General features: G+C 66.9%; 61 protein-coding genes and 1 tRNA gene (1 of these 62 cut by a window edge). 33 read left to right on the top strand and 29 right to left on the bottom strand.

What is annotated here, in order from left to right; genetic code table 11:
* The 11 genes from folB to DEJ23_RS12470 all read left to right on the top strand — a co-directional run.
* Positions 1-119, top strand: partial view of a dihydroneopterin aldolase gene (gene folB, locus DEJ23_RS12510; protein ID WP_111240585.1) — the end only. It extends 271 nt beyond the left edge of the window; the window shows 119 of its 390 coding nt (coding positions 272-390); the start codon falls outside the window, past its left edge; it ends in the stop codon at positions 117-119.
* Complete coding sequence (folK, locus tag DEJ23_RS12505; protein ID WP_111240584.1) at positions 116-673, top strand: 2-amino-4-hydroxy-6-hydroxymethyldihydropteridine diphosphokinase; 558 nt, start codon at positions 116-118, stop codon at positions 671-673. The genes folB and folK overlap by 4 nt, the downstream gene beginning before the upstream one ends.
* On the top strand, positions 670-1,158 hold the full coding sequence (locus tag DEJ23_RS12500) for a DUF3180 domain-containing protein (protein ID WP_181429252.1): 489 nt from the start codon (positions 670-672) through the stop codon (positions 1,156-1,158). The genes folK and DEJ23_RS12500 overlap by 4 nt, the downstream gene beginning before the upstream one ends.
* Before the next feature lie 22 nt (positions 1,159-1,180).
* Positions 1,181-1,702 carry a PH domain-containing protein gene (locus DEJ23_RS12495; protein WP_111240582.1) on the top strand — a complete coding sequence of 174 codons (522 nt, stop codon included), beginning with the start codon at positions 1,181-1,183 and terminating at the stop codon, positions 1,700-1,702.
* Positions 1,703-1,710: 8 nt separating this feature from the next.
* A complete protein-coding gene (locus DEJ23_RS12490) occupies positions 1,711-3,474 on the top strand; it encodes a PH domain-containing protein (RefSeq protein WP_111240581.1) in 1,764 nt (587 codons plus the stop codon).
* The gene (locus DEJ23_RS12485) at positions 3,471-4,163 is read left to right on the top strand and encodes a Rossmann-like and DUF2520 domain-containing protein (protein WP_375342277.1); all 693 of its coding nucleotides are present in this window, start codon (positions 3,471-3,473) and stop codon (positions 4,161-4,163) included. The genes DEJ23_RS12490 and DEJ23_RS12485 overlap by 4 nt, the downstream gene beginning before the upstream one ends.
* Positions 4,164-4,242: 79 nt before the next feature.
* Positions 4,243-5,778, top strand: coding sequence for a lysine--tRNA ligase (gene lysS, locus DEJ23_RS12480; RefSeq protein ID WP_111240580.1), 1,536 nt, complete (start codon positions 4,243-4,245; stop codon positions 5,776-5,778).
* A 98-nt stretch (positions 5,779-5,876) separates the two neighbouring features.
* A complete protein-coding gene (locus DEJ23_RS12475) occupies positions 5,877-6,080 on the top strand; it encodes a hypothetical protein (protein WP_111240579.1) in 204 nt (67 codons plus the stop codon).
* A 55-nt stretch (positions 6,081-6,135) separates the two neighbouring features.
* Positions 6,136-6,279, top strand: coding sequence for a hypothetical protein (locus DEJ23_RS15785; protein ID WP_181429251.1), 144 nt, complete (start codon positions 6,136-6,138; stop codon positions 6,277-6,279).
* Positions 6,280-6,342: 63 nt separating this feature from the next.
* The gene (locus DEJ23_RS15975) at positions 6,343-6,474 is read left to right on the top strand and encodes a hypothetical protein (RefSeq protein WP_258375509.1); all 132 of its coding nucleotides are present in this window, start codon (positions 6,343-6,345) and stop codon (positions 6,472-6,474) included.
* A gap of 348 nt (positions 6,475-6,822) precedes the next feature.
* Entirely contained in the window at positions 6,823-7,893 is a 1,071-nt protein-coding gene (locus DEJ23_RS12470) for a sigma-70 family RNA polymerase sigma factor (protein WP_111240578.1), read from the top strand.
* Between the two features lie 143 nt (positions 7,894-8,036).
* Here DEJ23_RS12470 and DEJ23_RS12465 read toward each other — a convergent pair whose 3' ends face one another.
* Positions 8,037-8,969 carry an NAD(+)/NADH kinase gene (locus DEJ23_RS12465; RefSeq protein WP_111240577.1) on the bottom strand — a complete coding sequence of 311 codons (933 nt, stop codon included), beginning with the start codon at positions 8,967-8,969 and terminating at the stop codon, positions 8,037-8,039.
* 175 nt (positions 8,970-9,144) lie between these two features.
* Between DEJ23_RS12465 and DEJ23_RS12460 the strand changes: the two genes are divergently transcribed.
* Complete coding sequence (locus DEJ23_RS12460) at positions 9,145-11,661, top strand: ATP-dependent Clp protease ATP-binding subunit (protein ID WP_111240576.1); 2,517 nt, start codon at positions 9,145-9,147, stop codon at positions 11,659-11,661.
* A gap of 453 nt (positions 11,662-12,114) precedes the next feature.
* Here DEJ23_RS12460 and DEJ23_RS12455 read toward each other — a convergent pair whose 3' ends face one another.
* Both DEJ23_RS12455 and DEJ23_RS12450 read right to left on the bottom strand, forming a co-directional pair.
* Positions 12,115-12,921, bottom strand: coding sequence for a hypothetical protein (locus DEJ23_RS12455; protein WP_146240298.1), 807 nt, complete (start codon positions 12,919-12,921; stop codon positions 12,115-12,117).
* A gap of 118 nt (positions 12,922-13,039) precedes the next feature.
* The gene (locus tag DEJ23_RS12450) at positions 13,040-13,492 is read right to left on the bottom strand and encodes an SRPBCC family protein (RefSeq protein ID WP_111240574.1); all 453 of its coding nucleotides are present in this window, start codon (positions 13,490-13,492) and stop codon (positions 13,040-13,042) included.
* Positions 13,493-13,623: 131 nt separating this feature from the next.
* On the opposite strand from DEJ23_RS12450, the gene DEJ23_RS12445 reads away from it, so the two are divergent.
* Positions 13,624-14,166 (top strand): amino-acid N-acetyltransferase, encoded by a 543-nt coding sequence (locus DEJ23_RS12445; RefSeq protein WP_111240573.1) that lies wholly within the window; start codon positions 13,624-13,626, stop codon positions 14,164-14,166.
* Between the two features lie 90 nt (positions 14,167-14,256).
* Positions 14,257-14,961 carry a hypothetical protein gene (locus DEJ23_RS12440; RefSeq protein WP_111240572.1) on the top strand — a complete coding sequence of 235 codons (705 nt, stop codon included), beginning with the start codon at positions 14,257-14,259 and terminating at the stop codon, positions 14,959-14,961.
* 401 nt (positions 14,962-15,362) lie between these two features.
* On the opposite strand, the gene DEJ23_RS12435 is transcribed toward DEJ23_RS12440, so the two are convergent.
* Complete coding sequence (locus tag DEJ23_RS12435; RefSeq protein WP_058724123.1) at positions 15,363-15,569, bottom strand: cold-shock protein; 207 nt, start codon at positions 15,567-15,569, stop codon at positions 15,363-15,365.
* A 346-nt stretch (positions 15,570-15,915) separates the two neighbouring features.
* On the opposite strand from DEJ23_RS12435, the gene DEJ23_RS12430 reads away from it, so the two are divergent.
* On the top strand, positions 15,916-16,299 hold the full coding sequence (locus DEJ23_RS12430; RefSeq protein WP_111240571.1) for an SseB family protein: 384 nt from the start codon (positions 15,916-15,918) through the stop codon (positions 16,297-16,299).
* Positions 16,300-16,485: 186 nt separating this feature from the next.
* On the opposite strand, the gene radA is transcribed toward DEJ23_RS12430, so the two are convergent.
* Together radA and DEJ23_RS12420 are read right to left on the bottom strand one after the other, a co-directional pair.
* Positions 16,486-17,847: a DNA repair protein RadA gene (radA, locus tag DEJ23_RS12425; protein ID WP_111240570.1), complete on the bottom strand. Its 1,362-nt coding sequence runs from the start codon at positions 17,845-17,847 to the stop codon at positions 16,486-16,488.
* 9 nt (positions 17,848-17,856) lie between these two features.
* Positions 17,857-18,870: a GDSL-type esterase/lipase family protein gene (locus DEJ23_RS12420; protein WP_111240569.1), complete on the bottom strand. Its 1,014-nt coding sequence runs from the start codon at positions 18,868-18,870 to the stop codon at positions 17,857-17,859.
* Positions 18,871-19,011: 141 nt separating this feature from the next.
* Here DEJ23_RS12420 and DEJ23_RS12415 point away from each other — a divergent pair.
* Positions 19,012-19,101 (top strand) — tRNA-Ser (locus DEJ23_RS12415).
* Positions 19,102-19,607: 506 nt separating this feature from the next.
* The gene (gene rmuC / locus DEJ23_RS12410) at positions 19,608-21,287 is read left to right on the top strand and encodes a DNA recombination protein RmuC (protein WP_258375507.1); all 1,680 of its coding nucleotides are present in this window, start codon (positions 19,608-19,610) and stop codon (positions 21,285-21,287) included.
* A 154-nt stretch (positions 21,288-21,441) separates the two neighbouring features.
* Here rmuC and DEJ23_RS12405 read toward each other — a convergent pair whose 3' ends face one another.
* The 5 genes from DEJ23_RS12405 to DEJ23_RS12385 form a co-directional block, all read right to left on the bottom strand.
* A complete protein-coding gene (locus DEJ23_RS12405) occupies positions 21,442-24,567 on the bottom strand; it encodes a type I restriction endonuclease subunit R (RefSeq protein WP_111240568.1) in 3,126 nt (1,041 codons plus the stop codon).
* Positions 24,564-25,727: a restriction endonuclease subunit S gene (locus DEJ23_RS12400; protein ID WP_111240567.1), complete on the bottom strand. Its 1,164-nt coding sequence runs from the start codon at positions 25,725-25,727 to the stop codon at positions 24,564-24,566. Before DEJ23_RS12400 ends, DEJ23_RS12405 begins: the two co-directional genes overlap by 4 nt.
* A complete protein-coding gene (locus DEJ23_RS12395) occupies positions 25,724-27,289 on the bottom strand; it encodes a type I restriction-modification system subunit M (protein ID WP_111240566.1) in 1,566 nt (521 codons plus the stop codon). The genes DEJ23_RS12400 and DEJ23_RS12395 overlap by 4 nt, the downstream gene beginning before the upstream one ends.
* A 175-nt stretch (positions 27,290-27,464) precedes the next feature.
* Positions 27,465-29,591, bottom strand: a complete 2,127-nt coding sequence (locus DEJ23_RS12390; protein ID WP_111240565.1) for a DUF262 domain-containing protein — start codon at positions 29,589-29,591, stop codon at positions 27,465-27,467.
* Between the two features lie 40 nt (positions 29,592-29,631).
* Positions 29,632-30,447, bottom strand: a complete 816-nt coding sequence (locus DEJ23_RS12385) for a hypothetical protein (RefSeq protein WP_111240564.1) — start codon at positions 30,445-30,447, stop codon at positions 29,632-29,634.
* 136 nt (positions 30,448-30,583) lie between these two features.
* On the opposite strand from DEJ23_RS12385, the gene DEJ23_RS12380 reads away from it, so the two are divergent.
* Complete coding sequence (locus DEJ23_RS12380; protein WP_111240563.1) at positions 30,584-31,132, top strand: SHOCT domain-containing protein; 549 nt, start codon at positions 30,584-30,586, stop codon at positions 31,130-31,132.
* A gap of 361 nt (positions 31,133-31,493) precedes the next feature.
* On the opposite strand, the gene DEJ23_RS12375 is transcribed toward DEJ23_RS12380, so the two are convergent.
* From DEJ23_RS12375 to DEJ23_RS12365, 3 genes are all read right to left on the bottom strand, one after another.
* Entirely contained in the window at positions 31,494-31,703 is a 210-nt protein-coding gene (locus DEJ23_RS12375) for a hypothetical protein (protein WP_111240562.1), read from the bottom strand.
* 356 nt (positions 31,704-32,059) lie between these two features.
* Positions 32,060-32,803, bottom strand: coding sequence for a hypothetical protein (locus tag DEJ23_RS15505; RefSeq protein ID WP_146240297.1), 744 nt, complete (start codon positions 32,801-32,803; stop codon positions 32,060-32,062).
* Between the two features lie 339 nt (positions 32,804-33,142).
* Positions 33,143-33,760: a hypothetical protein gene (locus tag DEJ23_RS12365; protein WP_111240560.1), complete on the bottom strand. Its 618-nt coding sequence runs from the start codon at positions 33,758-33,760 to the stop codon at positions 33,143-33,145.
* A 296-nt stretch (positions 33,761-34,056) separates the two neighbouring features.
* Between DEJ23_RS12365 and DEJ23_RS15780 the strand changes: the two genes are divergently transcribed.
* Positions 34,057-34,233 (top strand): hypothetical protein, encoded by a 177-nt coding sequence (locus DEJ23_RS15780; protein ID WP_181429250.1) that lies wholly within the window; start codon positions 34,057-34,059, stop codon positions 34,231-34,233.
* Between the two features lie 6 nt (positions 34,234-34,239).
* On the opposite strand, the gene DEJ23_RS12360 is transcribed toward DEJ23_RS15780, so the two are convergent.
* From DEJ23_RS12360 to DEJ23_RS12350, 3 genes are all read right to left on the bottom strand, one after another.
* On the bottom strand, positions 34,240-35,439 hold the full coding sequence (locus DEJ23_RS12360) for a Fic family protein (protein WP_111240559.1): 1,200 nt from the start codon (positions 35,437-35,439) through the stop codon (positions 34,240-34,242).
* A gap of 104 nt (positions 35,440-35,543) precedes the next feature.
* Complete coding sequence (locus DEJ23_RS12355; RefSeq protein ID WP_258375504.1) at positions 35,544-36,197, bottom strand: nuclease-related domain-containing protein; 654 nt, start codon at positions 36,195-36,197, stop codon at positions 35,544-35,546.
* Between the two features lie 1,078 nt (positions 36,198-37,275).
* Positions 37,276-37,698 carry a hypothetical protein gene (locus tag DEJ23_RS12350; RefSeq protein ID WP_111240557.1) on the bottom strand — a complete coding sequence of 141 codons (423 nt, stop codon included), beginning with the start codon at positions 37,696-37,698 and terminating at the stop codon, positions 37,276-37,278.
* 1,673 nt (positions 37,699-39,371) lie between these two features.
* Between DEJ23_RS12350 and DEJ23_RS12345 the strand changes: the two genes are divergently transcribed.
* Positions 39,372-39,599 carry an AlpA family transcriptional regulator gene (locus DEJ23_RS12345; RefSeq protein WP_111240556.1) on the top strand — a complete coding sequence of 76 codons (228 nt, stop codon included), beginning with the start codon at positions 39,372-39,374 and terminating at the stop codon, positions 39,597-39,599.
* 3 nt (positions 39,600-39,602) lie between these two features.
* A complete protein-coding gene (locus tag DEJ23_RS12340) occupies positions 39,603-40,694 on the top strand; it encodes a site-specific integrase (RefSeq protein ID WP_111240555.1) in 1,092 nt (363 codons plus the stop codon).
* Between the two features lie 226 nt (positions 40,695-40,920).
* On the opposite strand, the gene DEJ23_RS12335 is transcribed toward DEJ23_RS12340, so the two are convergent.
* Positions 40,921-41,640, bottom strand: a complete 720-nt coding sequence (locus tag DEJ23_RS12335) for an HAD family hydrolase (RefSeq protein ID WP_111240554.1) — start codon at positions 41,638-41,640, stop codon at positions 40,921-40,923.
* A 337-nt stretch (positions 41,641-41,977) separates the two neighbouring features.
* On the opposite strand from DEJ23_RS12335, the gene DEJ23_RS12330 reads away from it, so the two are divergent.
* A complete protein-coding gene (locus DEJ23_RS12330) occupies positions 41,978-42,232 on the top strand; it encodes a hypothetical protein (protein ID WP_111240553.1) in 255 nt (84 codons plus the stop codon).
* Positions 42,233-42,312: 80 nt separating this feature from the next.
* Complete coding sequence (locus tag DEJ23_RS12325; protein ID WP_111240552.1) at positions 42,313-42,564, top strand: hypothetical protein; 252 nt, start codon at positions 42,313-42,315, stop codon at positions 42,562-42,564.
* A 73-nt stretch (positions 42,565-42,637) separates the two neighbouring features.
* Here the strand turns inward: DEJ23_RS12325 and DEJ23_RS12320 are convergent, their stop codons facing one another.
* Entirely contained in the window at positions 42,638-43,078 is a 441-nt protein-coding gene (locus DEJ23_RS12320; protein ID WP_111240551.1) for a GNAT family N-acetyltransferase, read from the bottom strand.
* A 146-nt stretch (positions 43,079-43,224) separates the two neighbouring features.
* On the opposite strand from DEJ23_RS12320, the gene DEJ23_RS12315 reads away from it, so the two are divergent.
* Together DEJ23_RS12315 and DEJ23_RS12310 are read left to right on the top strand one after the other, a co-directional pair.
* Entirely contained in the window at positions 43,225-43,767 is a 543-nt protein-coding gene (locus tag DEJ23_RS12315) for a TlpA disulfide reductase family protein (RefSeq protein ID WP_111240612.1), read from the top strand.
* 90 nt (positions 43,768-43,857) lie between these two features.
* Positions 43,858-44,283 carry a hypothetical protein gene (locus tag DEJ23_RS12310; RefSeq protein ID WP_146240296.1) on the top strand — a complete coding sequence of 142 codons (426 nt, stop codon included), beginning with the start codon at positions 43,858-43,860 and terminating at the stop codon, positions 44,281-44,283.
* Positions 44,284-44,359: 76 nt separating this feature from the next.
* On the opposite strand, the gene DEJ23_RS12305 is transcribed toward DEJ23_RS12310, so the two are convergent.
* Positions 44,360-44,677 carry a hypothetical protein gene (locus DEJ23_RS12305; RefSeq protein ID WP_111240549.1) on the bottom strand — a complete coding sequence of 106 codons (318 nt, stop codon included), beginning with the start codon at positions 44,675-44,677 and terminating at the stop codon, positions 44,360-44,362.
* 118 nt (positions 44,678-44,795) lie between these two features.
* Here DEJ23_RS12305 and DEJ23_RS15500 point away from each other — a divergent pair, with 118 nt between their 5' ends.
* A complete protein-coding gene (locus tag DEJ23_RS15500; RefSeq protein WP_146240295.1) occupies positions 44,796-45,011 on the top strand; it encodes a hypothetical protein in 216 nt (71 codons plus the stop codon).
* Positions 45,012-45,071: 60 nt separating this feature from the next.
* Positions 45,072-45,893 (top strand): ornithine carbamoyltransferase, encoded by an 822-nt coding sequence (locus tag DEJ23_RS12300; protein WP_111240548.1) that lies wholly within the window; start codon positions 45,072-45,074, stop codon positions 45,891-45,893.
* Between the two features lie 108 nt (positions 45,894-46,001).
* Here DEJ23_RS12300 and DEJ23_RS15495 read toward each other — a convergent pair whose 3' ends face one another.
* The 3 genes from DEJ23_RS15495 to DEJ23_RS15775 all read right to left on the bottom strand — a co-directional run bounded on the left by DEJ23_RS15495 (position 46,002) and on the right by DEJ23_RS15775 (position 47,887).
* A complete protein-coding gene (locus DEJ23_RS15495) occupies positions 46,002-46,247 on the bottom strand; it encodes a hypothetical protein (RefSeq protein WP_146240294.1) in 246 nt (81 codons plus the stop codon).
* A gap of 832 nt (positions 46,248-47,079) precedes the next feature.
* Positions 47,080-47,427: a MarR family winged helix-turn-helix transcriptional regulator gene (locus DEJ23_RS12290; protein WP_375342278.1), complete on the bottom strand. Its 348-nt coding sequence runs from the start codon at positions 47,425-47,427 to the stop codon at positions 47,080-47,082.
* Positions 47,428-47,713: 286 nt separating this feature from the next.
* Positions 47,714-47,887 (bottom strand): hypothetical protein, encoded by a 174-nt coding sequence (locus tag DEJ23_RS15775; protein WP_181429248.1) that lies wholly within the window; start codon positions 47,885-47,887, stop codon positions 47,714-47,716.
* Between the two features lie 514 nt (positions 47,888-48,401).
* Here DEJ23_RS15775 and DEJ23_RS12280 point away from each other — a divergent pair.
* Positions 48,402-48,716 (top strand): hypothetical protein, encoded by a 315-nt coding sequence (locus DEJ23_RS12280; RefSeq protein ID WP_146240293.1) that lies wholly within the window; start codon positions 48,402-48,404, stop codon positions 48,714-48,716.
* Positions 48,717-48,764: 48 nt separating this feature from the next.
* Here the strand turns inward: DEJ23_RS12280 and DEJ23_RS15770 are convergent, their stop codons facing one another.
* Together DEJ23_RS15770 and DEJ23_RS12275 are read right to left on the bottom strand one after the other, a co-directional pair.
* Positions 48,765-48,941, bottom strand: a complete 177-nt coding sequence (locus tag DEJ23_RS15770) for a hypothetical protein (RefSeq protein ID WP_181429247.1) — start codon at positions 48,939-48,941, stop codon at positions 48,765-48,767.
* 4 nt (positions 48,942-48,945) lie between these two features.
* Complete coding sequence (locus tag DEJ23_RS12275; protein WP_111240544.1) at positions 48,946-49,359, bottom strand: CBS domain-containing protein; 414 nt, start codon at positions 49,357-49,359, stop codon at positions 48,946-48,948.
* Between the two features lie 510 nt (positions 49,360-49,869).
* Here DEJ23_RS12275 and DEJ23_RS12270 point away from each other — a divergent pair.
* Genes DEJ23_RS12270 through DEJ23_RS12255 form a run of 4 tightly spaced genes read left to right on the top strand, consistent with a single transcriptional unit; the run spans position 49,870 to position 52,079 of the window.
* Entirely contained in the window at positions 49,870-50,112 is a 243-nt protein-coding gene (locus DEJ23_RS12270; RefSeq protein ID WP_146240292.1) for a hypothetical protein, read from the top strand.
* Complete coding sequence (locus DEJ23_RS12265; protein ID WP_111240542.1) at positions 50,109-51,347, top strand: NRAMP family divalent metal transporter; 1,239 nt, start codon at positions 50,109-50,111, stop codon at positions 51,345-51,347. Before DEJ23_RS12270 ends, DEJ23_RS12265 begins: the two co-directional genes overlap by 4 nt.
* Before the next feature lie 26 nt (positions 51,348-51,373).
* Positions 51,374-51,754: a hypothetical protein gene (locus tag DEJ23_RS12260; protein ID WP_258375503.1), complete on the top strand. Its 381-nt coding sequence runs from the start codon at positions 51,374-51,376 to the stop codon at positions 51,752-51,754.
* Entirely contained in the window at positions 51,741-52,079 is a 339-nt protein-coding gene (locus DEJ23_RS12255) for a PRC-barrel domain-containing protein (protein ID WP_111240540.1), read from the top strand. The genes DEJ23_RS12260 and DEJ23_RS12255 overlap by 14 nt, the downstream gene beginning before the upstream one ends.
* Positions 52,080-52,100: 21 nt before the next feature.
* Here the strand turns inward: DEJ23_RS12255 and DEJ23_RS15490 are convergent, their stop codons facing one another.
* The 4 genes from DEJ23_RS15490 to DEJ23_RS12235 all read right to left on the bottom strand — a co-directional run bounded on the left by DEJ23_RS15490 (position 52,101) and on the right by DEJ23_RS12235 (position 54,081).
* Complete coding sequence (locus tag DEJ23_RS15490; protein ID WP_146240291.1) at positions 52,101-52,355, bottom strand: hypothetical protein; 255 nt, start codon at positions 52,353-52,355, stop codon at positions 52,101-52,103.
* An 85-nt stretch (positions 52,356-52,440) separates the two neighbouring features.
* On the bottom strand, positions 52,441-52,662 hold the full coding sequence (locus DEJ23_RS12250) for a hypothetical protein (RefSeq protein WP_111240539.1): 222 nt from the start codon (positions 52,660-52,662) through the stop codon (positions 52,441-52,443).
* Between the two features lie 47 nt (positions 52,663-52,709).
* Positions 52,710-53,225 (bottom strand): CBS domain-containing protein, encoded by a 516-nt coding sequence (locus DEJ23_RS12245; RefSeq protein ID WP_309147085.1) that lies wholly within the window; start codon positions 53,223-53,225, stop codon positions 52,710-52,712.
* Between the two features lie 628 nt (positions 53,226-53,853).
* Positions 53,854-54,081 carry a hypothetical protein gene (locus DEJ23_RS12235; RefSeq protein ID WP_111240538.1) on the bottom strand — a complete coding sequence of 76 codons (228 nt, stop codon included), beginning with the start codon at positions 54,079-54,081 and terminating at the stop codon, positions 53,854-53,856.
* 172 nt (positions 54,082-54,253) lie between these two features.
* Between DEJ23_RS12235 and DEJ23_RS12230 the strand changes: the two genes are divergently transcribed.
* Positions 54,254-54,484: alcohol dehydrogenase catalytic domain-containing protein (locus DEJ23_RS12230; RefSeq protein ID WP_181429246.1), on the top strand; the 231-nt coding region annotated here is incomplete at its 3' end.

Below are 54,484 nucleotides of genomic sequence, written 5' to 3'. Positions count from 1 at the left end.
TGGCGACCGAGGTCACCGTGCACAAGCCGCAGGCGCCGATCACCGTGCCGTTCACCGACGTGTCGATCACGATCCGTCGTGCCCGCGGCGGCGCGCTGCTGCACGAGGAAGAAGAGTGAGCCGGGTGGTCATCGCCCTGGGCGCGAACCTCGGCGACCGCGGGAGCACCCTGCGCGCCGCGGCCCGGGCGATCACGGCCGTGCCCGGTGTCCGACCGGTGGCGTCGAGCCGTGAGGTCGAGTCCGTCGCCCTGACGCTGGACGGGCTGGACGACACGAAGCCGCGCTACCGGAACGGCGTGGTCGTGGTGGACACCGACCTGGCACCGCAGGAGCTCCTCGACGCCCTGCACCGCATCGAGGACGACCACGGCCGTACCCGTGAGGTCCGCTGGGGCGACCGGACGCTCGACCTGGACGTCGTGGCGATCGACGACCTCCGGCTCGACACCGCGACCCTGACGGTCCCGCACCCGCGCGCGGGGGAGCGGGCGTTCGTGCTCGCGCCGTGGCTCGACGCCGACCCGGACGCCGTGCTGCCGGGTGTCGGACGCGTCGCCGACCTGCTCGACGCGCTCGGCGACGACACGGAGCGGATCGACGAGCCGCGCCTGTTCGCGGCAGCGAGCGGCGCCTCCGGGACGGACAGCACCGGAACGGAGTCCGCCGCGTGAAGCCCACCCGTGCCTCCACCCTGATCAGCGTCGCGCTGGTCGCCGCCGTCGCCGGGTTCGCCCTCGACGCGGTCCTCGCCTCGCGCCAGGAACCCACCCTGCTGCTCTCGACGCCCCTCGGCGTGACGCTCGCCCTGATCGGCGTCGCGGTCGTCGCGATGGCCCGACCCGTCCGTCGGCACGCCCGCGACGGCGCCACCCGCCAGCACGCCGTCGACCCCCTGTACGCGACGCGGGTCGTCGTGCTCGCGAAGGCCTCGAGCATCGCGGGCGCGCTGTTCGGTGCGTTCGCCGCCGGGCTCGTCGTGTACCTCCTGACCAGGTCGGCCCTGCCCCCGCTAGGCTCGGTCCTGCCGAACGCCGTCGCGGTCGGGGGCGGTCTCGTGCTCGTGGTGTGCGCGCTCGTCGCCGAGCACATGTGCATGGCGCCGCCACCGGGCGACGACGATGACGATCTGCCGAGGGGCGGGACCGCGGCGAACTGACCGACGACCGCAGGAGGCCGTGATGCCGCTCGAACGACTGGACGAGCCGGGCCTCGGCCTGACCGGGACGACCTGGACACGGGTCTCGTCGAAGCTCGTGTGGACCGAACTCGTCAGCACGATCGTCGTCGGCGTGGTCGTGACCGCCGGGTGCGTGCTCTTCGCGGTGCTGTTCGGCGGCTTCGACGGCGCGGCCGGCACGATCTGGAGCTGCGTCGCGATCGTGGTCGCCCTCATCGCGCTGGTCACCGCCGTCCTGACGCCCCGTCGCGTCCGCGCCATCGGCTACGCCCTGCGCGACGACGACCTGGTGCTGCGCCGCGGGCTGATGTGGCAGCGGTTCACCGCCGTGCCGTACGGACGCATGCAGCTCGTCGACGTCAACCGCGGGCCGCTCGACCGGGTCCTCGGGCTCAGCGAGCTGAAGTTCGTCACCGCCGCGGCCGCGACGAACGTCCGGATCCCCGGCATCCCCGCCGCCGACGCCGACGAGCTGCGCGACCGGCTCGTCGAGCTCGCCGAGTCCCGTCGCGCCGGGCTCTAGGAGCGGTGATGACGTTCCGACCCGGGCCGCCGCCGCCCGCCCCGCCGCGGCAGGGCAACGCGGCCGCCGCGGCACCGCTCACCGACGGCGAGTGGCACCGCCTGCACCCGTTGACGCCGCTGCTCAAGGGCGGCATCTTCCTCATCGTGGTCCTCGGGTACGTCGTGAACAACCTGCGCGACCAGCTCGTCGAGTTCTTCGTGCCCGGCGGGGGACCGCGGGACGACGGCGACCCGGTCCGCTACGTGTGGGAGCACGGCGCCGTGGGTTGGGTGCTCCTCGGCATCGCGGTGCTGCTCGTCGTGCTCATCGGGTCCTTCTACGTCTCCTGGCGGATGCACGAGTTCCGCGTCACCGGTGACGTGGTCGAGGTCCGGTCCGGCGTCCTGTTCCGCAGCCACCGCAAGGCCCGGCTCGACCGGATCCAGGGCATCAACATCTCGCGGCCCGTGGTCCCGCGGATCTTCGGCACCGCGAAGCTCGAGATCGCGCAGGCGGGCAACGACGCGAACGTCCAGCTCGCCTACCTCGGGGCGAAGGCCGCGGACGACCTGCGGCAGCGCATCCTCGTCCTGGCCTCGGGCGCGCAGGACGACGAGCGGACGACGGAGCGGTCGTCGAACGGCGTGCTGCAGGACCGCGTCGGCGAGCTCTTCTCGCCGGAGCTCGACCCCGCGGCCGTGCACGCGACCCGCATCGTCAAGGTGCACCCGGGCCGGCTCATCGCGTCGATGCTGCTCTCCGGCACGACGGTGTTCTTCCTGGTGGTCATCGCGGCGATGATCGTCAGCATCGCGGTCACCGGTGAGTACGGCATCCTGATCGGACTGTTCCCGGTGGTGATCGGTGCCGGCGGGTACACCGTCCGGAAGTTCTCGCGGTCGCTGCAGTACACGATCGCCGAGACCCGCGACGGCATCCGCATCGGCTTCGGGCTCGTGTCCACCTCGAACGAGACGCTGCCGCCCGGCCGCATCCACGCCGTGAGCGTCGCGCAGCCGCTGCTGTGGCGCCCGTTCGGCTGGTGGGACGTCCGCATCAACCGCGCGACGAACGCCGGCAACGGGGCGTCGAACAACCAGCAGGTGTCCTCGATCGTGCTGCCCGTCGGCCGCGCCGAGGACGTCCGTCAGGTGCTCGACATCATCCTCCCCGGCCTCGTCGGCACCGCGGTCGCCGGTCCCAGGGCGTCGCGGGAGGAACTCCGCGAGGGCTCGTCCGAGGCGGTGAACGTCGTGGACGACAGCCTCACCACGACCGGGGACCGCGGTGGCTTCGTGCACTCGCCCGGCCGCGGCGCGTGGCTCCGGCCGTTCGCGTTCCGACGCAACGGCTACCGCTTCGTACCGGGCGCGGTGCTGCTCCGGCTCGGTGCGGTGTGGCGGTCGCTCGTGATCGTCCCGCTGCCGCGCGTGCAGAGCGTCAAGGTCGAGCAGGGGCCGCTCGAGCGCGTGCTCCGGCTCGCGTCGGTGCACGTGCACACCGTCGCCGGCCCGGTGTCCGCCCGGGTCGGGGCGCTCGACGCGCACGACGCGCAGCGGCTCTGGGCGGACACCGCGCACCGCGCCGTCGAGGCGGCCGCCGTCGACACCTCCCACCGGTGGCGCGAACGGGAGGCTCGACGCGCCCCCGCCACGCATGCGCCGGACGGTCCGTCGGACGCGCCCGCCGCTGCAACGGCTCCCACGGGCACGTGGCAGGCCGACGCGGGGACGCGCCCCGATCCTCCCGTCCGCTGGTCCGACGTGCCGCCCCCCGGAACCGCGCGGTGAGGGCGGGGCGACTCGGCGTCGGCATCGTCGGCGCGGGGAAGGTCGGGCCCGTCCTCGGGGCCGCGCTCGCGAACGCGGAGCACGCCGTCGTCGGCGTGACCGCGGTGTCCGACGCCGGGCGGGACCGCGCCGAGGCGATGCTGCCGGGCGCACCCGTCCTCGCGACCCCGGACCTGGTCGAGCGGAGCGAACTCGTGCTGCTCGCGGTGCCGGACGACCAGCTCGCACCGCTCGTGCAGGGCCTGGCGGACGCCGGCATCTGGCAGCCGGGACAACTCGTCGTGCACACGAGCCCGGACCACGGCGTCGAGGTGCTCCGGCCGGCGCTGTCGGCCGGGGCGATCCCACTTGCGATCCACCCCGCGATGGCGTTCACCGGGACGAGCGTCGACCTCGCCCGGCTCCGCGACGCGTACTGCGCCGTGACCGCGCCTGCACCGGTGCTCCCCATCGCCCAGGCGCTCGTCGTCGAGATGGGTGCCGAACCCTTCGTCGTCAGCGAGCAGGACCGCCCCGCGTACGCCGATGCGGTGCGGGCCGCGGTGTCCTTCTCGACCGCGATCGTCGACCAGTCCGCGGGCACGCTCTCCGGCATCGGGGTGGAGCACCCCGGCCGGGTGCTCGGCGCGCTCGTCCGCTCGGCGGTCGACAACGCCCTCGCCGCGGCCGACGGCCAGGCCGCCCTGTAGCGGTCCGTCCGGTTCCGGGCGGGAGCGGTGCGCCCGGTACCATCGACGCATCCCCACGACCCATCGGAGCCGCACCAGCATGACCGACGAGACCGCCCCCGCCACCGAGCCCTCGGGCGACGGCCCCTCCGCAGCGGAGCTCGCCGCCGCCGAGACCAGCGAACAGCGACAGGTGCGGCTCGACAAGCGGGCGAAGCTCCTGGATGCCGGCATCGAGGCGTACCCGGCCGAGCTGCCGGTCACGACCACCATCCCGGCGGTCCGCGAGCAGTACGCGCACCTGGAGACCGGCGAGGAGACGCAGGACGTCGTCGGTGTCGCCGGACGCATCGTGTTCTCGCGCAACACCGGCAAGCTCTGCTTCGCGACCCTGCAGTCCGGCGACGGCGCGCGCATCCAGGCGATGGTGTCCCTCGCCGAGGTCGGCGACGAGTCGCTCGCGCGCTGGAAGGAGTACGTCGACCTCGGCGACCACGTGTTCGTGCACGGTCGGGTGATCTCCTCGCGTCGTGGCGAGCTGAGCATCATGGTCGACGACTGGGCGATCGCGGCGAAGGCGATCCTGCCGCTGCCGAACCTGCACAACGAGCTGAACGAGGAGACCCGGGTCCGTCAGCGGTACCTCGACCTGATCGTCCGCGACCAGGCCCGCGAGACCGTCCGTGCCCGTGCCGCCGTGATGGCGTCCCTCCGCCAGACCTTCACCGGGCACGAGTACCTGGAGGTCGAGACCCCGATGCTGCAGACGCAGCACGGCGGTGCCTCGGCCCGGCCCTTCGTCACGCACTCGAACGCGTTCGACACCGACCTCTACCTGCGCATCGCGCCGGAGCTCTTCCTCAAGCGCGCCGTCGTCGGCGGCATCGACCGGGTGTTCGAGATCAACCGCAACTTCCGGAACGAGGGAGCCGACTCGTCGCACTCGCCCGAGTTCGCGATGGTCGAGGCGTACCAGGCGTACGGCAACTACGAGCAGATGGCCGACCTGACGCAGGAGCTCGTGCAGAACGCGGCGAAGGCGGTGACCGGCGGCTCCCTCGTCGTGACGCTCGCCGACGGCTCCGAGTACGACCTCGGTGGCGAGTGGGCCCGCATGGACATGTACGGCTCGCTGTCCGAGGCCGCAGGGCGCGGGATCACCCCGGAGACCCCGCTGTCCGAGCTGGTCGCGCTCGCCGAGGCCGAGGGTGTCGAGGTCGCGCACGCCACGCACGGCAAGTACGTCGAGGAGCTGTGGGAGCACTTCCACGGGGACGACCTGCACGCGCCGACGTTCGTGATGAACTTCCCGGTCGACACCTCGCCGCTCACCCGCGAGCACCGCACCCGACCCGGCGTCGTCGAGAAGTGGGACCTCTACGTCCGCGGGTTCGAGCTCGCGACCGCGTACTCCGAGCTCGTCGACCCCGTCGTGCAGCGCGAGCGCTTCGTCGAGCAGGCGAAGCTCGCGGCCGGCGGCGACCCCGAGGCGATGCGCGTCGACGAGGAGTTCCTGCGGGCGCTCGAGCACGCGATGCCGCCGTCGGGCGGCATGGGCATGGGCGTCGACCGCCTGCTCATGGCGATCACCGGTCTCGGGATCCGCGAGACGATCCTGTTCCCGCTCGTGAAGTAGGGTCGCGACCCGACGACGGACGGGAGGCGCGGTGTCGGCCGGCACCGCGCCTCCCGTCCGTCGTCGTCCGGCACAGCGGGGCGCGGTACGATGCTCCGGTGCCAGAGGGAGTCGTGACCGGGATCATCTTCGCCGTGACGCCGACCATCGTCGTCGGCCTCATCTTCTGGTTCGTGATGCGCGCGATCATGCGCGCGGACCGCACGGAGCGCGCGGCGTACGCGAAGGTCGAGGCCGAGGAGCGCGTCCGCTACGAGCGCGAGCACGGCCGACCGGCACCCGCGCCGACGTCGGCGGAGTGAGCCCCGCCGGCACCGCGTCACCGCCCGTTCACCGTCGGGTGGTGCACTCGTGTGCGTGGACGCACGACCGACGGACCCCGCGCACCTGACCGAACCCGCGGACCTCGACCCCGAGGACGCCTTCGGCCACTCCGTCCTGCCCGACCCGCTGCGCGACGCCGTGTGGTCGGACGAGGACGACGACGACATCGACGTCTGAGCGTCCGCACCCGGTCACCGCGCGTTCACCGCGGCGTCGCCCCGCGGGGTGACCATCGTCGGCATGTCCATCACGCACGCCTTCACCGGCCGCAGCCTCGTCGGCGACATCGAGAGCGAGTACGACGAGTTCGACCGCGACGCCGACCTCGAGACCTCCAAGCGACGGGACGGGTGGCTCGAACCCTCCTGGTGACACCGAGCACCCTTCGGTCTTCGGGGTACGGAGTCCGGATCACGACGATCCGGAACGCCGTACCCCTTTTCCGTGTCCACGAGGCGCAGCGGCGCGGGGTACATGGGTGACCGCGGTTGCGAAACACGGTCGAAACACCGGAAACACGGCGGCATCCCCTTGTGTTCGGGGATCGAGCGGGGGCAGGCTGTCCTCGGGGCTGTACCCCGCGGGGGACAGTTCCGATGGTGAAGCACGGTGTTCCCTGGGAATCGATCCGATCGGTTTGTGGGGTACACCTTGCGACCGCTTTACTCATCAGCACCCCCCCAACGAGGCCATCACCGTCGAACCGCAGGGAGAGTCACCATGACGATCGCGACCGCAGCACCGAAGACGACGACCACTGGCACCACCGCGCGCCGCAGCAAGAAGGCAGCCGCCGCGAAGACCGCGGACGCCGCGGTGGAGACCACCACGCTCGACACCGAGGTCGAGGCCGACGAGCAGCTCGCGGGTGTCCGCGGCGCCTCGGTCGACCAGGTCGGCGACTACCTGCGCCACATCGGTCGCCTCTCGCTCCTGACCGCCGAGGAGGAGGCGGACATCGCCCGCCGCATCGAGGTCGGTCTGTTCGCCGAGGAGAAGCTCAACACCGAGTCCGGCATCGACAAGAAGCTGCAGCGTGAGCTGCGCTGGCTCGTCCGCGACGGTGAGCGCGCCAAGGAGCGCATGATCACCTCGAACCTCCGCCTCGTCGTGAGCATCGCGAAGCGCTACTCGCAGCGCGGCCTGCCGTTCATGGACGTCATCCAGGAGGGCAACCTCGGCCTGGTCCGCGCCGTCGAGAAGTTCGACTTCACGCAGGGCTACAAGTTCTCGACCTACGCCACCTGGTGGATCCGCCAGGCGATCTCGCGTGGTCTCGCCGACAAGGCACGCACGATCCGCATCCCGGTGCACACCGTGGAGCTCATCAACAAGATCTCGCGCACCGAGCGCGACCTGACCGTGGACCTCGGCCGTGCGCCGATGCCCGACGAGGTCGCCGCGGAGCTCAGCATGAGCACCGAGGAGCTCCTCGACCTCAAGGGCCGCTCGCACGAGCCGGTGTCGATCCACACCGTGGTCGGCGACTCCGACGACAGCGAGCTCGGCGACTTCATCGAGGACGAGGACGCCGCGAGCCCGAACGAGCTCACCGAGACCACGCTCCTGCACCGCGACATCCGCTCGATCGTCGCCGAGCTGCCGAGCGACGAGGCCAACGTCATCCGCATGCGCTACGGCCTGGACGACGACAAGCCGATGACGCTCGACGAGATCTCGAAGATCGTCCACACGACCCGCCAGGCGGTCAGCCGGGTGGAGTCGCGTGCGAAGCTGCGCCTGTTCGCGAAGGCCGTGGGCCAGGACATGCAGCTGTACCTGACCGACTGAGGTCAGCAGGCTTCGGCCGGCGCGTGAGCGTCGGCACGGGGAACCGGGCCGTCCTGTGGGAAGGCGGTCCGGTGGGGTGATGGGACGGCCCGTCCAGGCACTGCCTGGACGGGCCACTCGTCTGTCCGGGCCGGCTGCGCCGGTCAGTCCTCGAGTTCGCGCCCGAGCTTCTGGCGCAGGTCCTGCGGGATGAGCTCGATGAGCTGGTCCGGTCGAACCGGCAGATCGAGCAGGCTGAGCTTCACCCGGCCCGTCCGCCCGTGCCGCTCGGCGTCCAGCCGCACGACGCTGCCGGCGTCCTTCCGGAGCCGGACGTCGATCTGCGCCCCGGTCGCGACCTCGCCCACGACGAGCCCGTCGACCTCGAGTGCCGCACTCCGCGTGCCCTCGGCGATGTCGAACCGGTAGCGCTCCCGGGCGGCGAGCACCACGGCGCGGTCGATGCCGGCCATCGGGGCGACCGGGGTCACGACCGAGCCGGAGAGGGCGGGGGAGAGCACGGGTCCGCCGGCGGCGTAGTTGTAGGCGGTGGAGCCGGCGGGCGTCGCGGCGACGATGGCGTCGGCGCGGTAGTAGCCGTAGCCGAGCCCGTTCACGCTGAGGTCGGCGGACACCTGCCCGGCACCGGGTCGACGCACGATCGTGAGGTCGTTGAACGCCAGGTAGTCGGTGCGTGCACCACCCCAGGACAGACGCGCCTCGAGGGCGTGGTGCGGTTCGAGCTGGTACTCGCCGGCGGACAGGCGGTCGAGGGCGGCCTCGAGCTCGGGCGGCTCGATCTCGACGAGGAACCCGACGTTGCCGTAGTTCACCCCGAGCACCGGCACCGGGCGCTTCGCGACGAGCCGCATCGCGCCGAGCATCGTACCGTCGCCGCCGAGCGAGACGACGAGGTCGACCCGCTCCGTGAAGTCGTCGTCGCCGATCACGTCGACACCGCCGCCGATGCGCTGGGCGTCGGCACGCCGGGCGACGAGCTGGCCACGGCCGGAGGCGTTCCACCGCTGCAGGGTCGCGATCGACTCCTGCACGTTCTTGGTGGGGTGGACGACGAGGCCGACGACGGGCTGCTCCATGAGCGCAGCGTACCCGGAGCCCCCGAAGCGCCCCTGGTGGAGCCGAGCACGCGCGCAGCGCACGGAGCGCACAGAGAGGTCACGCCCACGGCGAACAGGGGCAGCCCTGCGGGGGTCCGCTGGTTAGTCTCGATGTACGTCACCGAGCTCCCACGAGCTCGGCAAGGGAGAGCACATGTTCGAGAGATTCACCGACCGAGCCCGTCGTGTTGTCGTCCTCGCTCAAGAAGAAGCGAAGATGCTCAACCACAACTACATCGGCACCGAGCACATCCTCCTCGGCCTCATCCACGAGGGCGAGGGCGTCGCCGCCAAGGCGCTGGAGTCGCTCGGCATCTCGCTCGATGCCGTCCGCGAGCAGGTCCAGGACATCATCGGGCAGGGGCAGCAGCAGCCGACCGGGCACATCCCGTTCACGCCGCGCGCCAAGAAGGTGCTCGAGCTGTCCCTGCGCGAGGCGCTGCAGCTCGGCCACAACTACATCGGGACCGAGCACATCCTGCTCGGCCTCATCCGCGAGGGCGAGGGCGTCGCCGCACAGGTGCTCGTCAAGCTCGGCGCGGACCTCAACCGGGTCCGCCAGCAGGTCATCCAGCTGCTGTCCGGCTACCAGGGCAAGGAAGCGGTCGCCGTCGGCGGCGAGCAGCAGCAGAACGCCCAGCAGGGCTCGCAGGTCCTCGACCAGTTCGGTCGGAACCTCACCCAGGCCGCGCGCGACGCCAAGCTCGACCCGGTCATCGGGCGCGAGAAGGAGATGGAGCGGGTCATGCAGATCCTCTCCCGCCGCTCCAAGAACAACCCCGTCCTGATCGGTGAGCCGGGCGTCGGCAAGACCGCGGTCGTCGAGGGCCTCGCCCAGGCGATCGTCAAGGGCGACGTGCCGGAGACGCTGAAGGACAAGCAGCTCTACTCGCTCGACCTCGGGTCGCTCATCGCCGGGTCCCGCTACCGCGGTGACTTCGAGGAGCGCCTCAAGAAGGTCACGAAGGAGATCCGCACCCGCGGCGACATCATCGTCTTCATCGACGAGATCCACACGCTCGTCGGTGCCGGCGCTGCCGAGGGTGCGATCGACGCCGCGTCGATCCTCAAGCCGCTCCTCGCCCGCGGTGAGCTGCAGACGGTCGGCGCCACCACGCTCGACGAGTACCGCAAGCACTTCGAGAAGGACGCCGCACTCGAGCGTCGCTTCCAGCCGGTGCAGGTCAACGAGCCGTCGCTGCCGCACGCGATCAACATCCTCAAGGGCCTCCGCGACAAGTACGAGGCGTTCCACAAGGTGTCCATCACCGACGGCGCGATCGTCGCCGCGGCGAACCTGGCGGACCGCTACGTGCAGGACCGCTTCCTGCCGGACAAGGCCATCGACCTGATCGACGAGGCCGGCGCACGCCTCCGCCTGTCGATCCTGTCGGCGCCGCCGGAGCTCCGCGAGTTCGACGAGAAGATCTCGACGGTCCGCGGGCAGAAGGAAGCCGCAATCGAGGAGCAGGACTTCGAGAAGGCCGCGAGCCTGCGCGACGAGGAGAAGAAGCTCCTCGGCGAGCGTCTCCGCCTCGAGAAGCAGTGGCGTGCCGGTGACGTCGCCGCGTCCGGCACCGTCGACGAGGGCATCATCGCCGAGGTCCTGGCGCAGGCCACGGGCATCCCGGTCTTCAAGCTCACGGAAGAGGAGACCTCGCGTCTCGTCTTCATGGAGAAGGCCCTGCACGAGCGCGTCATCGGTCAGGAAGAGGCCATCTCGGCCCTCTCGAAGACCATCCGCCGCACCCGTGCCGGCCTGAAGGACCCGAACCGCCCCTCGGGCTCGTTCATCTTCGCCGGCCCCACGGGCGTCGGGAAGACCGAGCTCGCCAAGGCGCTCGCCGAGTTCCTGTTCGACGACGAGGGCGCGCTGATCTCCCTCGACATGTCGGAGTTCGGCGAGAAGCACACGGTCTCGCGACTCTTCGGTGCCCCTCCCGGGTTCGTCGGGTTCGAGGAGGGCGGCCAGCTCACCGAGAAGGTGCGCCGCAAGCCGTTCTCCGTGGTCCTGTTCGACGAGATCGAGAAGGCCCACCCGGACATCTTCAACTCGCTGCTGCAGGTCCTCGAAGAGGGTCGTCTGACCGATGGTCAGGGCCGCGTGGTCGACTTCAAGAACACCGTCATCATCATGACCACGAACCTCGGTTCGCAGGGCATCGCGGGTGGCCCGGTGGGCTTCCAGGTCGAGGGTGACTCGGCCGTCGGCTACGACCGCATGCGCTCGAAGGTGAACGAGGAGCTCAAGAAGCACTTCAAGCCCGAGTTCCTGAACCGCGTCGACGACACGATCGTGTTCCCGCAGCTCTCGCAGTCCGAGCTGCTGCAGATCGTGGACCTGTTCGTGAAGCGCCTGTCGGACCGCCTGCTGGACCGCGACATGACGGTGGAGCTCACGCTCGCCGCCAAGGAGCAGCTCATCAAGGTCGGGTTCGACCCGGCGCTCGGTGCCCGCCCGCTCCGCCGCGCGATGCAGCACGAGGTCGAGGACCAGCTGTCCGAGCACATCCTGCAGGGTGAGCTCAACGCCGGCGACCACGTGAAGGTCGACTTCGCCGAGGGCGCGTTCCAGTTCGAGACCGGGCGTCAGCCGGGTCGCGAGGAGGTCCTCGCCGGGGCGGCCGCGGTCGAGTCCGCGGAGACCCCGCAGGGCGAGATCGAGTCCTAGGACCGGTCGCTCCACACGACGGACGGGAGGCGTGGTGCCAGCTGGCACCACGCCTCCCGTCCGTCGTGTGTCCGCTGGGCGCAACTCGCGAGCCAGCCCGACCGGACGTGGCCCTCGACCGGGGGTAGTCTGAGAGACGTGCGAGGGGTTCCCCCCAACGCCTCGCACCCGATGTCCGGCTGGTTCCCCCCAACGGGTCGGACGTCAGTGGCCCCGGTCTCCCCCGACCGGGGCCACTTCCGTGTGCGGGGGTCCCGGCCTGCCCGTCGTCCGTGTGGCGCGTCCTGCGCCCCGTCGCGGGTCGTTCGTGTGCCCGGCCGCACATTGATGGAGCAGACGACGTCGAGTCGCGGGACCGGACCCGACGTCTTCTGCTCCATCGACGAGAGGGGGAGCGCGAATCGGCGAGGGCGGGTGCGCGCCGAGCGCGGGCAGGGAGCGTGGAAGCCTGGCTCAGGCCAGCGTGGCGGCGAAGTCGCGGACGGCGGCCTCCCAGCGCTCCGGATCCTCGTTCCACTCCAGGGTGTGGCGGGCGTGCTCGAAGGCCACGACACGGGCGCCACGGGCCCGCTGCGCCGCGAGGTCCGGCTCGGCGACGAGCGGGTCCGCCGTCGAGTGCAGGAGCAGTGTGGGCGTGCCCTCGGCCTGCCACCGCGTCACGGTGAGCGGGTAGGGCACCCCGGCGAGCCGGCTGAGTCCGGGCGTCGTCGCGACGCGTCCGGCGACCACAGCGACCGCCGCGGGGAAGCGTGCGGTCGTCACGGCGCCGCGCAGGGCCGAGCGGACGTCGAGGAGCGGTGCGACACCGACGATGGCGTCCACCGGCGTGCGTGCCGCGGCGGCGGAGGCGGCGAGGGCGCCGGCGGACCACCCCTGCAGCACGACGCGCTCGGCACCGCGGGCCCGGGCAGCGTGGGCGGCCGCGGCGACACGGTCGACGGCTGCCGGGTCGAGGGAGCGCAGCGGCAGGTCGGTCGTGTCGACGACCTGGTTCGAGGCGCCGAGCGACCGCCAGACCCGCAGACCGCGGAGCACCTGCTGCGGACCGATCGACTGCCCGTGCACGTGGACGACGTGCGTGCGGGCGATGCCGTCCGGCTCGGTGCCCGGGACGTCCTGCTCGGTCGTGTACACGAGCTCGGACTCCGGCGGGGTGACGGGTGCCGGACGGAGGAGGCGGCGGGCGGCAGCGGCGCCGAGGGCCACGCTCCCGGCGGTGGCGATCGCGGTGCCGGTCACGGCGGTGCGGATGAGCTGCATGCCGCCCACTCTGCCAGCGTGACGTGCGCGGCGGCGGAGTGGACACAGACACAGACGGACGGGAGGCACGGTGCCAGCTGGCACCGTGCCTCCCGTCCGTCAGTCTGTGCGGAGTGTCCTAGGCCTGGACGTCGCCGCGCCAGCCCGGCTCGGTCGGGGCGTTCTCGACGCGCTCCTTGTAGTTCTGCAGGTCCTTCTTCACGGCGTGACCACCGACGCCCACGGCGGAACCAAGCTTCTCGAGGAGGCCGGTCGGCTCCCAGTCGATCTGCGCGGTGACGCGGGTCTCGGTGTCCGAGAGCTTGTGGAAGGTCACGACGCCGGCGTGCTCGACCTCGCCGTCCTTGACGGTCCACGCGACGCGCTCGTCGGGGTGCTGCTCGGAGATGACGGCGCGGAAGTCGCGCTCCTGACCGGCGACCTTGACGGTCCAGTCGGTGGTCTTGTCGTCGACCTGGACGATCTTCTCGACCTCGTCGAGGAACGTGGGGAACTCCTCGAACCGGGTCCACTGGTCGTACGCCTGACGGACCGGGACGTTGACGTCGACGGTCTCGATGATCTGGGGCATGTTCGCTCCTTCGTTTCGTCGTGCTCTCGGTTTCCCGTTGGACGGTAGGCCTGTCAGCCTGGGCGACCTCCAGGGGCCGTGTCCCCCTGCGGGCCCGGGATGACGCATGCTCGCGCTCTATGCTCGGGAGGATGACGGGACACGGGAAGCACGCGTTCGACGAGCGGGACGAGCACGGGATCCGGGTGCGACCGGCGCTCGCGTCCGACGTGCCGCACATCCAGCGACTCATCGCCCCGTACGTCGACCGGCGCATCCTGCTCGGCAAGGAGAACGTCGCGCTCTACGGTTCGATCCAGCAGTTCCGGATCGCCGAGGGGCCGGACGGCGTGCCGATCGGCTGCGGTGCCCTCGCGGTGTTCTGGGACGACATCGCCGAGGTGCGCACGCTCGCGCTCGACGCCGACTGGATCCACAAGCGCGTCGGGCACCGCATGCTCGAGGCGCTCGAGCACGACGCCCGCGAGCTCGGGGTCGCGCGGATCTTCTGCCTGACCTTCGAGGTCGAGTTCTTCGCCAAGCACGGGTACCTGGAGATCGGCGAGCAGGTCGTCTCGCCCGACGTGTACGCCGAACTCGTGCGCTCGTCGGACGAGGGGGTCGCGGAGTTCCTCGACCTGGCCCGGGTGAAGCCGAACACACTCGGCAACACCCGCATGTTGAAGATCCTCTGACCGTCCCTCGGCTGGGGATCCTCTGACGCTTTCGGGGACGCCTCGGCGTCGCGCCGCGACCGGGCGGCGGGTTCGCCCTACCCTTTGCGCATGTCGTCGTTCCGCCACCCCGTCGGACCCCAGTCGCCCGGTGTCTACTGGCGCCGTCGCGCGCTCGTCGTCGGCGTGCTGCTGCTCATCGTCGTGGTGGTCGTGCTGATCGTCGTCGGACGCGGGAACGGGGCGTCGTCGGCGTCCGCGCCGGGAGCGTCGGCGTCCGCTTCCTCCGGGTCGGACTCCGCGGCATCGTCCGGCTCGACCCCGGCGGGTGCGCCGTCCGCGTCGGCGTCGCCGTCCGGGGCCGCGTCCGGGGACGGCTCCGGTTCCGGTTCTGGCTCCGGCTCCGGCGACGCCGCGACCTGCTCGAAGGACCAGATCGAGCTCACCCCCGTGGTCGACAAGAGCACCTACGGTCCGACCGAGGACCCGCAGATCGCGATGTCGATCAAGAACACCGGGTCGGACGACTGCCACATGGACCTCGGGTCGGCGCAGCAGGTCCTGACGATCAGTTCCGGCGAGGAGCAGTACTGGTCGTCGAAGGACTGCCAGACCGGTGGGACGAACCAGGACGTCACGATCAAGGCGGGTCAGGAGCTCACGACGCCGCCGATCGCGTGGGACCGCACCCGCTCGTCGACCACCACGTGCGACTCGTCGCGGCCGTCGGTCACCGGGGGTGGCGCTAGCTACCACCTGCAGGTCGCGGTGGGGGACCTGGAGTCGAAGGAGTCGGCGCAGTTCGTCCTCAACTGACGCGAGGTGTGCGCTGCGTCGTCGGAACCGGGTGACGGTCGTCCCGGACGTGGCGCGGGCCGGAGCGGCTGGGCGTGTACGGGGTAGAGCCCGGAGCGGTTGGGCGTGTCCGGGCTAGAGACCCTGTTCTTCGGGGCTGTCGGGGCTCAGGCCCGTCAGGAAGTCGGTGAGGAACTCGTCGACGTCGAAGGGCTGTTCCCTGTCTTCCGGTCCGGGGTGTGGGGAAGTCATCCGTCAACGGTACGACAGATCGCTAGGTTGTCTAGCAATCGGCGTGGGGCTGTCCGGTCCCGGTGCTGGCGGTTCGCCGGTGAACAGGTCGGTGCACTCCGTCACTGTTCCTGCAGACAGCGAACGGGCCCGCCGTCCGAAGACGACGAGCCCGTTCCGAGCAGTTGAGGTCAGCCGATGACCGAGATGTTCTCGGCCTGCGGGCCCTTGCGGCCCTCGGTGATCTCGAACTCCACCTTCTGGTTCTCTTCGAGCGACTTGTAGCCGTTGCCCGAGATCGCGGAGAAGTGCGCGAAGACGTCAGCGCTGCCGTCGTCCGGAGCGATGAAGCCGAAGCCCTTTTCGTTGTTGAACCACTTGACGGTCCCAGTTGCCATGATGGCGTTCCTTAACTTTCTTGCCAGGCGACGTTCGTGCCTGTTCTTGCGGGACGGCACTTGCTGCCGCCGATCCGCCGACGGATGTCGTCGGATCAGTGCGTCCCGCGGGCATGGACCGGCGGGACGGGTTCGGGGCCAGGCGACCTGGGAAGGTCAGTGACCGATGGCGCTCGAAGGTGCGGAGCACCAGAAGAACGATGGACTCCCGCCGGAGCGGTTATGACCAACCTACCGTGCTGTGGCTGCAATGGAAGAGCCAGAACGGACTTCTGTGGATGATCACGGGATCCGCGGACGTCGCGCCTGGTCGCCCGACGCAGGATCATCTGGTGGACTAGGGGCGATGGCAGACAAGGAACAGCGCTTCCGGAGCGAGCAGCTCGAGGAGGCCCTCGCGAAGCAGGACGTCGCCGCGGTCGCGTTCGCGCTGCGGAACGACATCGTGATCGTCCCCCGGCTGGTCACCGGCAAGAAGGACATGGAGGTCCGGGTGTTCGGCCGTGAGGGCTCGGACAAGCGCATCCTGCTGCTCTTCTCGTCGGCGGACGCCTACACCGCGATGGTGCCGGACGAGAAGATCCGGCAGGTCATGGTCTACGACGGGCCGCGGCTCGAGGAGTTCCTGGCCGCGCACCTCGATTCGCTCGAGGGCGTGTTCTTCGACATCGCTGGTTCGCACACCATGCAGGCGACCCCTTCGGACCTGCTGGCGGCGCTCCGCGCCTAGTCGCACCGGTCGCATCGGTGGCTCCGGTCGGCCTGGAGGCGCGGGTCACCACCGTCGTCCGGCTCCCTCGGGCGCTCGTGCCCGTCAGAGCACGGCTCGCGCTGGACGCTCGTGGCTGTCTGAACGCGGCTCGTAGTAGGCGCGCGGGCCCGTCAGAACGCGGCTCGCGCTGGGCGCTCGGGCCCGTCAGAACGCTCGGTCGAGCTCGCGTTCCCGGACGGACTGCGTGAGCGAGAACGCGACCCGCAGCGCCTCGCGCAGGTGCTCGGCATCCGCGCCGAGGACGGTCGTGAAGCCGAGCCGCGAGGCCTCGTTCGCACGCTGCTTCGCCCCGGTCGCCGGACGGATCTCGCCGGCGAGGCTGATCTCGCCCACCGCCGCGAGCGTGTGCGGGTACGGGCGGTCGCGCGCGGCACTCGCCAAGGCCAGTGCGATCGCCAGGTCGGCGCCGGGCTCGGTGAGCTTCATCCCGCCGACCGTGGACACGTAGACGTCCGCGTCGGAGAGCTTCAGGCCGGCCCGTCGTTCGAGGACCGCGAGCAGCATGGCCACGCGTGACGAGTCGACCCCGTTGACGACCCGGCGCGGCTGCGGCGCCGAGCTCGGCACGACGAGCGCCTGCACCTCGACCGGGAGCGCTCGGCGCCCCTCGAGCGCGACGGTGACGCACGTGCCGGACACCGGGGTGCCGTTCCGGGACATGAACAGGCCGCTCGGGTCGGGGACCTCGTGGATGCCGTCGCCGGCCATGTCGAAGCACCCGACCTCGTCCGTCGGGCCGAAGCGGTTCTTCAGGGCGCGGACGAAGCGCAGTGCGGTCTGCCGGTCGCCCTCGAAGTGGCACACGACGTCGACCAGGTGTTCGAGCAGCCGGGGGCCGGCGATCGTGCCGTCCTTCGTGACGTGTCCGACGATGAGGACCGGGAGCGACCGCTCCTTCGCCACCCGGATGAGCGTGGAGGCGACCTCGCGCACCTGCGAGGTCCCACCGGCGATGCCGTCGACCGTGCTCGACGAGATCGTCTGCACGGAGTCGGCGATCACCAGGTCGGGCTGCACCTGGTCGATCTGCCCGAGGATGACGCCGAGGTCGACCTCGCTCGCCAGGTAGAGCTGGTCGTGCATGGCGTTCGTGCGCTCGGCGCGGAGCCGGACCTGGTCGACGGACTCCTCGGCGCTGACGTACAGGACGCGCTTGCCGGTCGCCGCCGCCCGCGAGGCGACCTCGAGCAGCAGCGTCGACTTGCCCACGCCCGGCTCACCGGACAGGAGCACGGCGGCCCCGGGCACGATGCCGCCGCCAAGTACGCGGTCGAACTCGCCGATGCCGGTGTTCCACCGCTGGACCGCGGTGCCCCGGGCCTCGGTGATCGGCCGCGCTACCCGGGTGTCGGCGACGGAGACGGCAGCCGTGCCACGGGTGCTCGCCGCGGCTGCCGTCGTGTCCTCGACGGTGCCCCACGCCTGGCACTCGCCGCAGCGGCCGACCCACTTGATGCTGGTCCACCCGCACTCGGTGCAGCGGTAGAGGGACTGGGTGCGCGCCATGGCTCGAGGCTAGGCCGGTCCGCCGACATCACCGTGCTGCCGCCCGTGGTGCTGCTGCCGCTCGTGGCCCTGCTGTCGCCCCTGCTCGTGGTCCCGTTCGTACGGCAGGGGGATTCCGCCCGTCATCCGCTGCCGCAGGCGCTCGACCCGGCCCGGGCGCTCACCGTGCTCGAACTCGGCCGCGTGCTCGGAGTCCTGCTCGGCGCGGGCGCTCGCGACGGCGCCGGCCTCGGACCCGAGGTCCTCGGCCTCGCGCGCGGAGAGGTAGTGGCGGATCGCCGCGACCGTGTCCACGCGGGCGTCGACCGCCGGCTCGAAGGCGCTCGCCCAGATCTCGTACCCGCGGTCGTTCGGGTGGAACAGGTCGCCGTAGCTGTTGAAGAACGTCCGGCGCAGCCCGACCCGCTTCGTGATGACGTGCAGCGGTGCCACCGTCAGCCCGAGCTCGTCGGCGACCCGGTGCACGATCTCGTTCGCAACGGCCACCTTGCGCTCCCGGTCCGGCACGAACATGCACGGCAGTTCGGCGACGATCGCGTGCGACGGGACCGCGCTGTAGATCTCTCGGATGTTCCGCTCGAACTTGTCCGGGTGGAAGTCGGCGATGTCGTTCGCGCCGATCGACACCGTGCAGACGTCGGGCGCGTAGTTCCGCAACTTCGGGAGTTGGTCCTTCTTCGCGCCCCACGTCGTCGCGCCGGACACGCTGAGGTTCACGACGCGGACGGACATGCGGGATCGGTGTCGGATGCGACGGGCGAGCAGCCCGACGTACCCGCGCCCCGGAGTGGTCGCGCCGACGCCCTGGGCCGCTGAATCGCCGATCGCCAGGTAGGTCAGCTGGCCCTCGTGCTGCAGGCGCTCCCGCCACCAGTCGGCGTGCACGGGGAGCATGTCGACCACGCGCTGCGATGCCGCTCGTTGACCCCGGATGCCCGCACGAGCACCGAACGCACCGCCACCCACCACGGCGAGGCCACCGATGACGGACGTGAGCAGGGCGACGAGGGAGCGGGTCTTCATGCCGCAGACCGTACGCGGACAGGCTCGTCGCGAACTCTGCTGCGCCTGACCGGTGGAGGGCCACGCAGACGGCACCGCCTGTGCAGGGGAGTCGACGGGCGGTGGTCAGGAGCGCCTCCCGGATCGTGTAAACTCGATCCCGGTACCGTGTCCGAGCGGCCTAAGGAGCATGTCTCGAAAACATGTGTGGGGGCAACTCCACCGTGGGTTCAAATCCCACCGGTACCGCCACAGAAAACCCCCGTTCACGCGGGGGTTTTCTTCTTTTGAGGCGCGTCCTTGGTGCATCTCTGGTGCACTCTCCTGAGCGCACGACTCCGCGCCGTGCCTGCCTCCTCCTTGGCAGCGGTGTGAGCCACGGCGCGTCGGACCCGGTGTGCCAGGCCCACTCGCCTGTTCCTCGAGTGTGCGCAGCGAAGCGCAAGCCTTCACGTCGGTCTCACTGGGCCTCGCCACCGCGTTGCGCCGCTGAAGCTCTAGATCAGCGCACAGATGTGTGGCAGAGGCCCGAGGGGGACCCTAGAACCACAGGCGTACAGCCGGCCGCGACTGTGGCGCTGGGGTATACCGCAAAGCAACACGTCGCCAGACCTGTCGCCGGTAATCCGGCATGACCACGCTCCTTTCCCCTCGAATAGCTCGACTAGCTGGGACTCGATACCGCAATAGGCGTTGCGCGACCGCACCCCTCGAAGTGGAGGACGCTCAGTGTCGGCCGTTCGTGGTGGACTACCTGAATGCAGCTCACCTTGATCCTCGTCATGGCACTCGTCCTCGCCGTGCTCGCCTTCTTCGTTGGCCAACTCACCGCGAGAGCTCGTCGCACAACGGCCAGCCAGTCAGCGACCAACGAGCTGCAGGTCCTTCGCTCACAGCTCGGCACGCTCGAAGCAGAGCGGAATCGCGCGAGATCAGAAGCCCAGCGTCTCGTCCTTGAAGAAAGGACGGCTGGTGCGGACCGTTTAGCCCTTGCGCAACAGGCTGCGGATGGGAACGTGGCGCGCATGGAGGAGAGGTGGGAGTCGCAGGTAAACCGCCAGCAGGCGGAGTTTACTGAGCGACTCAACCAGGAGCGAGCGGACGCGGAGGAGCGGGGCAAGCTGCGGGACCAGGAATTCCAAGAGCGTCATAGCGAGGCGCAGCAAAGAGCCGAACGAGTGCTAGCGGAAGAACGCCAGCGCCATGCGGACGAACTTGCTGCCGTGAAGGCTCTTGGCGACAAGCTCTTGGCTGACGAGCGCCAGCGGGCCGGCGAGCAGCTCGAGCAGCTCCGTGCGGATCAGAAGCGTATTGCAGATGAATTCGAGACGCTGAGTCGTCGGGCGCTAGAGGTAAACTCGCGGCAGTTCCTGGAGCAAGCTGACGAGCGATTCAAGCGATCGCAAGACGCAAACAAGGTGGCGTTGGAACAGCGCGAGTTGGCCGTCAAGCAGCTTGTGGATCCAATCGCGCAGTCACTCGACAGCGTGAAGGCTGAGGTCACTAACGCGGAGAAGGCACGCGGAGAGGCGAACGCTGCGCTCACGGAGCAACTAGCCACGATGCGACGTTCTTCTGAGCAACTTTCATCCGAGACCCGACAGCTCGTAACTGCGTTGCGCGCCCCTCAAGTTCGCGGGCGGTGGGGCGAGCTGCAGCTTCGCCGAGTGGTAGAAGCTTCGGGCATGGTGAATCACGTCGATTTTGCCGAGCAGGAGTCGGTCAATGTGGACGGCGGGCTGGTCCGACCGGACATGATCGTGCGAATCGTGGGCGGCAAGCAGGTAGTCGTGGATTCAAAAGTGGCGTTTAGTGGTTATTTGGAAGCGTTAGAAGCACAGGACGAACGTATCCGGGCTGAGCGTCTGACAGCTCATGCACGCCATCTCCGCAAGCACATTGACGATCTCGGGGCTAAGGCATATTGGGATTCAGTCGACGGGACGCCGGAATTTGTAGTGATGTTCGTGCCCGCGGAGCCGTTCCTCGCCGCAGCACTAGACGAGGACCCGTCGCTCTTTGAGCACGCGTTCGAGCGGAACGTCATAATCGCGACGCCGTCGACGCTTATTGCCCTGTTACGAACAGTCGGTCACGTGTGGAAGCAGGAGCGCCTGGCGGGCGAAGCTAAGCAAATTCATGATGCTGGTCGGGAACTCCACAAGCGCCTCGGAACACTGGGCAGCCATCTCACGAAGTTGTCCAAGAAGATCAACGAGACCGTTAGCGCCTACAACGCCTTCGCGGGCTCGCTCGACCGGAGTCTTGTGACTCAGGCACGGCGCTTCAGTGGCCTTCAGGGCGTACCGGACCCGATTGAAGCGCCAATGATCATCGAAACTGCTGCGGTGCCACCGCAGAAGCCCGAGCTCTACTCGGAGAAAGCAGAGGACGACGCGCGTGAAGGATCGCCTGCGTTGAGTGCGCCAACCGATTGAGCAGTGCGCCCTAGTCCGGGGAGCGCTCGCAATCCGAGCGCTCCCGCACATCGGGCGCAGCGACACCCAAGAGCGTCACGTCGCACAATGCAATTCAGCGGCGTTCGGTGCGCTAAATGCTGCTGTTAGGAGTCGCGACGGAAAGCCGCTGCGATCAGGTATCGGTGCTGAGTCCGAGGAATCGGTCGAAGAATCGGGTGAGCTTGTCGATGACGCGTTGCTTGGTTGCGCCGTGGCCATTGGTCGCGGCGAAGCGGGACACCGGCGGTAGTACGGTCGTGATCGCGGTCCCCGCGGTGCGGAGGGCTCCTTCGCGCAGCGCCTGGTCGATGAACGCGTGTGCGGCGTCTGGGCGGAGTCGTTCCTCGTCGATGATCTGACTGAGTTCCGCGTCGCGCTTCGCGGTGACGTAGCGCTGCCACTCGTCGTCGATGGCGCCGTCGACGGAGACGGAATCAACAAAGTCCTCGATGAGGTCCTTCTTGTTCCGCAGGGTCGGGCTGGCATCAATGGCTCGAGTGATCTCGGCGCGGAGCTCACGGTCGTCGCCGTCGCCGTGTTCCTGCCTGAACCTGGCAACCAGCATCAGGATGTAGTCGACGTTGATCTCGACCTGTTTGATCAGCTCGATCTCGAACACGACGTCGTCGTTGATGATCTCCTTGTCCGCGGCGGCGGTCTGCCGGTATTGGGCGTGGAGGTCGAGGTAGACGCTGCGGTAGTCCTGTCGTTGCCGGTCGGTGAGGATCTGCTGCCCGGCGAAGTCGTCGAACGAGGCCAGGATGTTCTCCAGCCGGAGGATCTGCCCGAACAGCTGAATGAAAGTCTTCTCCGCAGTCTCCCCAATGATCGGCTGCCCGAGCGGGAACCCGGACAGGAGCTCCTGCGTCTGCTCGGCGTACTGGCCGTAGTAGTCGGCGTAGGGCTTGAGGAGCACGACGCCGCGGGCGTCCTTGTTGCCGAACAGCTCCAACGCTTCGTTGGTGGCGTCCTCGAGGTCTCGGAACGCGACGACGTTGCCGTACGTCTTCACCGAGTTCAGGATCCGGTTCGTCCTCGAGTACGCCTGGATCAGGCCGTGGGCGCGGAGGTTCTTGTCAACGAAGAGGGTGTTGAGGGTGGTGGCGTCGAAGCCGGTGAGGAACATGTTGACCACGATCATGAGGTCCAGGTCCCGGTTCTTCAACCGTTGGGAGAGGTCCTTGTAGTAGTTCTGGAACTTGTCCGCGCTGGTGTCGTAGCTGGTGCCGAACAAACGGTTGTAGTCCCGGATCGCGTCCTCGAGGAACCCCCGCGCGTCACCGGAGAGCGCGTCCGTGTCGAATGCCTCGTCGTCCAGGAGCCCGTCATCGGTACTGTCACTGACGGCGTCGTTGGCGCCGTAGGAGTAGATCAGCCCAATCTTCAGCCGCTTCGCCGGCAGCAGGTCCTGCTGTTGGCGTTGAAATTCCGCGTAGTAGCTACGGGCAGCGTCGATCGACGCGGTCGCGAACAGCGCGTTGAACCCTCGCACGCGCTTGCGCTGGCGGACCGCTTCGGCTTGCCGGCGGGTGCGGGTCGCGTCGGCGACGTTCGTGACGACGGAGTGCTCGTAGCCGGCTTCGCGGCGGGTCTTCTGGTCGAAGTGCTCCAGCGTGTACCCGACGACGTCGGACACACGTTCCGGGGCGAGGAGGACCCGTTCAGTGTCGATGGAGGACACCTGCTTGTCGACCACATTGCCGACGCGGAGGGTGTTGACGTAGTCGATGCGGAACGGCAGCACGTTCCGGTCGGTGATCGCGTCGACGATCGTGTACGTGTGCAGCTTCTCCCCGAACGCCTGCTCCGTGGTCTTCAGCAGCGGGTTCCCGCCGGAGCCGGAGTTCGCGGCGAAGATCGGGGTTCCGGTGAACCCGAACAGGTTGAACTTCTTGAACGCCTTGGTGATCTGCGCGTGCATGTCGCCGAACTGGGACCGGTGGCACTCGTCGAAGATCAGCACCGTGTGCGAGTCATACACCGGGTGGGTCTTGTTGCCGGTGATGAAGTTCGACAGCTTCTGGATAGTGGTGATGATGATCTTCGCGGCTGGGTCCTCGAGCTGGGTCTTCAGGACGGCGGTGGAGGTGTTTGAGTTCGCGGCGCCCTTCTGGAACCGGTCGTACTCCCGCATCGTCTGGTAGTCGAGGTCCTTCCGGTCCACCACGAACACCACCCGATCCACCCCCGCCAACTGCGAGGCAAGTTGTGCGGTCTTGAACGACGTCAACGTCTTCCCAGAACCCGTCGTATGCCACACGTACCCGCCGGCAGCGGTCGTGCCGAGCTGCTTGTAGGTGGTAGCGATGCCGATGCGTTGCAGGATCCGTTCGGTGGCAACGATCTGGTAAGGCCGCATCACCAGCAGCAGCCGATCAGCCGTCAGGACGCAGTACCGGGTAAGGATGTTCAGCAGGGTGTGCTTGGCGAAGAACGTCCGCGCGAACGAGGTCAGGTCCTGGATGGGCTTGTTCTGCGCGTCGGCCCACCAGGACGTGAACTCGAAACTGTTCGACGTCTTCCGGCCCCGGACCGGCTTCTTCCCGTCCTTGAGGTGCTGGCTGCGGGTGGTGTTCGAGTAGTACTTCGTCAGTGTCCCGTTGCTGATCACGAACAGCTGCACGTACTCGAACAGGCCGCTGCCGGCCCAAAAGCTGTCTCGCTGGTACCGATCAATCTGGTTGAACGCCTCCCGGATCTCGACACCACGCCGCTTGAGCTCAATGTGCACCATCGGCAACCCGTTCACCAGCACGGTCACGTCGTACCGGTTCGCGTATCGGCCGCCAGCGTCCCCCTCGGTGGCCTGGTCGGCTTGGTCGACTTCGTACTGGTTGATGACCTGCAGGCGGTTGTTGTGGATGTGCTGCTTGTCCAGCAGCATCACGTTCTTCGTCGAACCGTCATCCCGCCGCAACACCTGCACATGGTCCTCCTGCACCCGGACCGTCTTCTCCACGATGCCATCGTTCTTCCCCGCGACACACGTGTCGAAGAACCGCGACCACTCCGCGTCCGAAAACACGACCCCGTTCAACGCCTCCAACTGGGCACGGAGGTTGTCGACGAGCTGCTCTTCCGACGTGATCGGCAGGTACTCGTACGCCTGCGACCGCAACAGCCGGACCAGTTCCGACTCGAGCGCAGCCTCCGACTGGTACGCAGCCTCCTGCGCCGGGTCGGCCACATGCTCAGCAACAACGGTGCTCTCCGCCGACACGGCGATCGGATCGTACTTCCTCGCCGCTGCGTCGCTCACGCCGAAGCCTCCTCGAAGGTCAGGAGCCTGTCGCGGTAGTACTCATACTGCTGCCTACGCGCCATCAGCTCCGCCGGGAGACCAACACTGAGACTGTGGACGAGCGTGTCGAAATCATTGAGTATTATCGCGATCTCTCTCTGACGGCTCAGCGGCGGAAGCCAAACCCGGAGTCGCTTGAAGCCTTCGATGTCAATGTTCTTCTGGGCAGACTGCGTGGATGTAGCAAAGATCGTTGCCTGCATATTGAGGAGCAGTTGCCCTAAAAAATCCTTGTCGACGTTCGCATTTACGATGTCGAAGGTAAAGCCAGAGTCGAGCATCCAGAATTCGCCGGACACACGGCGCACACAGTTTGCTGACATTGCGAATCGTGAAATCACCCACTCATCGCGACGATTGTAGGCGTCGGTCCTGAAGCTCTCGCCGCCGCCGCCGTAAACCGGATACTTCGTCCCGGCATCCTTTGACTTTGTGATGCGCGTCCCGAAGTTGATCTTCATGATCTCGCCTAGACTCAGGTTTTGCGCGTCAGACGTGTCCAGCGGCGCCAGTAGGACCCTTCTGTAGTGCTCATACTGACGCCGCCTAGCTTCCAGCTCCGCTTCCAGCTCCGCTTCCAACTCTGTGAACTGGTCCAGGATCCGCACGATCTCCCGCTGCACCTCGATCGGCGGCACGGGGATACGAATCTTCTCTAATGCGGAGCCAGCTATCCTGCGCACCTTCGTGCCACTGATGAAGCGAACTTTCTGGTCCTGAAACGGCCGGGACTGGAAAAAGTAGGCGACGTAACGCGGATCAAGGGTGTGGCGGTAGATGTAGGCATCTCCGCTTATCGCAGCTTCTTCATTACCGAGCCAGGCTGTCGCTTTAGCTACCGCGGCGTCATCTTCACTGGTCGTCACAATGATCAGGTCGCCGTGCCGCGCTCGTCGCAGCTTCGCAGCGAGTGCGGGATCGGTGAATGACTTCGTGGTTCGGGTCCACACTCCGTAGTGCGTATGCAGCTGACCGTAATGGATCGCGGGTGCGCCGGCATCAGCGAGGTCAGATTTTTGCAGTCCGTTGCCTCGCGTAAAATGACCTACCTCCCCAAGGCTCCGGTGCTCCACGCCAGCTGGACATAGCTCTGCGATAAGCGTGTCGAGTTTGCTCATTTTGTGCCTTCGAGGTCCGCGACGATGGCATCAATCGAGGTGCGGAGTTCGGCTTGGCGGGCGACGATGCGGGCGATGTCCTCGTTGAGGGCGGTGATGTCGACGACTTCGCGGGTGTTCTCGGCTTCGACGTAGGACGACACGGCGATGTTGTATTCGTTCCCGCCGATGGTCTCGTTGGGGACGAGGGCCGCGAAGTGCTCCACCGGGACCCTGTTTTGGAGGGCGGTGAGGATGTTCTGTTGGTGGTCGGGGGTGAGCTTGTTCTTGTTCCCGACCCGGGTGAACTCCGCTGAAGCGTTGACAAACAGCACCTTGTTGTCGGTTTTCGACTTCTTGAGCACCATGATGCAGGTGGCGATGGTGGTGCCGAAGAACAGGTCCGGTGGGAGCTGGATGACGGCGTCGACGTAGTTGTTGTCGATCAGGTACTGGCGGATCTTCCGCTCCGCCCCGCCTCGGTAGAGGACGCCGGGGAACTCGACGATCGCGGCAGTGCCGTTCACGGCGAGCCAGGACAGGATGTGCATTGTGAACGCGAGGTCCGCTTTGGACTTCGGCGCGAGCACGCCGGCGGGGGCGAAGCGTTCGTCATTGATCAGGAGAGGGTTCGCGTCGCCTTCCCACTTGATGGAGTAGGGCGGGTTCGACACGATCGCTTCGAAGGGTTCCTCGTCCCAGAAGTACGGGTCGATGAGGGTGTCGCCGTGGGCGATGTCGAATCGTTCGTAGTCGAGTTCGTGGAGGAACATGTTGATGCGGGCGAGGTTGTACGTGGTCAGGTTGATCTCCTGCCCGTAGAACCCGCCGACGTTGTCTTTCCCGAGGACCTTCGCGAACTTCAGCAGCAGCGACCCCGACCCCGCCGCCGGGTCGTAGACCTTGTTCACACGGGTCTTGCCCATCACGGTGATGCGAGCGAGGACGTCGGAGACTTCCTGCGGGGTGTAGTACTCGCCGCCGGACTTCCCGGCTTGGGATGCGTACATCTGCATCAGGTACTCATACGCGTCACCGAACAGGTCAATCGAGTTGTCCTGGAAGTTCCCCAGCGGCAGGTCACCGATCGCGTCGAGGAGCCTCACGAGCTTCTCGTTCCGCTTCGCGACCGTGTTGCCGAGGCGGGTGCTGTTGACGTCAAGGTCATCGAACAGGCCCTTGAGGTCGTGCTCACTGTCGGTGCCGAGCGCGGAGCCCTCAATGTGTTTGAACACCTGCTCGAGCGTCTCGTTGAGGTTGACGTCGCGGCTGGCACGGCGGCGAACGTTGACGAAGAGCTCCGAGGGGAGGATGAAGAACCCCTTCTCGGACACCGTGTCGTGGCGGATCCCTTCCGCTTGCTCGTCGGGGAGGGCGGCGTAGGAAAAGACGGGGTTGCCGGCGTCGTGCTCGCCCTTGTCGATGAACACGGCGAGGTTCTCGGAGATGAACCGGTAGAACAGCATCCCGAGGACGTAGGACTTGAAGTCCCATCCGTCCACTGACCCGCGGAGATCGTTCGCGATCCTCCAGATCGTCTTGTGCAGCTCCGCGCGCTGCGCTTCCTTCGTGGTCGGTGCCATCGCCTACGGGTCTCCTTGGCCGCCTCACGGCGGTGTCTGTGTTCGTGGTGCTCGCGTCTCGCTGGTTCCGACTTTGTCGACGGGGCTCGGCTGTTACGCGTCTGATCATTGTCGCAGCGCACGTGTCGCGAGCATGGCGCGGAAGCACCGATCCAGCGCGGCGGGCTGCTGGTGTCTAAGCGTCGTCGTCGGCTGTTTCGTCGTCGGTGCCAGCGAGGTACTCGGCGCGGACCTCTGTGAGGACGGTGCCGTCGTGTCGGGCCCAGAAATGCCAGCCCGCTTCGGCGGTGTTGCCGCTGACAGCTTTCGCGGCGCCGCTGAGGGTGGCGTGCACGGCGCCGTCATCGAGGTGGATGCTGCCGTCTTGTCCGATCGTCGCGGTCCGGCCCGCGGAGCCTACGGGTCGGGCGCGGAGGACACCACCGACGGTGAGGAGGCCGGCGCGGATCAAATCGGCGACTTCGACACGGTGCACGGCGCGGTCGGCGCCGTCGTCGTGCTGCACATGGTGACCGTCTGGGACAGGCCAGACCTGCAGGATTGTTTCAGCAAGCGTGGTGGTGCGGGCAGCAATCAAGCTCTCATCCCAGACGGACTGCTGGTCGCGGATTACGGGGCGGGTGATCAGCAGTGAGGAGTATCGCTCGAGGGTGGTCCGTTTCGCGTTCCACGCGGCGTTGGAGAGGCGACTGTTCAACGGTTGAGTGGCGAGGGTGAGGTTCCCAAGGGTTTGCACGATCCGGTCCCGGTCCGCTTCGACCTGCTCGGAAGGTGCGGGCCAGTTCGCACGCCATTCCTGCGGCATGATGTGCTCGATCGTGTACACGCCGCGGCTGATGGTGCCGTCGCCGTAGCGGTGCCCGGTCGGGTAGCCACGGAGGTGGTCCTCGGCAGCTTCGAGGATCATCCGCAGCCGCGCCCGGCGGAACCGCTTGTATGCCTGCACACTGCGTAGCTCCCTGGCCACCTCAGTGTCGTCTGGCCAGTAGGCGGTGCCGGTGGTCTGCTTCGCGAGGAACGCTTCCGCAGCGTCCGCAACGTGCTCGTGGGGTTGCGTGCTCAGGTGGGTGAGGAGGTCCAGGAGGAATCGATTGGCACCCTGTGACGGAGCGCGCACGAGCGCTCGACGCACGAACCAGCTTTCTAGCACGGTAAGCAGACGATCCCGGACACTGTCCGGGATGCCGGCCTGTTCGGGCTCGCCAAGCCAGATGAGCAGCGGCTTCGCGATTTCGGAGTCCAGTGTGCTGGTCCGGTACACGAACAACGCCAATCGAGACAGTTCCCCGTCGCGCACCCCCGCGGCGGTTGTGAAGTCCCGATACCGGGTCGCGGCCGCGTGGATCTCGGGCAGGAGTTGGCTGACACCGCCGGTGGTGGGGTCGGTGGTGTACCGCTTGAACGCGGCGAACACTTCCCGTGCGGGGATCTCCCGCATCGTGCGGGCGGTCAGCCACTGGGTCAAGAACAGGGACGAGCGGGTGTAGAGGATGCGGCCAGCACGCACCTCGGTCTCCCAAAACGGAGTCTCGAACTGTGCCCACCACTGCCGGTACGCGTCCTCAGTCGCCTCGGGTGTGGTGTTCAGTCGTTGGAACACGAAGTTCTTGATCAGATCCGCCGCAGACAGCGGTGTGCCGCGTGCGTTCAGGGTCTCGAAAATCTCTTGCGCGTCCTCGTCAGCTTGCAGCTGGATCACGACCAGCTGCAGCTTCGTCGTGATCGCCGCGACCAGGGTCCGCGCCGCCATCTCCGGGACCGCCGCAGCATCAAGCCAGCCCGCGATCGCGGTAGCGAAGAACTGGTGTGCCTCCACCAGCCGGGACCGGTCAAGGTGTCCGTACGCCACTGGAGGTGTGGCGCGCATGACGGCGGTGAACGCGGCCCGGTCCCGGTTCGTCGGCCACAGTTTGAACTGATCCTCCGCCACGATGCGGAACGCCTGCTGGTTCTCCACCAGGTCCACGACCTGCCCCGCGACGGCCGCCCATCCGCGGGTGGTGAGCTCGGCATGCAATGCATCCAGCAGCAGCTGCAGCGTGGTCAGACGTTGCTGCCCATCGATTACGGACCAGGCCGGCAACCCGCCGAGTGGTACCTGCTGCTGTTGCAGCACGATCGCGCCCATGAAGTGCGTCGCATCGGGGCGTTCCGTGACGGCGTCAACGAGGCGAACGATGTCCTGCCACAGCGGCTCCCACTGCAATTCCGCTGACCATACGTAGGGCCGCTGAAACAGCGGCAACACGAACCGCTGTGGGGCGAAGAACACCTCTTGCGGGCTCCGCACCTGCGTCAGCACCCCTGCACCCCAACCCTCGACATGCGTCGACGTGCGCCGGTCACGGCTGCACCGGCTCCGACGACTCCGGAGCAGCCGTGTCCGGCGTCGTGGCACCGGCCGCTGGTTGCCCCGTCGGCTTGGCGGTCTCAAGGGTAGCCAGATGCCTCCGCAACCGCTTCGCCATCGGCAGGAACGTCGCCAACGTCAGGCCGCCCGACAGCACGCCGCCCACAACGGGAACCACCTTCGCCACACCCTTGGCGAACATCCCCTTACTCATCTGCACGCCCAGGTGCTTCGCCACGGTCTTCACAATCGGGTAGATGACGCCGTGTGTGAGGGCCTGCTTGGGGAGCTGCTTAATCATCTGCGATGCCAGCTTCTCAGCGATCATGCTGATGCCCTTGTTCGCCGCTTGCACCCCGAACATCACGCCGACGAACAGTGTCAGGACGTTCTGGGTCCCGTCGTCCGGCTCGTCGCCATCTTTGGCAAACAGGTCCGGCCAGCTGTAGAGGTAGGCAAGTTTCTGTGCGATGCGCAGCATGTGCGCCAGGTACTGCGCGGAGTCCACCGGGAGAGTCGCGAACAGCGCGAACCCGCCCGGGATCCCTGCGGCAGCCGAGAGCGCGGTGACCTTGCTGGTCTCGTTCGTGATCGACGCATCCGCGATCTTGCTCAGCACGGCCACGGAGATCCCCGCCACAGCCGGCGTGTCGGCGATCGCTCGGCTGATCTGCTCGTCCGTGCAGTACGGGGCGAGCGAGCGACGCAGGAACGCGGCTCGATCAATGCGGACGCCCGGCAGCTTCGTTGCGACGACGAGCGTCTTCCCGAAGGCCGAACTCGACGAGGTGTCCTCAGTAGTTCCCATGATCCGCCCAAGCTATCCGACTCCACAGACAGGAACGAGCCCCCAAGCGAGCGGACGACGCGGCACCGACCACAAGGGACTGCTGCAGCGCGAACGAGGGATAGTTCGCGCTCAGCTCGGCATCTAGGCTGAGCACATGGCCGATCCAGACCTCCTCTACAGCTTCACCTCGCACATCGCAGGCAAGAACGCCAAGGTCACCATCTACCGTGACCGCATCGAGTGGGACCGGCCACGAGGAGTGTCGGGCGCAAAAGTGACCGCCGGCATCATGACTGGTGGCATGAGCTTCCTGGCCACCGGATTCAAGGGTGGCAAAGCCGGTAGCGAGATGATTCCGGTGAAGAACATTTCTTCCGTCGCGACAAAGCGAGACGGGATGCTGAACACGATCGTGTCCGTCATCACCTCCGGCAATTCGATCGACTTCCGCGTCTCCCATGCTGAGGCGAAGCAGGTCCGCGAGATTCTCAACAGCCTCATGCTCGGCGATGACGCCGCTCGCGCCTACGCGGTAGCTTCTGACCCGGTAGCCGCGGCACCGTCGCCGGCAAGTGCTGAGACTGTCGCAGCACCTGAGGACATCCCCGCCGCATTGCAGCAGCTCGCCGTGCTGCATCAGTCAGGCATCCTGACTGACGACGAGTTTGCGACGAAGAAGGCCGAACTACTCGCGCGCATGTGAAGCGCGTTGCGCCAAGCGGAGAGCGCGCCATCTGACATAAAACCGCCGTATCGGCGCGAACGAGAACAGCCGGCCGCCTTTCGGGGTGGTCGGCTGTTTCGTTTAGGGGAGTGGTGTCAAGGCGCGGCTTCGTACGCGTCGCGGAAGGCCTGGCTGCTGCGACAGCGGGAGGGAACCTCGCGACCTTTTGAGTTCGCCCGGTCTCGGATCTCCGCGGGCTCGCCGGGACGACCAGCGCGGTCGTCCGCCCACGCGGGGGCCGGCGATACCAGATCGTGACGTCCTCCCACGAGACGTAGCGCGGGCGTCGGTCGGGCTTTTCCAGCAAGGTTCGGTCAAGCTCGGCGCGACGACGACCACCTCACATTTTGTCGTTGGGAAGCTGTTGTTCTACTCGACCGTGGACGATGTCTGTGTAGCCAGACCGCTCGATCTCTCGGCGGATGAGGACTCGTATGGACATTCCGACATCATGCTGCTGCTCCCACCAGTCGAGCACTGAGGTGTCGACCCTCGGGATCGAGATCCGCTTGCGCTCGGAAGTGCCGTACGCGGCTTCCATCTTCGCCATCGTGTTCTGCTCCGTTCGAGGCCCTTCGAACAGTCTCGTGGCTCTGTCCGTTGGCGTCGAATCGACGGGCGGCGCTCACGGGATTCGGGCCCCGATGTGGAGCTCGTTCGTCGTTCTTGCTCCGGTGGCTGGAAGCACAGGCCCGCACTAGTGGCGGACAGCCGCGGGTTTCGCATACGAGGGAGCGCTTCCTGGAGCTCGACGCGGCCCTTCGTTGACGCACTAGCACGGATACGACTTGCGCGTCGTCGCGGCAGCTTGACTGCATGACCACCACCGTGATCTGAATCAGCGCGACAACGATGCCGACGGCCGTCGAACCGTGGACCATCTGTTCCCCGGCCAGGCGGCTGTCGTCACATCAGCCGCCGGACCCCGAGTATCTCAACCAAGGGCTGAACCCCACGCCCCCTGGCGAGCCACTCGACAGGGGTGATCGGGATGCCGTCGATTCGTGTGGAGGAGTGCGGTGTCGTCATGAAGCCAAGGATCGACGCTGGGTGCATGTCATCATCAAATGCTTCGATCAAGGTCGACAGCTGATTTAAGACCGGACGGTCGGGGTCGTTCGTAAACTGCCATGTCGGGAACAGCATCTCGTCGTCCGAAACGAACGCGAACAGGTCCCCAGACGCGAGTCGCGCGAGTATCCGCGCGGTCCCAACCTCCAGCCGGTCGGATACCTCCTTGTAGGTGATCGCGGCGTTCATTGCGCTCCGCCGGACGCTGCGTTCGAGCGCGTCAAGTTCGCCACGTGCCACGGCAGACCTTGCTGCTTCGTATTGCTCATGAGTCCAAGGCAGGGACTCGAGGATCGCCTGTTCGTCGCGATGCTCTAGCCCCTGGCCGTCCCGCGGGTGCTCCAACTCTCGGGAGCGCCCAAAGTCGTTACCAGCGGCGTGAACACCCAGCAATGTTGCCAGGTCTCCGCGCTGCGGCCGCTGGCGGTCTTCGCGACCTCGACCAGTTGTCGCGGTGTGGTCGGCGTCTGCAAAGTCCATCGCTGCGAGTTGATGAACGCTATTCGGCAGATCCTCGCCCGTCCTGGCGGCGAGGGCAACGCGAGCCCGCGCTCGGGCGATCTGGCGACGTGTCGTCATGCGGTGCACCGTCCTTGTTCGTCTCGCGGATTAGTTATGGCTGGCCCCGGCGCCGTGACGCTTTGTGGTCTGCCTGTGCGCTCGTGTACCGCGAGGCTGCAAGCCTGTCGGCATCGGCGTAGGCCTGGAGGACTTGCACGACCAATCGACGAAGCGCCTCCCGTTGTGCCAGCGACGACTGTTCCCAGGGCGTGAGATCCCGCTCTGAGTCCCTAGCTGAGGCGTTTGCGAGGCATTGGGCGGTCAACTCGATGACATCTTGCCAGGGTGGCGGCCATCGATTCGAGAGGGAAGACCCGACTTCGCGGCGGAGTTCTGGAGGCTCCGGGGAGACATAATTCACTCGACCAGGGTGCCGGGCTGGGCGCCGCTCAGAGCGGAATGGGGCTGGTCCTTTTCTTGGACCGTTCCAAGTGCTCGAAGACGAGAGCAATATGCGCGACACGCGGGGTAATAGTGCAGGTCGATGCCGCGCAGCACTCGCTTGAGGTCGTTCAGCAGCAGTGACGTCATGCGCCTGGTTGGCCGCGCGTTGTCGCGGCGGATGCCGGCGAGGGTGTCCTTGACCGTACGGGTCGCGCCCGGAGGGGCGAGCTTCTCGCGCTCGTGCCGGACGTTGATCGAGGTGACCCACCTCGAGATCGTGCTCGGTGCGTAGACGTGGTCCCCGCTGCCCGGCTCAACGAGCGCCGCCCGGTCGGTGATGTAGGCCGCGACGGTCTGTGGCTGCGCAGGCAGGGCGCGCCGGCCGTGGGTGTCGCACCAGCGCTCGAACGCCGCCCAGTCGCCTTCGTAGGCCCGTCTGGTGCCCGCGGCGCTCGCGTGCGCCGTGTTCTGCGCGATGCCCTCGAGCAGCTCGGGACGGAGAGGTGCATCCGCGAGTTCGAGGTCGTTCCCGACGTGCGTAATCACGCGCGCAGGGAGGCCCTGGGCGGGGAGTGGCAGCAGTTCGGTCATGGCGGTTCGAGCCTACGAATCACCCCGGACACGAGCAGATCTGACGGCTCCGGAGCTCCGATCGAGTCGGAACCGGGCGACTAGACCCCTCGCCGAATAGTTGCGATAACTGTGATTCTCGTCGGCTTGGATCCGGCCCCTTGAAGTGACATGAAACTGAGCTGTTGTGGCGGTGTACAGACGACGCGGTGTTGCTCCTCTTGGTGAACTGAGAGCGTCGCTGCTCGAGCCGTTCGGGCCGACGCCATGATCTAGGTACCGGCGGCTGGTCGGGCGCGACTGAAGGAGAGCGACTGATGACGACGTACACACCGCGAGAGCTGGCGGCCGAACTTGGCTACAGGAACGAATTTCGGCCGGGAAGGACCGTGCGGGAGTACTTGCGGAAGCGCTACCCGGAGCACACCGGGCTCTGGGAGCTCGACGATGCGCAGGCCGACGACGTGCGCGCGAACGTGCCTCGCGCGTCGTAACAGGCGTCAGTCCGCGCGGAGCCGCGTGATCCGCTCGCGGATGCGGAGGTCGAGGTCCTCGAACTCGTCGAGCACGTCCATCGAGGCGTACGCGCGGCCGCGAACCCGCTCGGTGACGGCCTCGACGACGCCAGCCTCCTCGAGGGCCTGCACGCCGCGGTAGACGCTTCGCTCGGCAACGTCCTGAAGCTCGTCGACGAGCTGCTCGACGGTGAACACCGGCAGGGACAACAGGACCGGCAGGATCCGGTCTGCAGCGCTGCGGGCGCGCGGGGACGCCTGCTCCCGCCACGCGGTCTCAAACCGAGCGAAGACGCGCGCGGTACCGCGCGCCTCCCGCGCAGCCGTCTCGACGCAGAGCGCCAAGTCGGTGACGATCGGCGCCGCGTCACCGGTCCGGTAGGCCGTGAGCAGGGCGAAGTAGCGGGTCGTGTCGGCGGCGAGGGCGCTGGCCACCGGCAGCACCGTGTGCGGCGTGACACCCCGACGGCGCAGGATCGCTCCGATGAGTGCCCGGCCGATGCGGCCGTTGCCGTCGGTGAACGGGTGGATGCTCTCGAACTGGGCGTGCGCGATTGCGGCCTGGGTGACCGGCTCGACGTCGTCGCGGTTCGCGAAGGCGATGAGGTCGTCCAGGAGCGCGGGCACCTCCGCGGGCGGCGGCGGGACGTAGAGCCCGCCGCGGGGCGAGTACTGCGAGCCGCCGATCCAGTTCTGCACGTCGCGGACGCGGCCGGCGTATGGCCGCTCGGACACGTCGGGGTCGGCTTCCATGAGCGCCCGGTGTGCGGCGAGGATCTCGTCGAGCGTGATCGTCGTGCTGGACGCGGCGATGAGCTTCGTGATCGCGGTGCCGGCGGCGACCATCGACATTGCCGAGGCGTTCTCCTTCAGGCCGCCGATGGCGCGCGCGAACGCGACTGGGGTTGCTTCGACGTGCTCAATACGGCTCGACGCGACGGACTCCATGCGGATGAGGAAGCCCGCGAGCGGGCTGAGCACACCGTCAGCGACGCGCTCGAGGTCGGCGGCCTCGTACCGGGCCCGGGCGAGGTCGCGCTCAGCGATGACGGGAACGTCGAGGTCAGCGATCCGCGGCGGGATCGAGGCCGTGACTTCGGAGAGCATTCGGTCCTCGCGAGTGCCGCGCCGGCTCGTGCTCTCCCAGGGGAGGGTGCGCTGGGCGTGGGCTGGCCAGTTCGTCATCGCGGCTCCTTCCCGGCGACAGCTCTGCCAATAATGTCAGTTAGCCGCGCAAAGTAACAATAGCGAGGAGGTCGCCGCCACCGAAGAGCGCCGAAGCGGGCGGATCAAGCAGGCGGGAAGTGCGCGGCGATCGCATCTGCGACCGCAACGACGTCGACCGGTCCCTCGAGCGCCGCGAGCTGCTTAGCGAGCCGCTTCGGCCAGCAGACGTCAACGCCGCGGACGGTGAACGAGCCGCCGAAGAGTGGCCAGTCCGCGTCGACGAAGCAGAACGCGCCGTGAACGCTGGCCGGGCCGACGACGTCCTGCACAAGCGCGACCTGACGGAGCGCGCTGTCGACGAGCTTCCGGCGGTCGTCACCGCCGACGACGAGCTTCTCGACGCGAGGCCGGAAGACTCCGCCCTCGACCTGCAGGCGGGGCCGCTTGTTCCGGTAGCGCTTGGCGTCGACGAGCCAGACGCCGGCGCAGGTGACGACGATGTGATCGATGTTCGCGCGGGACCGGGAGATGCGCCGGTCGTGGAGCACTGCGACCTGCTCGTTGGCGATCGCATCGAGGGCCCGGCCGACCTCGGCTTCTCCGGCGGCGCCGGACTTCCACGCGACGGTGCTCTGCCGTTCGCCGGAGAGCGCGACGGCGATCGTGCCGATGCGGCCGTCACCCCACGTCTCGCGTATCTTCGCCTCGTCGTGCCCCCGGCGGCGGTCGTACTCGCGGTTGGCAGATGCGCCGGCGCCGGTGTCGTTCGTCCCCATCACGTCCATCCACTCAGATAGGCAGCGGGAGCCGCGAGCCCCAGTGCGGGGTGCGGTCGGCCTCAGCGGGGTGTCGGAGCGTCCCCGTTGGAGACGCCAGGAGTAGTCGGCGTGACCCGAATCGCTGATCCCGCTTGCCGATGTTGCGCCCACGGATCCAACGCCCGGCTCCTCTCCTCGGCCGCTGCCGCCACCAGAAGGCCTCCCCGTGCAGAAGGCGCCGTTCTGCTTCACTTCGGCGCGGGCGTCGTCGGTGAAGGAGCCCTAGCGGCGCGGCGCGACCCACTCGATCCCGACCCACGTCGACTGCAGGCGATCGCATTCGTCCCCTCGGAGCACGCGGAACCGTGACGGCGAGCTCGAGGAGAGGTGGGAACCGCGTGTTCCACTTTTGACTCCGAAAACCGGTACAGGCTCGCAGGAGGCTTTTTCCCAGATCGGCCCGGCTTTTGAGAGCTCGTGTCGGGGTGGCTCGTGTTCCACTTTTGAGCCTCGATTTTGAAGAACCGGTACGCGGTTCGAGCCCTGCATCCCTGATTTTTCAAAGAAGTACGGGGGTAGAGAAGCGGGATGTACCGGTTGTACCGGTTTCTGAAGACCCTTACGCGCGCACGCATGCATGTGCGCACACGCACACATAGAGATTCTTCGAAAAAACCGGTCCAACCGGTACGCGCCGCGCTTTTCCCAGATCAGGCGTGGTTTTGAGCCGTTCCGCTCCTGGTCCACAAAGTGGGACGCGGTGTGCTCACGATTTCTCGAATGGCGTGCATTGTGCCTCTGAACTGGGGTTTCCATGGAGCCGTTGAGCGCGTGCCTGTACCGAGAAATCCGGTACGAACCGGTACGACGAAAATCGCGCGCGGACGCAGACGCTCCTCGGGTGACCATTCGTGTGGTCGCCCCCGGCACGGTGTACTCGCACAGGCGGGGCGGATCACCCGATGGTGACGTGGCCCGCTGCTCTGCCCGCCGCTGGCGGGTGAGCTCGTCGGGGCGGACCTGCCACCCCCGGTCTGTCAGCCGCCGATCACTCGCCCAGCCCTCGCGCTCCGGGTGGTGCCATCAGCTGCAGTAGTTACGCTGCCTCGACGCGCGCATGCGCGTCGTCGTCGAGTGCGACCCGGACGACCTCGACACCGCTGTCGCGAAGCGCCGAAGTCAGCCACGCCTTCGGCCGCATCAGGTACTGCTCGACCTCGACGTCGATGACCGCGATGACGAGTCGCGTCGCCCCGAGCTTCCGGTCGGTCCAGAGGAGCTTGAAGGCGGCCGTCGCGAGCTTCTTCGGCTGCCCGCCTCGAAGCGCGCCGATGTGCGCGTACGCCTCGACGAGGACCTCCCGGTCCTCGGATGCTCCGTCGAGCTCCACTCGGACGCCGTCCTCGAACTCGACCCGCGCCGGCGCCAGCGGCACACCGACGTGCTCCGCGACGGCGGCGATGATCAGCGGCTCGGCGGTGCGTTGAGCGAGGGAGCCGTATGCGTGCGCTGTGCTCACAGCCGCAGCGTAGCGAGTAGGGGCCGCCGGCACTGGTCGGTCAGCGCCCGGCCAGCGGAGGGTCGTTTGTGGCCGCGCAAGGGCCACTGCGCTCCCTCTCGCTGGCGCTCGACGGTCGCTTCGGCGGCGCTGCCCGTAGCCTGACCGACCGATGACCGACTATTGACCGCCGCGCGGTCACAGCAGGGCCATCCGACGCCGAACGCGTCCGGGTGGCCCCATTTTTCCTCCGATGCGCCATCGAAGGAGCGTCGGCGGTCGCCTTGCGGCCCGGAAAAGGCCACCCCTGGTCATGATTCGCCCACAACTGAATCAGTCGTGACCGGGAACGGGGCGCAGAAACCCGGTGCTGAATGCACCGGATGCGGCTCGGTCATGAGAGGGCCCGGTCGTCCGAGCTGATCAGAGCCCGACCTGTTGGTGCGTCCGTCTTTGACGAGCACTCGCAGCCCGATGGGGCAAAAGGAGAACCCAACGGCGCCGCTGAAGCAGCGGCAGCGGAACCCGCCACGGCGTCGTTCCTCCCCCGTGACGATGTGGCGACAGCGCTACGCGAGAGGTCTCCGCGATGCTCCGACCTGCGCTGCTCTAGAGCCCAAGGCAGCCGCGTGCCCGCGTCTGCGTCGGGGTTGATCAGGTGCTGATCCGCAGGCTCCTCAGCCCCTGGCGTCGCTGCGCTCGATGGGTTGATCCCCGGCGTCACGACGCCCAGAACCGTGGATCAACCCAAACCCCGACTTCCCGCGGCAAACGGATGCCACTTGATCACCACCACCAGGCTTGATCCTTCGGATCTGGTGTTGATCAAGATGAGGCTGATCCATCCGTTTCCCCCGATCACAGCAGCAATCGTGACCTCAATCCGTCGCTGGAGCTCCGAATCTTCGCGGCAGAGAGAAAGGGCATAAGGGGAGGTGACGCCGAGCTGCGTTTCCAGTCCGCTCCGCGACCTGGAAACTTGCTCGTCGGTCGGCGCAGCCGACACCTCTTCGGGAGCCCCTGAGACTCGCGCTCCGCTCGGTCTCCGTGTCCCCCTCACCACTCGTCGCTACGCTCCTTGTGGCCCTTACTGCGTCGCTACGCTCCTTGTGGCCCTTACTGCGTCGCTACGCTCCTTGTGGCCCTTACTGCGTCGCTACGCTCCTTGTGGCCCTTACTGCGTCGCTACGCTCCTTGCCCTCCAACGCCCCATCGGGGCGTTCTCGGGTGCCTTCCGCCGGTGCCGCTCCCCCGCTTCGCTCCGCCTCGGACACTGTCGGCTGACCACGCTCTTGCGAGGCGTGGACCACAGACGCGGCGACGGCCCGCCCGCCCGTCCTGCGTCGGGTCGCCAAGCTGCGCAGATAATTTCAGGAATGATTTCCGCGCAGTCGGACCTGCATCCGTAACGGGCGCTCGAGGGCTCCCGAAGCCCTTCGGGGGAGCGCACACCTCGCGAGAGGGCCTCATTGGCTGATTCATGCGCAGCAGTGGACGCGTGATGAGCGATATTGTCCGCTGCTCGATCCGCGTGAGTTTGTCGCCACCCGGCTCCACGTGTATGGTCTGAAGCAGGTCTGAATGATTGAAAAGGGCCAGAGCCGCTGACGGCTCGACGAGTAGGTACGCCAAGCAACCGTTAACAGGTTCGGCTAGAGGGCCTCCTCGAAAGCATCGACTTTCGAGGAGTATCTATGTCCCAGACCGCCAGCGCCCAGGTCATTCAGACTGGTGACCTGCTCACCCCGGACGCCCTCGCCGCTCGGCTCCACGTGACGACCCGTAACTTGCGGCAATGGCGCATCACAGGAGCAGGCCCTCGGTTCGTCCGCGTCGGACGATTCCCGCTCTACCGGCAAGAAGCCGTCGAAGCGTGGCTTCTCGAGCAGGAGTACGCCAGCACCGCCGACGAACTGCGCTGAGCCATGGGAACAGTCAAGTCGTACGAGACGAAGACCCGAGGCAAGCTCTACGAGGTTTGGTATACGAAGCCTGATGGGACGCGCGGTCACGACCGCGGCTTCCGCCGCAAGACAGAAGCCCTCAACTATCTGAACACCGTGGAGGTATCGAAGTTACGCGGCTCATACGTCGACCCGACGGATGCGCGAGCGACCATCGGTGAGCTCGGAACGAGCTGGCTCGAAATGCACCGGTTTAAGCTCACTCAGAGCAGCTTTCACTCCGTGGAGAGCTGCTGGCGCGTGCACGTCGAACCAAAGTGGGGCGGGTATGCCGTGGGACGAGTCACCAAGCGAGACGTCCAAGCATGGCTGAACGAACTCGGGGGTTCGCTCTCGCACACCTCTGTTGCGAGGGCCCGCGACCTGCTCGCTGGCATCTTCGACGAAGCTGTCGAAGAAAACCGCGTGGTGAAGAACCCTGCGCGCGGACTCGCAGTGAAGAAGAAGCCGATTCCTGACGAGGTGTTCCTAACTCATCGGCAGGTCGAGGTGCTGGCCTCTGAAGCCAGGTACGGCGATCTTGTTCGGATACTCGCCTACACCGGCCTGCGATGGGGCGAAGCGACGGCCTTACGGGTTCGCCATGTCGACCTCGATCGGCGGCGTCTCACTATCCGGGAGGGAGTGACGGAGGTGAACGGCCAGCACGTCCTGGGCAGTGTGAAGTCGCATGAACGACGCTCCGTCGCGTTTCCCGACTTCCTCGACTCAGCTGTCGCCGCGGTCTGTCGAAACAAGCACCCCGACGATCGCCTCTGGTCGTCACCGGCCGGAGGCTTCCTCCGCCCCGGACATTCCCGCCAGGGCTGGTTCGCACAGGCGGTGCAGCGGGCCATGGCGGCCGATGCAGGCTTCCGTCGAGTCACACCGCACGATCTACGCCACACCGCGGCGTCGCTCGCGATCAGCGCTGGCGCCAACGTCAAGGTAATCCAACGCATGCTGGGTCACAAGTCGGCGAAGGTGACTCTTGACACTTACGCTGCGCTGTTCCCCGACGACCTCGACAACGTCACCTCTGCGCTGAGTCGGCAACGAGAGGAGCAGCTATAGCACTGGTCCTGGTCCTGGTCCTGGTCCTGGTCCTGGCCGTGGTCCTGGTCGCGACTGCGGCCACGGGCAGGCCCTCCTCTTTCCTGAAGCTCGAGTGCCCTCGCCTGACACCGTCTCGCATAGGGCACCTTGCCGGAATCAGTTTCGGACCAGCTATCTGAGACGCTCGGAGCCCTGAAGGTGCGCGGGCGAAGACACGCGACGCTCCGTCTCGCTGAACGACCGGTTACTGAGACGGCTCGGATGCGGGTGCCTGCGGATGTGAGTCACGACCCGCGGCAATGATCTCCGCAGCAGAATCGGTGAGGGTGCGGCCGTCACCGACGTAGATCGCGCGGATGCCGACTGCTCGAGCGCCATCGATGTCCGCAACCGGGTTGTCTCCGACCATCCACACGTCTTCACCTGCCCCGGTGAGCTGGAGCGCGTGGCGGAAGATGCGCGGATTGGGTTTCTCAGCCCCAACCAACGCACTTGTCACGGTCGTGTCAACCATTGGCCCCAACCCGAGCGCAGTGACAAGTACGGGGAGCTCTGGTGCGTGGTTGCTGAGGATCACGTTTCGGTAGCCTGCCTGCTCGGTCGACCGCAGCGCCGTCACTGCATCGCCCGCCAACGTCCAAGCGCTCGGCCTGTAGAACTCTCCTGGAATCTGGGCGATGGCCTCGTCGGCGGTACCGGGGTGAACACCGGCATTTGCGTACGCGCTGCGGAACAGGGGTTGCAGCGCATCCCACCACTCGGACGCTGACTCGACCGCACGGACCGTCTCGGGCTCGTGCCAGGGGAAACCATCGGTTAGAGAAACCCTGAAGTTTTCAGCGGTCGGTGAAAGGCCGGGCGCGACCGAGATCAGGGCACTCGCCAGCGCGGACGACCAGAGCCCGTCTCGGAATGCAAGGGTTCCATCGAAGTCCCAGAACACGACTCTCACGCCGCCACGCATGGCGACAGACTACGACCGGATCACCGAGACGGCACCTGTGCAGTGGCCGATCGGTCAGCGGGCAGACGATAAATCAACTGCCCGCGGTCAGCGGTCCGACCGGCCAGCTCGCCCGGAGACGATCAGCACCGCGAACGCCACGACGATGAGTACTGCCCCAAGTATCTTCGTCGGCACTCCCGGGGGCAGTACGAAGAGGCCAACTCCGCAAGCCGCGAGAACGACCAGAAGCGTGAGTGTCGCGGGTCGGATATGCATGCGCCTTTCTATCAGCGCCAGCGCCGCTCGCACCGTCTCAAAAGCCGATCGGCTATCGAGACAGGACTAATGTCCAGCTATGGGCCGTGGTGAGAAGGCGACGAGGCAGGTCCTGCGCGTTCAGGCAGCGGTAGCAACCGTGCTCTGTCCGGTGGTCGGGATCGCGCTCATAGTCATCGGCGTGACGCGCGCCAGCAGCGGCGCAGCAGACGGCAACTCCGCCCTGGGCTTTCTCATCTTGGTCGCGGTCCTGCTCTTCGGAGGTGCGTTCGTGTGCTGGCATCGTTTCCGCATGCTGAGCCGCGCTGACGGTGGTTCCCGCGACGATAAATGACAGACGTCTCGGCGGTCGATCGGCTACCGAACGAGAGTCGAGCTCTTCCCGTATCGCCGGAACGGAGTAGGCACGCTGTCATGGACCATCCCGAGCTCGTCACCGTCGCCGACCGTCGCATCATGATCGGCGTCCTCGCCAACCTCGCAGCCGCATTCCTTGGCGCAGTCGACCACCCCTGCGCCGCTGGCTCACTCATGCGGCACATGACCGACAGGTTCCGCAACGACCTCGGACGTGATCTCGGGCGCACCCCGACCGACCAGGAGTGCTACGAGGCCGTCGAAGCGCAGATCGATCGCCTCCGACACTCCATCGGGGAGTACGACTAGCCGCGTCCCTTAGGCGATCGGCTAACGGACGTCATCGACCGCTTCATCATGCTGCTCAGCAAGTGGGACGCGCTCAGCGCGCGTCCGGCTTGGAGAGCTCCTTCGTGAAGCCCAGCGCCGTGCTGGTCCAGCCAAGCTTCCGATACGCAGCATGAGCGTCTAACCGGCTCGTGTTCGAACTCAGGCCGGCCTTGGCGGCGCCGTTGTTTCGCGCCCAGTCCTCAAACGCGGCCGTGAGTAAGCGTGCCGTCCCTTGCCCGCGCGCGCGGCTGTCGACGACGAGTGCTGTCAGGCGTGCTGCTGGCCCATCGGTCTCGATGCTGCGGCTGAGCTGGCCGGTGAGCAGACCCGCAAGCCCCGCGTCGTCTTCGGCGACCCAGCAGCCGACCGTGCTGTCGGATAGGAGGAACTCGAGCCGATCACGGATTGCCTGTTCCGAGGATGGGTAGCCAAGCTGGTCAAGGAGGGGAACGAGAGCGGGGGAATCGTCAGCATTGAGCGAGCGCACCTTCACCCGACGAGCCTATTGACGAGGGTCATCGCTCACGAAGCGACGAGCCGCCCGGTGGCCGATCGGCTATCGGACGCGCGAACCGTCACGCGTAGGCTTCCCTCGTGAGGTTTCGGGGGGCGGCGACTGCCGCGGTAGTCCTGGTGGCGATGCTGTCGGTGACGGGGTGTACGAGTAACGACGCACTGTCCCGTCAGTACCGCGATGGAGACACGAAGAACTACATCTCCGGAGACGGTGCGGTCACCGAGTTCGATGCGAAGGACGCCGCTCCGGCAGTGAACTTCACGGCGACAACGACAGACGGCAAGACCGTCTCTGCTCGGGACTACCGGGGCAAAGTGCTCGTACTCAACTTTTGGTTCGCGCTGTGCGGACCGTGCCGGGTCGAAGCCGCAGACCTCAACAGCATCAGCGCCAGCAAGAGCGACGAGGCCACCTTCATCGGCGTGAACGTCCGCGATGAGGCAGGCACCGCCGAGTCCTTCATCCGCAGCTTCAAGGTCCCGTACACGAACATCCTCGACGCGAAAGACTCGGCGGTGCAGCTCGCGTTCTCCGGCTCGGCCGCGCCAAACGCAACGCCATCGACGGTTGTGCTCGATAAGGCCGGTCACGTCACCGCCCGCATCCTGGGTGTAGCGAACAAGAGCGTTCTCGAAACGCTCATCGACGACGCCAGCAAGCGCTGACCCCACGACGCCATGACTGTAGAGGCGAGAGTGAGTGCCCGACGGTCAGCACCGCTAGGACTCGCGCTAGGCCTGGTGTGGCTGGCGGGCGTGTTCTCCAGCAGCATGCTCGCCGCCCAGCTCAGCGTTGAGGATGCGGCCTCCTGGCATGACGCGCTGGTCGGAGCCGTGTTCGCGTTCTTCGGGTGGGGCTGGTTTGTGACATTCGCTGTCGTAGCTGGGGTGAGCCTAGCGGCCTGCGTACTTCTGCAGTGGTCGCGGCCACGGTCGGTGTGGCTACCGTGGGCGCTGCCGCTGATCGTGGTCATGCTGACTGTCCTGCTCGACGCAGTGACGCGTCTACTCGACAACACGCAGTGGGTCACCGCGGAGGGGGCTGCGGAGGCCGCACGAACAGCCAATGTCGCTTCGTTGGTTTCGCTCGTCATCGTCGCTGCTGCGGCGTGTGTCACCGGTCTGATCCTTCGGCGGCGGGATCGCTCCACACAACAGCCCGAGCTTCGTTTCGTCCGGTAGTCCATCGGCTATCGAACACGCTCAACAGTGCCGCAAGCGGCCAAATGCTCGTTGCATGCCGACCAGCCGGAAGGCATCACTGCAACAGGGACTGCACCGCGTTCCACAGATCGAATTGCTTACCGTCCGCGAGGAGGGCGCCGGCTTTCTTGTAACGGTAGTTGGTCGCGCCACGCATGCCTGCGCCGAGCAAGCGGACACTGCCGACCAGGTGACCCTCATCGGCGCTCGTCACCGTCCAGTCCGAGGGAGATTCGACCGGTGGGTTTTCGCAGGTGACGTCATAACGGTGTCCCGTGTCCGTCTCGACTTCGAACTGCTGTACGTGATCGAGGTCGGCATCACGGTCCTGAGTTCGGCCGTGCACTGTCACCGATTTGATGTTTGCTTGCATTGCTCGAGCTTCCTCGCTCTTCGAGGCGGGTGACCAGCCAGAGATCTCGCCGAAGCGTGAAGCCGTAAGAGTTAGTCGAGGCCGCTCTGCCTGTCGTCGGCGGAAGTACCCTCGCGTCGTGAGCGATATCGACGATCTTGACGACCCCACTCCACAGACATGGACAACGAGATACCGGGTGCCACTAGCAACTGGCACCGGGTTCTTGACCGCGCTGTGCTTCTGGCTGCTGTTCACCGGTGGTACGACCGCGAAGTGGATCGGCGGGGTTGGGTTGGCTGCCCTCGTCGTCTGGGTGTTTGTGTTCCGAACGCTCTACCGCCGCGGCTACTAATCTGTCCTCGTCGGCGTCTCGCTGACCGATCCTGTCCCGGGCATTTTATACGGTGGGGGGATGCGTTCTCTCGTCAAGCTCGATGACTTGTCCTCGTCTGATGTTGATGTGGTCTTTGACCTGGCTGACGCGTACCGGAATGGCGGGGGACCAACGGCGGAGGGCGCCGCGGTGATGTTCTTCCCGCCGACGAGTCTGCGCACGAGGGTCACGTTCGAGCGGGGAGCTTCGCTGATGGGGCTTGAGCCGATCGTGTTCCCGGACACGACGCTCGACAAGCCAGAAGCGCTTGCAGATGTCGCTCAGTACCTCGACAACTGGGCCGACCTCCTTGTGGTGCGCCACCATGGCCTCGCCGTGGTCGAAGCATTGGCCGCGACGCGCGCGATGCCGGTCGTGAACGCCATGACCGACGAGAATCACCCGTGCGAGGTGCTGTCCGACCTCTACTCCTTGAGACAGCGAGGAGACATCACGTCGTCTCGCTTTCTCTTCGTGGGCGCTGACGGAAACATCGCACGGGCATGGCAGGAAGCTGCTCGTGTCCTGCAACTCGACCTGGTCCAGAGCTGCCCGATCGAACTCGCAACTCCTGGGGCTGAGTGGACTGACGATCTCGAGGCAGCCGTTCAGTCAGCGGACGTGATCCTCACAGATGGTCCCGGTGCGCACGCTGAGGCCCTCGAGCCCTATCGGATCACGGCGGCTCTCCTCGACCTTGCGCCGGCAGGGGCTCGCTTCAACCCGTGTCCACCGTTCGTCCGCGGTCGTGAGCTGAGTGCCGACGCACTTGAACACCCCGCATTTGTCGGGCACGGCTTCAAATCGGGACTTCTTCCGGTGCAGCAGGCTGTGATGGCGTTCTGCCTCGACCTTGAATGACGAGGCGTCCCAGTCAGCCACCGTCTATCGGACGCGCAAGGAGGGTTCGTCCCGGGCTGTCCGCCCCTTGCCGTACGGAGGCGATCCGGGTGCAGTGCGAACTCAGCCTCACCGGAAACGACGGAGACGGATCGTCGCCCAGATCGCGAAGCCGCACATCGCCAGCCCCAGCATCACGAACAACAGGTTCCACGCCCATCCGGGTAGAACCAGCCCCCGACCTGACGAGAGCGCGGCTAGCTCCGCAGGACTTTGCATCGCCCATCGAGCGACACCGAAGATCAGCGCGGCCGTACCGCCGACGTAAAAGCTTGCAATCGCCCAAACCTTCGGCTTCTCAGGAGTCGCGGACACAACACGAACCCTAGACGCCGGCGAGGGTCGACCCCACGGTCTAATCGCGCTGCTCGCCGGACTTCCGCGCGGACCCGGTAGGCGATCGGTCACCGGACGCCGCGGCCACGACGTCGACCACGCGCGTCGACGCCGTGGAGCTCACGGCCCGTTGGTGTCGAAGTAGAACTTCGACGCAAGGGAACATGCCCGCAGTACGACGGGCCACGCTTTCGTCGACGGACAGCGACGCGGGTGGGATCCCAACTCCGGGATCGTTCGGTTCTGCGCTGAACGTCTAGCCGCTAGACGGTTCCGCACAAACGATCGTTTCTGCCGGGATGATCGACGTCGTCGACGACCCCCGAAGTTCTGCAGCTCCTGGTCCGTCAAAACTGTGAGCAGCTTCGCTCTGTGTCGTCTTTCTCGCCGCGCTCAGCGTCGCGATCGCATCCCACAAGCCGATCGTCTACCGGGCGGTCGGTCGTCGCCCCAGTGACGACTGGAACCGCACGAGGTATCCGTCAGTGTCCTGGACGAGGAATTGATGCACGCCGGCCTCTCCCTCGCCAACGCCGTACCACTTCGTTTCGGGTTGCATGAAGAGCTCAACGCCAGCCCGTCCGAGGACCTGCGCCAACGCCTCAGAGTCCGGCACCGGTGATCTGGAGATTCACCCCGCGACCGAGCGGGCGCTCAAGAGGCCCCGCAGGTCGGCCACGAGCAGTTCGGGAACGAGCGAGGGTTCGAGGGTTTTCAATCACCGGACCATCGTCGCAGTCCTCACCCTGCGGGTAGTCCCGGTGGCGGATCATCTTCCGGGCACGCGAATCGCTTGCGGGTACTCCTGCCGCTACTGCGGTGGTGAAACTGATTGTTCGAGCGCGGGGTTGTCTTCGATGAGGGCGGAGGCGACCTGTTCGATGCGTGTAGCGAGCAGTTCGTTGTCCTGCTCGGGCAGGGTGTCGATGATCTCGACGATGACCTGATGGAAGCGCGCATAGGCGTTGTTGATCTTTTCGCTGGCCCCGTCGATGGGTTCCAGGATCGTCGCTCGCCGATCTGTGGGATGGGGGATGCGCCGCAACTCGCCCTTGTTGACGAGGCTGTCAACGATTTTCGTCACCGACGCGGTCGAGACGTGCAGCATCACTGCCAGGTCCTTGGGGCCCATGGCGCGGCCGTCGCGTTGTGCTTGCAGTAGGTAGCGCAGCGCCTGGAACTCGTTCCGGTTCAGTCCCGACGCGTCCGAGCGTGTTCAACTTCGTACTCTTCCGCATGCTGTAGGCGCAGCAGCGCGGCGACAGCTTTCTTTCCGCCTGCCGTTTTCGGCTCGCGTGCGTACAGGTGTGCTGACTCGTGACGGACAACGGTCAACGGCATGCCTGTCGAACTCCTTCCAGACCGGACCCGGGACTACCGCACCCTGCAGCCGGTCCGATCGAGAGACGGGGTGAGCACCGTGACGGCCGCGGAGCGGGGTCGGGTCAATCTGCCGCGGCGAAGAAGTCTGCGTAGCGGGGGCCTTCGGCGCGAGTCAGTAGCGACGGGTCGTTGACGCGGTGGCTGACGTACGCTTCGATGACCGCGGGGTGCGTGAGGCCGAAACGGTGAAACTGCTCAGTGCCGGTGGGGCTGGCGGACTGGTACGTGGTGTGCATGGCAGTGCTGACCTTTCTGCGGAGGAACCGCTTCGGGGAGGAGCTGGCCGTGTTTACAGCGTGACGGTGACGAGCCCGGCGGCGGCCGTGGTCACCGTGACGATGCCGGTGAGGGTCGCCGTGACCATCAGGGTTCGGGTGCGGGCTGCTTCTCGAACTTCAGTCATCGGGCTCAGGTGTGCTGGTCGGAGCCGCCGTGGCATCGCGTGCATCGCACTTCCCTCCGTCGTGTCCCCCATCGAGGGGGTGGCGATGACGATGCCACACCCCTTCTCCTTCACACAAGAAGACGTACACGCCGTGTACGGTTTGCGCCGTAAACGATGCGGGTGCATGGAATGCCCCGGCACACCTCTTTGGCCACCAGTGCTCGAGGGCTTGAGCGGCAACGTTTGGACCGCGCATCTCGTGGTTCACCGTCTGAAGCGCCGCCTGGCGCTCGGCTGCGACGCTGCAACATGTCGGCCAGCGTCGTGTGCGGGAGGTTGGATGTAGTCAGGAGGTGCACGCGATCATGGACGATGACGTCCCGGAGCACGAGCCCGGCGCTGGCAACACCGGTGATGAGGACATGTCGTGGCGGGAGCAGCTTCGCGCCGAGCAGGAACACGCGCGGGAGGACGTCCGAGCGGAGGATGTCGCGTTGCAGCCGGTCGCGCCCGGCCAGTGGAGTGTGGTCAACACTGCCGCCACCGACGAGGTGTTCGGGCTCCTCGGCTTTGTGGGACGCTCCGGACGCCGTTACCGGGTCACGTTCATGTCTGAACCGGGCGGCGAACTCACTGTGTCGAGCCGGGAGGCTGCGCGGACCGCCTTTGTCACTACCTAACCGACTGGCCAGATATCAGCGGGACCATCGGCGCCGCCATGGTCGTCGTCAGCCCCAGTAAGAGGTCGCTTCCTCGGTGGGAAGCCGATCCTCCTTGCCGCCTGTCGGGGGGGTCAGGAACTGGGTCAGGGCAGCCTGGACAGCCTCGGTGTCGTTGTCGATGCCGGTCCGCTCCCGCACCTGATGCAGCAGCTGCCAGTCGATTTTCACGTCGGTTGCAGTCATGGTGTTACTCCGAGATGCTGCGGACGGTGCTGCCCGTTGCGTTGGTGTCGAGTTGCTGTGCGATGTCGGCTTGACTGATCATCCCGACGAGAGTGTGGCCGTCGATCACGGGCAGTCGGCGCACCTTGTGCTGTTGCATCGTCTGCAAGGCTTCCTGGATGTCGTCATCAGCACCGATGGTCACGACTTCCCCGCCTCCGAGGTATTTGGCCCGCTTCTCCCGCGGGTCGGCGCCATAGGCGAGGCACTTGACGACGATGTCTCGGTCGGTGAGCATCCCCTGCAACCGGTCGTCCTCGCCGCAGATCGGGAGGGCACCGACGTCGAGGTCCGCCATCAGCTTCGCCGCATCGACCAGGGTGTCGTTCTCGCCGATGCACTGGGTGCCTTCGGTCATGATCTCGCGTGCAGTCGTCATGATTGACTCCTTTCGTCTCGAACGCCCCCTGGCTACTCCCGCCGACTGAAGCCCGATCAAGGTGGGCTAGTTGCGCACCTGCCTACCGGCCTAGGCAGGGCGTCTCCCCTTGCTCCTACCGGTTGCGGCGCATTCCACCGTGGCACCTTGTGATGGGGTGTCGGCCTACTGGGCAACGCCTGGTGGTGGCGTCGCTGAGCGCGACGGAACTACTGAGCGGCACTGTTCGCGGTAGGAGCGTGTGCCAGGGTTCCGAGACGAGTATCCGAAGGGCCGGGGTAGACCGGATGAGTGGAGCTTTCAGCGCGGGTCGCGGGTGTCGTTGCTTGTGCTGCGGTGCTCGTTGGGCTGCTATCCGCTTGTTCGCCGACTCGAGCGGATGTGCAGGGGCAGCTCGAGGTGGCCACGGGGCAAGTGGTGTCAGCGGGGCAGTCAGCGCTCCTTGCGTTGTCGCAGTACCGCGCGGGGAAGACCCTCGACGGCGCCGCTGACACATCCCTGCAGGATGCGTTGACCGACATCGCCTCGGAGCAGAGCAAGACAGCGGCCCTCGACGTCACGACGCCGGCGCAGCGGAGCCTGCAACAACGGACCACGAGCGCTATTGATCGGGTCGCGGTCGACGTCAGCGCTGCCCGAGCAGCGCTGCAGGAAGGCTCACCCGACCGGTTGCTGCAGGCCGAGGACCGGATGCGTTCGGCCGTGGACGTAGCTGACGCGTGGAGTACCCGGCTCGGGAAGGGTGCGCCGTGAAGAAGCTCCTCGGTCTCGCGCTCGGCATCCTCACCGCAATCGGCGGTTTCGTTGACATCGGCGACCTCGTCACAGGTGCCGTCGTCGGGTCCCGGTTCGGCACCTCCCTCGTCTGGGTCGTCATCGTCGGCGTCGTCGGTATCTGCCTGTTCGCGCAGATGTCTGGGCGGGTTACGGCCTTGTCCGGGCGGGCGACGTTCGAGATCATCCGGGAACGCCTCGGGCCACGGGCGGGGCTGGCGAACCTGGGGGCGTCGTTCCTGATCAACCTGCTCACCCTCACCGCCGAGGTCGGCGGTATCGCCCTGGCACTGCAGCTCGCGTCCGGGATCAGCCCGATGCTGTGGATCCCGGTCGCGGCTGTTGCGGTGTGGATCGTGATCTGGCGGGTGAAGTTCTCGGTCCTGGAGAACGTGACCGGGCTCCTCGGCCTCGCGCTCGTGGGGTTCGCGGTCGCCGTGTTCCTGCTGTCCCCGAACTGGGCGGCTCTCGCCACGCAGGCGACGTCGCTGTTCACCTCCGGACCGCCGACCAGTGAGAGCGCCGCGACGTACTGGTACTACGCGATCGCCCTGTTCGGCGCCGCAATGACACCGTACGAGGTGTTCTTCTTCTCCTCCGGCGCGGTCGAGGAGAAGTGGACACCGAAGGACATCAGTCAGTCACGCCTCAACGTCCTCGTCGGGTTCCCGCTCGGCGGGCTGCTGTCCATCGCGATCGCCGTGTGCGCCACCATGGTGCTCCTCCCGCGCGACATCGAGGTGGGTCACCTGTCGCAGGCGGTCCTCCCGGTCGCGGAGGCGGGCGGTCCGATCCTGCTCATCGTCGTCATCCTCGGCATCTTCGCCGCCACCTTCGGCGCCGCTCTCGAGACCACCCTGTCGGCCGGGTACGCGGTCGCGCAGTTCCGGGGATGGTCCTGGGGGAAGTCCCGGCGGCCGGCAGAGGCGGCTCGGTTCCACGTCCTGATGATGATCTGTCTGCTCGTCGGTGTCGGCGTGCTGTTCACCGGCGTGGACCCGGTCCAGGTGACGGAGTTCTCCGTGGTGTTCTCCGCGATCGCCCTGCCATTGACGTACCTGCCGATCCTCATCGTCGCCAACGACCCGCAGTACATGGGCGACAAGGTCAACGGCCGGGTGACGAACGCCCTCGGCCTGGTGTTCCTCGGGATCATCCTCGTCGCAGCAGTCGCCGCGATCCCGCTCATGATCATCACGAAGGCAGGTGCATGATGGCGCGCAAGCACGAGGACCTCCCCGTGGACCGATCAGCGAACGGCCGGGTCGTCGACGCGCAACTGCACCTGCTCGACCGCCAAATGCTCGACACCGAGGGTGAACCGGTCATGGTCGTGGACGACCTCGAACTCGACGGCGTCAAACCGGACCACGACCGGGCACTGGCGGGCCGGCCGGTCCTGACACGACTGCTCTCGGGGCCCACCCTGTGGACCAGGATCTTCGGCGGCCGGCCGCCCCGCTCACGGTTGGACGGCATCGACTGGCGCGAGGTCACGGACGTCGGCGTCGTGATCTCCGTCACGGGTCGCGCCGAGGACTACGACCTGACCTGGCGGGAGCGGTGGCTCCGCAACCGAGTGATCACCCGGATTCCTGGAGGCCGACATGCTCCTGAGTGACCTCCTGCACCGGCCCGTCACCGACGCGGACGGCAGCCGCGTCGGATTCGTGCTCGACGTCCGCTTCGTGCTCGACGGGCCCCTCACCGGATCCCTCGCCGCCCCGCGTCTGCACGGCATCATCGTCTGCCCACGCAAGCACGCATCGTTCCTCGGCTACGAACGCACCGACATGCGGGCACCGCGTCTCGTCGCGGACTTTCTCCGCTGGCGCACCCGGGGCACGTTCCTCGTCCTCGAGCACGACGTGCAGCGGTTCGGTGAGACCGTGCAGCTCCGGCCGGACGCAACACGCTGGGCGCCGACCCTCCCAACTTCCACCTGACCGCACGGCAATCGAGGTGGCTCAAGGAACTGACGGCGGTAGGTCGCGGAGGTTGTTGCGTGCCGTTCCGTCCCAGTTGCAGTACAGGCTAAGTCCCGCCGGCCGGTGGAGTAGCCGTACCGTCGCGAGCACGGGCCCTGCGATGAATGTCACGGCGTCGAAATGGACGAGCGCGACCGCGGTGGGCGCACTGATCGTTCCGTAGGGGCCCGACACTGCCGTGACCGCGCCCTGCTCATCGAGGACGACGCTCTCCACGACGAGTTGAACAGTCACCGTGGCCTCCTCACGACAGCCCCACCACGGCTCGCCATCAAGGGCGGGGCACCAGTAGCTGTTCGGTCCGGTAGCCACACTTCGGTCATGAGAGTTCGGCGGCCGGCCGGTACTCGTAGGACAGGGGACAGGCAGGCGGCTGGATCATCTCGCCCGTGGCGCACCAGGCCCGGCCGGCATGCACGAACCGTGCGGGGGGATCACCACGAATGATGACCTCCATCGGTGCGCCCGTTTCCCCGACGAGCGCGATCGGGTGAACCGCTCCGGCGGGGTCGAGCGTGATGATCTCAAGCCCTCTCGCCATGGTTGCTCCAAGTCCTCCTGGTCGTTCCGACAAGGCTCCGCGCAGGCTCAATCGACCTGGGAGATGATCCCGATGGTTTGCCCGGCGTCGGCCGGTGCCAGCTTCCGAGCGATGTCAGCCTGGCTGATCATGCCGACCAAACGGTGCCCGTCGATCACGGGAAGTCGACGTACCTTGTGCGTCTCCATCGTGTTCAACGCGTCCTGGATGTCGTCGTCTGCTCCGATGGTGACGACCTCCGTAAAGCCGAGGTCCTTCGCCGTCGTGTTCCCGGGGTCCCCACCGGCGGCGACGCATTTGACGACGATGTCCCGGTCAGTGAGGACACCCTTGAGCTTGTCGTCCTCACCGCAGATTGGCAGCGCGCCGACGTCGAGGTCGGCCATCTTCTTCGCCGCGTCGATCAGGGTGTCGTCCTCTCGAACGCACTCCGCGCCCTCGGTCATGATCTCTCGTGCAGTGGTCATGGTCAGCACCTCTTCCGCCGTTGGATGCGTCCGGCGTACCCCGGTGACGGTCTTGAGCGGCGCAGCTTCGCGCAATCCGCACTCGGGCTCGCTCACCGGGCGCTGTCGGAGCGGTTCTCGGGAGAACGAGGGGAACCCGTTTAACGAGACCTCTCGGGCGCCGTCGACAGACGCGGCACGCGGGACAGCAGGAGCGTGGAGGTCATGCGAGCTCGGGTCGTCCGCCCAGATGCGAGACTGTGTTCGCTGCGGCCCGTGCCGCGGCTTCTCCGGCTTCGGCGGGGGCTGGTGCCGCGGGTGAGTGCCGCGACAAGGCCTGCCAGGAATGCGTCCCCGCCACCCGTCGGGTCAACGACCGGGGTGTCGCCGTACGGGAGGAATGCGCTGCCAGTGCGCCAGTCGATAAGCCCCCCTGCCCTGGCACGGTTATCGCAGCCAGCGACGGTCCCGTATCGAGGAGCGGGCGGGTTACCCGTGCCGCGTCGCCTCTGTTCGCGATCGCGAGACCCGTCCATTGCTCGGCTTCCGCCGCGTCCGCACGGACGATGTCGGCGAGGCCGAGGAGCTCGTCGCCGCCGATCGCCGGCAGGAACGCGTAAGGCATCGGGCAGGCGTGGCTCCGTCAAACACGACGTGAGCGCGAGCTCGAACGGTCTCGAGGCTGATCGGCTGTCGAGACGAGCTGAAGGCTCGCTGGCGTGCACTGCAACCTAAGAAGGTTGAGCTAGGGGTGGGCGCTGTCAGGCTGTGATTGCCTGTAGCGGTAGGCGAGATGGCCTTCACCGTCGTCGACCATCTCGTCTGTCGAAGCCCAAGTGCTTCCGGCATAGGTAAGCGTCGACGGCCGCTCACCTCTGACACGCAATCGGACCGATGCTTTCCCCGGCGTGTCGAGAATCACGGCGGAGACCCTGTTGGTGCCGTCGTCGATGCCGTCGATGATCTCGACCATGACGCGCTCCTCTCCCCGGTGATAGGCCGTGCGACGCAGCTGACGGTACAGCGGGGGTCCCGTCCAGGCTGAGAGCTCGCGAATCTGCAAGAGGCGTTGAGTGGTTGCATTGCGCGATCGAGTCAGACCGTGTGGATCATTCCCTCATTTTAGTCCGAGTGATAGGAGCATCATGAAGGCTGTCGTGTACAAGGGTCCGTTCGACGTCCAGGTCGAGAACGTCGACGACCCGAAGGTCGAGTCCCCGCTCGACGTCATCGTCAAGATCACCACCGCGAACATCTGCGGGTCCGACCTGCACCCCTACGAGGGGCGGGTCGACTTCGAGTCGGGCATGGTCCTCGGCCACGAGAACATGGGCGTCGTCGTCGAGGTCGGCAGCGGCATCAACCGCATCAGCGTC

It is taken from the genome of Curtobacterium sp. MCSS17_008 (assembly GCF_003234185.1).
In the GTDB taxonomy this organism is placed as follows: Bacteria; Actinomycetota; Actinomycetes; order Actinomycetales; family Microbacteriaceae; genus Curtobacterium.
This window is presented reverse-complemented; position numbering and strand designations above follow the sequence as displayed.

What these genes read in the sequence shown, in the direction of transcription:
- DEJ23_RS12330 (WP_111240553.1), top strand. Translation starts at nt 41,978, where the DNA reads ATGGGCCGTGGTGAGAAGGCGACGAGGCAGGTCCTGCGCGTTCAGGCA.
- DEJ23_RS12460 (WP_111240576.1), top strand. Translation starts at nt 9,145, where the DNA reads ATGTTCGAGAGATTCACCGACCGAGCCCGTCGTGTTGTCGTCCTCGCT.
- DEJ23_RS15505 (WP_146240297.1), bottom strand. Translation starts at nt 32,803, where the DNA reads ATGACGACACGTCGCCAGATCGCCCGAGCGCGGGCTCGCGTTGCCCTC.
- DEJ23_RS12380 (WP_111240563.1), top strand. Translation starts at nt 30,584, where the DNA reads ATGGCCGATCCAGACCTCCTCTACAGCTTCACCTCGCACATCGCAGGC.
- DEJ23_RS12345 (WP_111240556.1), top strand. Translation starts at nt 39,372, where the DNA reads ATGTCCCAGACCGCCAGCGCCCAGGTCATTCAGACTGGTGACCTGCTC.
- DEJ23_RS12465 (WP_111240577.1), bottom strand. Translation starts at nt 8,969, where the DNA reads ATGGAGCAGCCCGTCGTCGGCCTCGTCGTCCACCCCACCAAGAACGTG.
- DEJ23_RS12280 (WP_146240293.1), top strand. Translation starts at nt 48,402, where the DNA reads ATGGACGATGACGTCCCGGAGCACGAGCCCGGCGCTGGCAACACCGGT.
- DEJ23_RS12400 (WP_111240567.1), bottom strand. Translation starts at nt 25,727, where the DNA reads ATGAGCAAACTCGACACGCTTATCGCAGAGCTATGTCCAGCTGGCGTG.
- DEJ23_RS12355 (WP_258375504.1), bottom strand. Translation starts at nt 36,197, where the DNA reads ATGGGGACGAACGACACCGGCGCCGGCGCATCTGCCAACCGCGAGTAC.
- DEJ23_RS12375 (WP_111240562.1), bottom strand. Translation starts at nt 31,703, where the DNA reads ATGGCGAAGATGGAAGCCGCGTACGGCACTTCCGAGCGCAAGCGGATC.
- DEJ23_RS12315 (WP_111240612.1), top strand. Translation starts at nt 43,225, where the DNA reads ATGCTGTCGGTGACGGGGTGTACGAGTAACGACGCACTGTCCCGTCAG.
- DEJ23_RS12430 (WP_111240571.1), top strand. Translation starts at nt 15,916, where the DNA reads ATGGCAGACAAGGAACAGCGCTTCCGGAGCGAGCAGCTCGAGGAGGCC.
- DEJ23_RS15770 (WP_181429247.1), bottom strand. Translation starts at nt 48,941, where the DNA reads ATGACTGCAACCGACGTGAAAATCGACTGGCAGCTGCTGCATCAGGTG.
- DEJ23_RS12455 (WP_146240298.1), bottom strand. Translation starts at nt 12,921, where the DNA reads ATGCAGCTCATCCGCACCGCCGTGACCGGCACCGCGATCGCCACCGCC.
- DEJ23_RS12335 (WP_111240554.1), bottom strand. Translation starts at nt 41,640, where the DNA reads ATGCGTGGCGGCGTGAGAGTCGTGTTCTGGGACTTCGATGGAACCCTT.
- DEJ23_RS15775 (WP_181429248.1), bottom strand. Translation starts at nt 47,887, where the DNA reads ATGCACACCACGTACCAGTCCGCCAGCCCCACCGGCACTGAGCAGTTT.
- DEJ23_RS12235 (WP_111240538.1), bottom strand. Translation starts at nt 54,081, where the DNA reads ATGGTCGAGATCATCGACGGCATCGACGACGGCACCAACAGGGTCTCC.
- DEJ23_RS12305 (WP_111240549.1), bottom strand. Translation starts at nt 44,677, where the DNA reads ATGCAAGCAAACATCAAATCGGTGACAGTGCACGGCCGAACTCAGGAC.
- DEJ23_RS12325 (WP_111240552.1), top strand. Translation starts at nt 42,313, where the DNA reads ATGGACCATCCCGAGCTCGTCACCGTCGCCGACCGTCGCATCATGATC.
- DEJ23_RS12435 (WP_058724123.1), bottom strand. Translation starts at nt 15,569, where the DNA reads ATGGCAACTGGGACCGTCAAGTGGTTCAACAACGAAAAGGGCTTCGGC.
- DEJ23_RS12255 (WP_111240540.1), top strand. Translation starts at nt 51,741, where the DNA reads ATGCTCCTGAGTGACCTCCTGCACCGGCCCGTCACCGACGCGGACGGC.
- DEJ23_RS12250 (WP_111240539.1), bottom strand. Translation starts at nt 52,662, where the DNA reads ATGGCGAGAGGGCTTGAGATCATCACGCTCGACCCCGCCGGAGCGGTT.
- DEJ23_RS15975 (WP_258375509.1), top strand. Translation starts at nt 6,343, where the DNA reads ATGTCCATCACGCACGCCTTCACCGGCCGCAGCCTCGTCGGCGACATC.
- DEJ23_RS12445 (WP_111240573.1), top strand. Translation starts at nt 13,624, where the DNA reads ATGACGGGACACGGGAAGCACGCGTTCGACGAGCGGGACGAGCACGGG.
- radA (WP_111240570.1), bottom strand. Translation starts at nt 17,847, where the DNA reads ATGGCGCGCACCCAGTCCCTCTACCGCTGCACCGAGTGCGGGTGGACC.
- DEJ23_RS12470 (WP_111240578.1), top strand. Translation starts at nt 6,823, where the DNA reads ATGACGATCGCGACCGCAGCACCGAAGACGACGACCACTGGCACCACC.
- DEJ23_RS12275 (WP_111240544.1), bottom strand. Translation starts at nt 49,359, where the DNA reads ATGACGACTGCACGCGAGATCATGACCGAAGGCACCCAGTGCATCGGC.
- DEJ23_RS12340 (WP_111240555.1), top strand. Translation starts at nt 39,603, where the DNA reads ATGGGAACAGTCAAGTCGTACGAGACGAAGACCCGAGGCAAGCTCTAC.
- DEJ23_RS12495 (WP_111240582.1), top strand. Translation starts at nt 1,181, where the DNA reads ATGCCGCTCGAACGACTGGACGAGCCGGGCCTCGGCCTGACCGGGACG.
- DEJ23_RS12420 (WP_111240569.1), bottom strand. Translation starts at nt 18,870, where the DNA reads ATGAAGACCCGCTCCCTCGTCGCCCTGCTCACGTCCGTCATCGGTGGC.
- DEJ23_RS12395 (WP_111240566.1), bottom strand. Translation starts at nt 27,289, where the DNA reads ATGGCACCGACCACGAAGGAAGCGCAGCGCGCGGAGCTGCACAAGACG.
- DEJ23_RS12360 (WP_111240559.1), bottom strand. Translation starts at nt 35,439, where the DNA reads ATGACGAACTGGCCAGCCCACGCCCAGCGCACCCTCCCCTGGGAGAGC.
- DEJ23_RS12490 (WP_111240581.1), top strand. Translation starts at nt 1,711, where the DNA reads ATGACGTTCCGACCCGGGCCGCCGCCGCCCGCCCCGCCGCGGCAGGGC.
- DEJ23_RS12440 (WP_111240572.1), top strand. Translation starts at nt 14,257, where the DNA reads ATGTCGTCGTTCCGCCACCCCGTCGGACCCCAGTCGCCCGGTGTCTAC.
- DEJ23_RS15780 (WP_181429250.1), top strand. Translation starts at nt 34,057, where the DNA reads ATGACGACGTACACACCGCGAGAGCTGGCGGCCGAACTTGGCTACAGG.
- lysS (WP_111240580.1), top strand. Translation starts at nt 4,243, where the DNA reads ATGACCGACGAGACCGCCCCCGCCACCGAGCCCTCGGGCGACGGCCCC.
- rmuC (WP_258375507.1), top strand. Translation starts at nt 19,608, where the DNA reads ATGCAGCTCACCTTGATCCTCGTCATGGCACTCGTCCTCGCCGTGCTC.
- DEJ23_RS12365 (WP_111240560.1), bottom strand. Translation starts at nt 33,760, where the DNA reads ATGACCGAACTGCTGCCACTCCCCGCCCAGGGCCTCCCTGCGCGCGTG.
- DEJ23_RS12450 (WP_111240574.1), bottom strand. Translation starts at nt 13,492, where the DNA reads ATGCCCCAGATCATCGAGACCGTCGACGTCAACGTCCCGGTCCGTCAG.
- DEJ23_RS12385 (WP_111240564.1), bottom strand. Translation starts at nt 30,447, where the DNA reads ATGGGAACTACTGAGGACACCTCGTCGAGTTCGGCCTTCGGGAAGACG.
- DEJ23_RS12300 (WP_111240548.1), top strand. Translation starts at nt 45,072, where the DNA reads ATGCGTTCTCTCGTCAAGCTCGATGACTTGTCCTCGTCTGATGTTGAT.